Raw genomic sequence first — 56,462 nt, 5'->3', positions numbered from 1 at the left:
CGTTGTGGTCGAGAACGTGGGCGGCGCCGGCGGCACGATCGGCGCGCAACGTGTGGCGCGCGCCGCGCCGGACGGCTACACCATCTTTTTGGGCTCCACCAACGAAATGGTGATCGCCCGCATGATCAACACCGCCGTCAAATACGACAGCGCCAAGGATTTCACGGCGCTGGGCATCGTGGCCTCGCAGCCGATGCTGCTGGCCGCCAGCAAGAACTCGGGCGTGAAGACCGCCGCCGACTATCTGGAAAAGCTGAAGGGCGCCGCGCCCGGCACGTTCAACTACGGCTCGTCGGGCGTGGGTACCACGCTGCACCTGGCCGGCGAAATGATCAACCAGGCCACCGGCACCCGCGCCGAGCACGTCCCTTACCGCGGCGTGTCGCCGCTGGTGACCGACCTGATGAGCGGTCAGCTGGACTACGGCATGCTGGTGCTGTCCTCCGGGCTGCCGCAGGTGCGCAGCGGCAATATCGTCGCGCTGGGCCTGACCGAGAACAAGCGTTCGCCCGCCGCGCCCGAGATCGCGCCGCTGGCCGCCACCAAGGGCTTTGAGTCCGTGGACATCAACCTGTGGTTTGCGTTGTACGGCCCGGCCGGCCTGCCCGAGCCGGTGGTGACCAAGCTGCGCACCGTGCTGGATGAAACGCTGAAGTCGGACCAGTTCCGCGCCAAGATGCAGGACGCCGGCGGCGAAGTGGCCAAGCCGGGCGTGGACCCGGTGGCGTTCCAGGCCGAAGAAACCAAAAAGTACGGCGCGCTGGTCAAGGCCGCCAAGATCGAAGCGCAATAAGGCTGCGCGCGACGCATCACACCATCGAAAGACCAGGCATCAAGCGGATATCACCATGGAATTCAAGCTCCCCGTTCCCGACATCGCCGCCGAGCGCGCGGGCAATACCGACACGCCGGGCGTGTGGCACTTTGATTCGGGCGTGCCGGGACGGGCGCTCATGGTGAGCGCGCTCGTGCATGGCAACGAGTTGTGCGGCGCCTGGGCGCTGAAGGACCTGCTGGCCTCGGGTCTGCGCCCGCGCCGCGGCAGCCTGACGCTGGCCTTTTGCAACCTGGACGCGTTCGACCGCTTCGATCACGCAAACCACGATGCGTCGCGTTTCGTGCAGGAAGACATGAACCGCGTCTGGAGCGCCGAGCGTCTGGACAACCCCACGTCGCCGGACCGCCAGCGCGGCGCGGCGCTGCGCCCGTGGGTGCGGCGCGCCGACTGGCTGCTGGACCTGCATTCGATGCACGAGCCGGGGGCGCCGCTGCTGTTGACGGGCGTGCTGCCGCGAAATATCGCGCTGGCGCGCCGCCTGAAGGCGCCGCAGCACGTCATCGTGGACGCCGGCCACAAGGACGGCGTGCGCATGCGCGACTTCGAGCACTTTGGCGACCCGGCTCGCGACGACGCCTGCGCCCTGCTGATCGAATGCGGCTTCCATGGCGACCTGTCGTCGCGCGATGTGGCGCGCGACATGGTGGCGCGGATGCTGGTGGAATCGGGCGTGATTGACGCGCCGGACCTGCCCGGAGGCTGGCTGCTGCCGGATCCGGCGGCGCAACGCGTGCTGGAAGTGACGGACGCCGTGGTGGCGCCTTCGATGAATGTGCGGTTTGCCGGCCCCTGGTCGGGGCTGGAAACGTTTGAAAAGGCCGGATCGCTCATCGGCTGGGCCGACGAGCAGCCAGTGGTGACGCCCTACGACAACTGCACGCTGATCATGCCGTCGCTGCGGCAGTTGAAGCCCGGCGTGACGGTGGTCAGGCTGGCCCGCGACTACGCCGCGGGCTGAGGGGGGCGCTTACTTCTGCGGCGTGTAGCGCAGCTCGTCGAGCTGATAGCCTTGCGCCGTGGCGGCGGCCAGCGCCTTGTCCAGTTCTTCCTTGGGCAGCTTGGGTGAGCGCGACAGGATCCACAGGTACTTGCGGTCGGGCGTGCCGACGACGGACCAGCGGTATTCCGGATCCAGGCCGATCACCCAGTAATCGCCCTTGAATGGCTTGAAGAACGTGACTTCGAGTTTGGCGTTGTTGCTGCCTTCGACCACCGTGGCGGTGCCCGACGCCGAATCGATATCCCCGTCCTTGGTGCGGCAGCGGTTGTTCACGCCGATGGTGCCGTCCGGGTGCGCGGTGTATTCGGCCGTGGTGTCTCCCACGCAATTGCGCTGGAAGAACATGGGGAAGTTGGCGATTTCGTACCACATCCCCACGTAGCGTTTCAGGTCGACGGATTCCACGGTCTGCATGGGCGGCGGCGCGGCGTGGGCAATGCCCGCCACGCTGACCGCCAGGGCCAGCAGAAATTTTGCGGTGCGGCGCATGGATAAAACCTCCTGATGTGACTGGTAAGGTCCGCGCGCGCACCCCGCAGGGGCGCGGCGCGGACCAATCCCTAACGATACGCCTTATATGCGCGGCGCCTTGAGCGCGGCGTGATAGCGGCTCACGTAGGTATCGAAGTCTTCAGTGTCCGACTGTTCCAGGCGGAGCTGTTCGGCGGCGGACGCTTCGGCGGCTTGCTGATAGGCCGTGGCCACGTCGGCCGGCAGCGGCTGCGCGCGCAGCGCATCCGCATGCTTGCGGCTCAGCGCCAGCGAGTAATCGTGGAACGACAGGCCGCTGTCCTTCAGTTCGGTCAAGAGGCGCGCCGAGGGCGTGGTGTCGGGCTGGTCAAGCTTGGCGCGTTGCACCGCCAGCGCATCCGCGTAGGCGGTGCCGCCCATGGCGCTGTCGTACAGCGCCGCGTACGGCGCGATCTGGTCCAGCAGTTCGTGGCCCCACTGCGCCAGGCCGATGGTCTGGCCGTCGCGGTCCAGCGCGAGGCCCGGTTTGCGGCCTTCCTTGACGACGACCGAGAAGTTGTCGGCACTGCGCTGACAGTAACCGTTGGCGGGGAAGAACGGGCTGTCCGAGGCCGTGCAGAACAGCAGGAAGGCGTCGACGAAACGGGCGGTGGTGGCGTCGATGCCGACCGGCGAATACGGATCGATGTCCAGGCAGCGCACTTCAACGTACTGCACGCCGCGTTCGGCCAGCGCCGTGATGGGGCGTTCGCAGCGGCCCGTGGCGCGCTTGGGGCGGATGCTGGAGTAGTACTCGTTTTCGATCTGCAGCACGTTGGTGTTGAGCTGGATCCATTCGCCGTCGCGGTGGGTGCCGATCTTTTGATAGTCGGGCCAGGGCTGCGTCACGGCGCCGTACAGGCGGCCGAGGAAGGTGTCCAGGTCGTTGTAGCAGAGCTTGAGCTGCGACTGCGCCTTGTTCTGGTAGCCCAGGTCGCTCATGCGCAGGCTGGTGGCGTAGGGCAGGTAAAGGGTGTGGTCGCCCAGCTTGTCCAGCGCATGGTCCTGACCTTGCAGGAAGCCGCTGGCCAGCGCGGGCGCCGAGCCGAACAGGTACATCAGCAGCCACGAATACCGCGTGAAGTTGCGGATCAGGCCGATGTACCCGCGCGAGCGGCGGTCCTGGTCGGAGCCGGGCTGCGTGTCGAGCACGGACCACAGGGCTTCGGGCAGGGAAAAGTTGTAGTGCACGCCGGCGATGCATTGCATCGTCTTGCCGTAGCGTTCGGCCAGACCGCGGCGGTAGACGTGCTTGAGCATGCCCGTGTTGGACGTGCCGTACCAGGCAATGGGGATTTCAGGTTCGGGCGGCAGCGTGGCCGGCATGGACTGATTCCAGATCAGTTCATGGTCCAGCACGGTGTAGACGTGGCGGTGCGTGTCGGCAAGCTCGGCCAGGAGCGCGTCCACGTTGTCGTGCGTGCCCGTGATGAGCTCGAGCAGCGACTCGGAATAATCGGTGGTGACGTGTTCGTTGGTCAGCGCCGAGCCCAGCCCGGCGGGGTGCGGCGTGCGGGCCAGGATGCCCTGTTCGTCCACGCGCAGGCCTTCTTTCTCGATGCCCCGCAGGGTCTGGGTCAGCATCGAGCGGTTGGCCTCTAGGCGGGCGAGGCGGTTGGCGGCAGTATCGGTCACGGATTGTTCTCGTTGGGGGCTGTCGCCGGATTTTACGGGGTGCTGGCCTCCTGTGCTGAGGGAACCAGTACTGGGGACAGGGACAATGCCTGGGCGGTGCGCGCCAGCCATTCGTCCAGGTCAGCATAGACGGGATCGGCAATGGGGGCGGTTTCGTTGAAGATCTCGTGCCACGCGGTGTCGTACCAGCGCAGGGTGAGCAATTCAGCAGGCGCCCGCTGGGCGAACTGGCGGCTGCCTTCGGCCGCCACGATGGAGTCGTCGCCGGCCACCATCAGCAGGGTGCGGCAGGGCAGCAGGCTGGCTTCGCGCAGCGCCTGCTGGCCGGCTTCGTCCACAAAGCGCGCCAGCCGCCCGGTCATGCGGCGCCGCACCAGGGGATCGGCGCGGTAGGCCTTTACGACGGCCCGGTCGTGGGAAATGCGGGCGGGCGCCAGGCCGTGCGGGACGCGCAGGTCGGGGGCATGCAGGGACATCCATGTCAGGGTGCGGCGCACCCATTGCGGAACATTGACGGCAAAGGGTGGGGAGCTGAGCACCAGCCCGTCCAGGTCGGCCATCCGGCGCTGGGCGATGCGCACGGCGACCAGGGCGCCCAGGCTATGGCCCAGCAGAATGGGCGGACGACCGCAGGCCTGTGTCCAGTCCTGCAGCCGGTCCACGGCATCGGTGACCAGGTCTTCCTGGTCACGCAGGGTGGCGGGGTGTCCGCCGGAGCGGCCGTGACCGCGGTGATCGTGCGCGCCCACCGTCCAGCCCCGGGCGGTCAGCCAGCGCGCCAGCCGGTCATAGCGTCCGGCGTGCTCGCTCAGGCCGTGCAGCAGATAGATGCTGGGCCGGGCTGCCGGCTGCCCGTCTGCGGCCTGCGCGTCACGGGAGTGCCTGTCATCGGATAGCCCGTCATCGGAGTGCCGGCCACCGGATAGCCGGCCTCCGTCGCCTGCTATCGGAGGCGGGACGTTTGGCGCGGCGGGCCAGCAATAATTGGCGAGCAACGTGCCATCGGGCGCGGGCGCCATGGAAATCGGCGACAATTTCTGGATTCCTCGAAATGACGGGACCCTGGAGTCCTCGGGTAATGACGATTTCATCGCTGTTTCGTTTCATGTTCAAGAAAGCGGGCGTTTTTTTGACGCTGACGTTGGCGTTGGCGGCTTGCTCGCCCAGTTACAACTGGCGCGAGATGGATGTGGCGGACGGCCACGTCCGCGCCGCGTTCCCCGCCCGGGTATCGACCGAAACCCGCGAGTTGAAGCTGGACACGCACGCGTTGAAGTTCACGATGGCCAGCGCGACCGTCGGCGAAGCGGTGTTTGCCGTGGGATCGGCGCCCCTGCCGCCGGAGATCGCGGCCAGCCCCGCGGCCCGGCAGGCGCTGGGCGTGGCGCTGATGCGGTCGCTCTACACCAACATGCAGGCGCCGCCGCCCAACGAATGGCCGCCTTATGGCCAGGAAATCGAGGTGCGCGGCAAGGCGGTGGGCAAGCCCGGATGGCTGCAGGCCAAGGTGTGGGTGACGGACACGATGCTGATCGAGGCCGTGGCCGCCGGCACCGAGGAAAGCCTGCCCGCCGAGCGCGCGCGCGAATTCCTGCGGTCCGTCGTCATCAAGCCTTGAACTCGAGCAGGCCCAGCCGCAGCGCCGCCACCACGGCCGCGCGCCGGCCCCGCACGCCGAGGCGGCTGCAGGCGTTGCGCAGGTGGAAATTCACGGTGCTTTCGCTGACGCCCAATATGCGGGCGGTTTCCCAGCTGGTTTTGCCCGCGGCGGACCACCGCAGGCACGCGGCCTGTCTGTCCGATAACGGCAGGCAAGCTGCCTGCCGGTCTGCCAGATGCAGGCCGGCGGGTGGAATGGCGCTGCGGACGGCGCAACGCGATGAGTGGGCAGGAATGCGCATCGGTGTGGCGGACATGGCGGCGAGGACGGGATGGTCCATTTGTGAACAATGTCCCCATGCTGCGGCGACCGCCCCGGCCGGGGCAAGCAATGATGCCGTGACGCATCAATCTTTTTATCTCTGACGGAATAGTCCATGTTGGCCATCGCGCAGTTCTACCTGTCAGCCATTGTGCTGATGATGCCCCTGCTCTTCTGCGTGGGAATCGGGCTTTACTGGGGCAAGCGCGATCTTCCCTTTGGCGGCAACTTCATCACCACGCTGGTCACCTCCGTCACCACGCCCGCGCTGGTGTTCCACACCTTCGTCACCACCCACCTGGACAACCGCGCGCTGGCCGACGTGGCTGCAGCAACCCTGATCGCCCTGCTGCTATGCGCGCTGATTTGCGCGGCGCTGCTCAAGGCCTGGAAGCTGCCTGTGCTGAGCCTTCTACCCACGGCGTTCCAGCCCAATGCCGGCAACCTGGGCCTGCCGATTTCGCAACTGGCGTTCGGCGACGCGGGCCTGTCGGTGGCGGTGGCTTTTTTTGCGGTGAGTTCCTTCGTGATGCACACCATCGCGGTGCGCATGCTGCCGGGCGTCAACACCAAGGGAAGCTGGAAGAGCCCGATCCTGCTGGCGTCCGTGGTGGCGGTGGCGCTGCGTCTACTGGACGTGCCGGTGCCCGCGTGGATCATCGAGACGGCGCGCATGCTGGGCGCGGTGACGGTGCCGCTGATGCTGCTGAGCCTGGGCCATGCGCTGGCGCTGATTCCGTCGAACGGCATGCGCGACGGCGCCAAGGTCGGTGCGATCCGCCTGGTGGCGGGTCTGTTGACCGGGCTGGCCGTGGCGTGGGCGATGGACCTGGAGCCGGTGCTGGCCGGTGCGCTGACGCTGCAGATGGCCATGCCGTGCGCGGTGGTCAGCTACATGTACGCGCGGCGCTATACGCCGCTGGGGGACACCGCGGCGGGCGCCGTGCTGGTGTCCACCGTCGTGTTTCTGCTGCTGGCGCCGCTGATGCTGTGGTTCTCCCACGGGCAGTAGGGGCGCCGGGCGGCGGGGTCAAGTCCCGCAGTCAAACCCGGCAGCCAAGCCCGGCAGTCAAATCGCGCGGTCAGGCCGCGCGGTTCAGCCTGCACCCGCCAGCGTGCGCAACTGCGTCATCAACGCATCCGGCAGATCCAGGCCGTGCTTGACCGCCTCGTCGCGCAGCTTACGGCGGCGGTCGCCCGGCAGGCGCACGCCCTCGTCTTCGAGCATGGCGTCGACCAGCGTTTCCACGCGTTCCAGGTAGACATCGTTACCCGCCAGCGCGTTGGGATCGATCGCCATGAAGGCCTGCCCCAGCCGCGCCGGGCCGCCTTCATCCACAAAGAACGACTCGTTCTCGTAGCCGAAGCGCGCGCCGGTCAGCGCGCAGGCCATGAGTTCGACAATGAGCGCCAGCATGGCGCCCTTGACGCCGCCCGCGGGCAGCATGCTGCCGGCCAGTCCCGCCTTGGGATCGGTGGTGGGCTGGCCCTCGGCATCCAGCGCCCAGCCCAGCGGAATGGGCTGGTTGTCGCGCGCGGCGATCATGAGCTTGCCGCGCGCCACCTGCGACAGCGACAGGTCGATGACCAGGCGCGCGCCGCCGCGGCGCGGGAAGATCGCCGCGATGGGGTTGGTGCCGAACAGCGGACGCTTGCCGCCCCAGGCGGGCATGGCGGCAGGCGAGTTGCTCAGCGCCAGCCCCACCATGCCGGCGTCCGCCAGGGCTTCCAGGTGGTAGGCCGCTTCGCCAAAGTGATGGCTGTTGGCAACGCCCACGAACGCAACGCCATGCTCGCGGGCGCGGGCCGTGGCCTGTTCGACCGCCATGGCGCACGCGGGAAACGCCAGGCCGGAACCGGCATCGATCAGCGCCGCGCCGCCACGTTCGTTCACCAGGCGCGGCACGGCCGAGCCGATGGCGCGACCGGTGCGCAGATGGCCGGCGTAGAACGGCACGCGCGACAGACCGTGAGAGCTGAGCCCCTGGCTTTCCGCGAAGACCAGTGCGCGGGCGGTGCTGTCGGCCATGACCGGGTTGGCGCCGGCGGCGGCAAGACCGGCCGCGGCCAGGTGTTGAAGTTCGTCCAGATAGATGTGAGCCATATCCTTCCTGTCGTGTGAGGCGCGCCGCGCCTCGTCAGCGGGCGCGGGCGTCAAGCGCCATTGTCACACCGGCGGCCACCATGTCGGAAACGCGCGTGTTGGCCTCCTGCGTGAGCCCCGCGATGTGCGGTGTCAGGATCAGGTTCGGCGCGTCGGCCAGCGCACTGCCCGCGGGCAGCGGTTCCTGCTCGAAGACGTCCAGCGCCGCGCCGCGCAACCGCCCGGCCCGCAACGCCGCCGCCAGCGCGGCTTCGTCCACGATGCCGCCACGGGATGTGTTGATGAGGATGGCGCCGGCGCGCATGCGTTCGATGCGCGCGGCGTCCAGCAGATGCCGGGTCTGGGGCGTGAGCGGCAGGTGCAGCGTCACGACGTCCGCCTGGGCAAGCAGATCGTCCAGTGACAGCGATTCTGCGCCCGCTTCCTGCCACGCGGGATGGTCGGGCGGCAGGGCGGCATCGCTGCCCACGATGCGCATGCCCAGCCCGCGCGCAAGCTGCGCGGCCAGGCGGCCGATGCCGCCGAATCCCACCACGCCCAGCGTGCGGCCGTGCGCTTCCAGCCCTTGCGACAGCGCATTGCGGGGCCACGCTCCGGCCGCCACGTCCGTGGTGGACCCATAGGCGCCGCGCAATAGCGACAGCATTGTGCCGACGACGTATTCGGCCACGGCGCGGGCGTTGGCGCCCGTGGCGGGAATGACCTTGATGCCGCGCGTCTCGCATCCCGCCAGATCGATGTTGTCGAGCCCGACGCCCAGCCGACCCACCGCAACCAGGCGCGGCGCGGCGGCCAGCACCTCCGCGTTCACCTGAGTGCGGTTGCGCACGATGAGGGCGTCGGCATCCGCGACGGCGGCGAGCAGCGCGCCGCGCTGCTCGACCAGTTCGGGCGCGTACTGCACGTCGAACCGCTGCTGCAGGGCCTGGACGGCAGGCGCGTCCATGAACTCCGATATCAAAACTCGCATCTGCCGGGCTCCTTTTCGTGGTGGCAGGTTGGCCGCGTCAGGCGACCTGGATGTTGGCGTCGCGGATGATCTTGGCCCAGCGGTCGACCTCGGACTTCAGGTACGCGCCGAACTCTTTCGGGCCGCGCGGCTGCGGCACGAAGCCCAGTTGCCGCAACGACTGCTGCATGGCGGGCTGCGAGACCTGCTTGACGATGGCGTCGCCGATGCGCTGGACGAGCTGCGGCGGGGTCCCGGCCGGCGCGAGCACGCCGGTGAAGTTCTCGACGATCAGGTCTGGCAGGCCGGCTTCGGCCGTGGTGGGCAGGTCGGGCAGGTCCTTGCTGCGCTCGCGCGTGGTGATGGCCAGCGCGCGAAGCGAGCCGTTCTTCACGTGCGCCAGCGATTCGGGGTAGTTGGAGAACACCACGTCCAGATGCCCGCCGATCAGGTCCGTGAGCGACGGCGCGCCGCCCTTGTACGGCACGTGCATCAGCGGCACACCCGTCAGCTTCTGATACAGCGCCAGCGTCAGGTGCGGCGGCGTGCCGTTGCCGCTGGAACCGGCCGACAGCGGCTTGGCCTTGGCCGCGCGCGCCAGGTCGTCCATGGTCTTGATGTTGCTCTTGGCGTTGACGACCACCATGATCGGCGACGACGCCAGCCCGGCGAGCGGGGTCAGGTCGCGCGTCAGGTCATACCCGGCCTTGCCCGCGAACAGCGTGGCGTTGGCCGCGTGCGACAGCGTGATGGCCAGCCAGGTGTAGCCGTCGGGCGCGGCGTTCGACACATGCGCCGCGCCGATGTTGGCGCTGCCCCCGGGTTTGTTTTCAACCACGACGTTCCACCGTTCGGCGTCCGCCAGCGCCTTGCCCACCTGGCGCGCGGCCACGTCGGTCAGGCCGCCCGGCGGAAATGGCACCACGTAGTTGATGGGACGCTCGGGCCACGCGCCTTTCTGCGCCAGCGCACGTTCCCACGGGGCCAGCGCACAGAGGCCGGCGGCGCCCAGGGCGCCCAGCAGGCGACGGCGCTGCGCATCGTGCAGGGGGTAATGCGGTTCGCTACTCATCTGTCTTCCTCCTTGGGGATTACGCCCGGGTAGGAATGCGTACGCCTTTGCTGCCGCGGACTGCGCCCGGGTCTGCAGGTTCTTGTCGTTGATGTTGCGAGGATGCCGCTAAGGCGGCCGGCGCGTTCTCCTGGTCGCGCCGGCGCCGGAAAGGCGCTATCAGGCGCTTTCGAAAATCCGCGTGAGCACGAACTCGCGGTGGCCCAGGGCCTCGGCTGCGGTCCACCGGCCGTTGGCGGTGGCCAGCATGCATTCCAGCAGCTTGTCGCCGGCCTGGTTCAGGTCGATCTCGCGCTGCAAGAGGGCGCTGGTGTCCACGTCGATGTGCTCGGACATCGTGCGCACCGTGCGCGGATTGGCGCAGATCTTGATGACCGGCAGGATCGGGTTGCCGATGACGTTGCCTTGGCCGGTGGGGAAGAAGTGCACGGCGTAGCCCGAGGCGGCGCACAGCGTGACCATTTCCGCCGCGGCCGAGGACGAGTCCATGAACCACAGCCCGGGGCCATCGGGGATCTCGGCCTTGTCGATGACGCCATCCACCCGGCATTGCTTGCCGATCTTTTGAATGTTGCCCATCGCCTTTTCCTCGATGGTGGTCAGGCCGCCGGCGATGTTGCCCTTGGTGGGCTGGGATTCGGACAGGTCGCTGGTCTTCCAGCGGTCGATCATGGCCTGGTAGCGGTCGAACATGAACATGAAGCGCTCGCGCACGGCGTCGTTGGCGCAGCGTTCGGCGACGATGTGTTCGCCGCCGGTCAGCTCCGACGTCTCGCCGAACACCAGGGTGGAGCCCAGCGCATACAGCTTGTCGAACGCGTTGCCCACCGTGGGATTGGCGCCGCAGCCGGACGTGGTGTCGGATTCGCCGCACTTGGTGGAGACCCACAGGTCGGCGATGGGGCATTCGCTGCGCGTGAGTGCGGTGGCGTAATGCACGTATTCCTTGGCGCAGCGCGACGCGCGCATGATCGTGTCGTGGTCGCCGTGCAGTTCGATGGAAAAGCCCATGACGGGCTTGCCGGTGGCGGCGATGCCGTCGACGACGCGTTTGGTCCAGCCTTCCTCGATGCCGATCACGACCACGGCGGCGACGTTGGGGTTACAGCCCGTGCCGATCAGCGTGCGAAAGTGCAGTTCAAGATCCTCGCCGAACTGCAGGCGGCCATAAGGATGAGGCAGGGCCAGGGTGCCCTTGATATTGTTGGCGACGGCTTCGGCCGCGGCGTTGGAGATGTCGTCCACGGGCAGGACGATGACGTGGTTGCGCACGCCGACGCGGCCATTGTCGCGGCGATAGCCTTGGAAGGTGGTTTGGGCAGTGATGATGGACATGGGTGGGTTCCTGTGCGATGGACGGGCGCTTACCAGCGCTTGGTCTTGATGTTGTGCACGTGGGCGTGCTGGCCGGCCTTGATGGGCGCCACCACGCGGCCGATGTCGACGCCGTACTTGAAGACGGTGTCGCCCACGGCCATGTCCTTCATCGCCACCTTGTGTCCGATGGGAATGTCCTGCGACGCGCGCACATGGATGATCTTGTCCTCATCCATGATCCAGGCGTTCAGCTCCGTTCCGGCGGTCAGGCCTTCCACCACGGCGACCGCCACCGTGTCCTTCGCATCGTGCAATACGGCGTGAATCATTGTCTTCCTCTCTGAGTCAGGGGCGCCGCCCGGGTGCTGCACGCGGCGCGGATCACAACGGCCAGGAAATCTTAGGCCCGGCTTTTTTCAAAGTCAACTAAATCATATAGATGACTTACATGACTTGAGCGAATAGCGGACGCGCCGCTACACTGGAGGTCCATGATTTTTGCGATGCACCCATGAACACCAGCCTGTCACCGACTGTGCCCCTGGGCAGTCCCTTGTACGAACAGGTCAAGCAGGCCGTGCTTGCCGCGCTGGCGCAAGGCGAGTGGAAGCAGGGCGACGCGATTCCTCCGGAAAAGCATCTGGCTGAACGGTTCGGCGTATCGATCGGCACCTTGCGCAAGGCCATCGACGAACTGGCCGCCGAGAACATCCTGGTGCGCCATCAGGGGCGCGGCACCTACGTCGCGGTGCACACGCGCAACCATCACTTCTTCAAGTTTTTCCGCATCGTCGGGCAGGACGGCAGCAAGTCCTATCCGACCACCGAGCTGTTGCGCTTCCGGCGCGTGAAGGCCTCGGCGGTCGCGCGCGAAAAGCTGGAACTGCCCGCGGGCGCCCATGTTTTCGAGTTCCTGAATGTGCTGTCGCTCAACGGCGACGTGGTCATGGCCGACGAGGTGTGCCTGCCCGAATCCCGCTTCCCGGGGCTGACTGAAGCGCATCTGCGCGAGCGCACCAGCACGCTGTACGCGCTGTACCAGGACCTGTTCGGCGTCAACGTCATCGCCACCGACGAGCGGCTGCGGACCTGCCTGGCCGAACGCACGCAGGCGCGCTGCCTGGGCGTGGCCGAGGGCAGTGCGCTGCTGGAGATCCGCCGCATCGCGTTCTCCTACAACCGCCAGCCGGTGGAATGGCGCGTGTCCCGCGTGAACACCGAACGCTACGAGTATCTGGGACAGGAGCCCTGGGAAGCCGGCACGTAGCAGTGCTAGAATTCCTGCCGCACTACCCAATTTTCGGCGCCGATTTGCCTGATCCGCTTGCGGGCGCCTTCCAATAAATCCAGCTAAAGAGGTCCGTATGACCACTCCTGCCCAACATTTGGCCGGTGATTCGGCCAGCGGGTTCGTCCCCGCAACCGTCACGACTTCCGATGCCGTTGATCCCGGTTCGGTCGGCCTTGTCTCTCCCACGTTCATTCGTTTCGACGAACCGCTGCCCCTGCTGAGCGGCCAATCGCTCGCGTCCTACGAACTGGCCGTCGAAACCTACGGCACGCTCAATGCGCAGCGCACGAACGCCGTGCTGATCTGCCACGCGCTCAATGCCTCGCACCACGTGGCTGGGCAAGCCGCGGACAACCCCAACGACCTGGGCTGGTGGGACAACATGGTGGGCCCCGGCAAGCCGGTGGACACCAATCTCTTCTTCGTGATCGGCGTGAACAACCTGGGCTCGTGCTTCGGCTCGACCGGGCCGGCCAGCATCAACCCCGAGACCGGCAAGCCCTGGGGCGCCGCGTTCCCGGTGCTGACGGTGGAAGACTGGGTGCGGGCGCAGGCGCGGGTGGCGGACCACTTCGGCATCGAGCGCTTTGCGGCGGTGATGGGCGGATCGCTGGGCGGCATGCAAGCGCTCAGCTGGTCGATCACCTTGCCCGAACGCGTGGCCAACTGCATCGTCATCGCCAGCACGCCGCGCCTGTCCGCGCAGAACATCGGCTTTAACGAAGTGGCCCGCCGCGCCATCATCACCGACCCGGATTTCCACGGCGGCGACTACTACGCGCAGGACACCGTGCCGCGCCGCGGCCTGTCGGTCGCGCGCATGATCGGCCACATTACGTATCTGTCCGACGACGACATGGCCGAAAAATTCGGCCGCGCCCAGCGCGCACCCGCCGAGAACGGTGCGTACCGCTACGGCTACGACGTCGAGTTCGAGGTCGAGTCGTACCTGCGTTACCAGGGCGAGAAGTTCACGCGCTATTTCGACGCCAACACCTACCTGCTGATCACGCGCGCGCTGGACTACTTTGATCCGGCCCGCACCACGGGCGGCGATCTGGCGCGCGCCCTGGCGCCTGCCAAGTCGAACTTCCTGCTGGTGTCGTTTTCGACCGACTGGCGATTCCCGCCGGAGCGATCGCGCGAGATCGTGCGGGCGCTGCTGAAAAACGCCAGCCCCGTCACGTACGCCGAGATCGACGCGCCGCACGGCCACGACGCCTTCCTGCTGGAAGACGCGCGCTATCACGCGGTGGTGCGCGGCTACTACGAACGCATCGCGCGCGAGCTGGGCCTGCAAGCCGCCGCCCCGATTGAAGGATGCTCCGAATGACTTCCGTGACTCCCCGCTATGCCCACAGCGCGCTGCGGCCCGACCTGGCGCGCATTGCCGGCTGGATCGAGCCGGGCAGCCGCGTCCTGGACCTGGGTTGCGGCGACGGCGCGCTGCTGGCGCACCTGCGCGACCATCGCCAGGTCAAGGGAGCCGGCGTCGAACTCGACGACACCTGCGTGATCGCCTGCGTGCGCCGCGGCGTCGAGGTCATCCAGCAGAACCTGGAAGACGGCCTGGCGCTCTTTGACGACAAGCAGTTCGACACCGTCGTGCTGTCGCAGACGCTGCAGTCCATGCACCGCACGGAGCACATCCTGCGCGAAATGGCCCGCGTGGCGCGCTACGGCGTGGTGTCGTTTCCCAACTTCGGCTACTGGCCGCACGGCTGGGCCATCCTGCGCGGCCGCATGCCCGTGACCGGACAGATGCCATACCAGTGGTACAACACGCCGAACATCCACCTGTGCACGTTGCGCGACTTCGAACAGCTTGCGGGGGAAGTGGGCCTGCGCATCCTGGAACGCGCCACGTTCAACGAAGGCAAGGAAGTGAAGGCGTTCCCCAGCTGGCGCAGCACGCTGGCCGTGTACCGCTTTGCTTCGCCCTGACGATAATCCCCTGACATTCCGACACGCATCCTCCTGACGGCGCGGGGCAACAGGCCCTAAAATGCCGCAAGCCCGCGGCCGGCGCCCGGGACGCCGCTGGCCAAGTTTCAGGAGACCGTCATCACCGCTGTATCCAACGTCTACACCAGCCCGCGCGTTGCCCCCTTGCTGGTGCTGGGCTTTGCCAGCGGGCTGCCGCTGGCCCTGACCAGCGGCACCTTGCAGGCCTGGGCCACCGTCGAAGGCGTGCCGCTGCAGGAAATCGGTTTCCTCACCCTGGTAGGCACGGCCTACACCATCAAATTCCTCTGGGCGCCGTTCGTCGACCGGTTTGCGCCGCCCGTGTTGGGCCGGCGCCGTGGCTGGATGCTCGTTACGCAGATGCTGCTGGCGGTGGCCATCATGGCGATGGGCACGCTTTCGCCGTCGTCCACGCTGATGGCGCTGGCCGTGCTGGCCGTGTTTGTCGCCTTTCTGTCCGCCACCCAGGACATCGCCTTCGACGCCTATTGCACGGACGTGCTGCGCAAGGACGAGCGCGGCGCGGGCGCGGCCATCCGGGTCATGGGATACCGGCTTGCCATGATTGCGTCGGGCGGTCTGGCGCTGATCATGGCGGATCAGTGGATAGGGTGGGGCAACACCTACATGGTGATGGGCGGGCTGATGCTGCTTTGCGCGCTGGCCACGCTGTGGGCGCCCGAGCCCGAGCACGTCGCGCGCCCGCCGCGCACCCTGCGCGAGGCGGTGAATGAGCCGCTCCGCGAATTCTTCATGCGCCGTGGCGCGATGGAAGTGCTGCTGCTGATCGTGCTGTACAAACTGGGCGACGCGTTCGCCGGGGCCTTGTCCACCACGTTTCTGATCCGCGGCGCGGGGTTCACGCCGACAGAGGTCGGCACTGTGAACAAGGTGCTGGGGCTGGCGGCCACCATCATCGGCGCGCTGGCGGGCGGGTCGCTGATGGCGCGCTGGGGGCTGTACCGGTCGCTGATGGCGTTCGGCCTCTTGCAGGCAGTGTCGAACCTGGCGTACTGGCTGATTGCGGTCAGCCCGAAAAACCTGTGGCTGATGGCAACCGGCGTGGGCATCGAGAACCTGTGCGGCGGCCTGGGCACGGCGTCTTTCGTGGGTCTGCTGATGGCGCTGTGCCACCAGCGGTTCTCCGCCACGCAATTTGCGCTGCTGTCGGCGCTGTCGGCCGTGGGCCGCACCTATCTGGCCGGCCCGTTGACGCCGCCGCTGGTCGAATACCTGGGATGGCCAGGGTTCTTCCTGCTGACGGTGGCCATTGCCCTGCCGGGACTCGTGCTGCTGCGCAAGCTGCGCGGCACGATCGAGACCATGGAAAAGCAGGGCGAATCGTAGCCGACCGATCGCAAAAAAAAGGCGGCGCACAAGCGCCGCCTTTTTGCTGGCCGAAAACCTATTCTTCGCCGCTCAGCCGGACGATCAGCACGTCGCTGGGCAGGGATTCCAGCAGCCGCTCGGCCACGCTGCCGATGGCGGTGCGCAGGATGCCGGTGCGGCCGTGGGTGCCGGTGACGACCAAGTCGGAGCGGTGGTTGAACGAGTAGTCGGACAGTACGGTTTCGGGCTGGCCGGCTTCGAGCACGACCTTGGTCGGGCGGCCCTTGGGAAGTTCGGGCGTTTCGGCGATGAAACGCTCGGCGCACTGTTCGGCGGTTCGATACAGGTTGTCGACGACGCCGTCGTCCGGCTTGCTCACGCTCTGGAACGGCACTTCATACGCGTTGAACAAGGTGATGTCCGCATTGGGCACCAATTGCAGTGCGGCGCGCAGCGCCTGGCGCGAGCCATCCGAGAAGTCGGTGGCGACCAGTACGTCGCGGTAGGGCCGGCGGGGGCGGTTCTTGACTACCAGCACGGGCTGACGCGCCTGGCGGGCCAGCTTTTCGACCGTGGTGCCGAGCAGCAGGCGGCCCAGCGTTTCCTGGCGCGCGATGCCGGCCACGATCAGCGAGCAGCCATACGCGTCGGCGGTTTCCATGATGCTGGCGACGGGGTCGCCCTTGGTGACCACGACTTCCGCCGGCACGTTGGCGGCGGCGACGTCTTCGGCGAGTTCGCGTTCGACGAGGGCCTTGTGGTCCGGCGACAGGCGGCGCCAGACGGGGGTGGTGAGCGGCGTGGCATGGGATTCCATGACATGCAGCATGATCAGCTTGGTGTTCAGTTCCTTGGTCAACTGCAGGGCGCGGTCGAGGGCTCTGTCGCCGCGCGCACTCAAGTCGGTGGCCAGAAGGATGGGGCCAATTTGCTGGGTCATACCTAATCTCCCGGTTACGGCCAGAGGGGCGGCTCCCGCGTCCGCGCTGCCTGGCCCAGTAGCGCCCGGTCGGGCACGTCTCCATTGTCTCGCCGCGAAACGAGACCGGAGTTGATCGTTGTCAACGCAGGTTTGAGGGTACGGGATGATGCGCGCGCAGGCAATGGCGCGCCCGCCGGCAAGGCTCAATACAATGGGGCCTGCCCAAGCTACCCCCCCCCACCTATGTTTACCGATCTGTCGCCCGCTCTGCTGCACACGCTGTACCTGGTCGCCATCGTTGCCGAAGCCATGACGGCGGCACTGTCGGCGGGGCGGCGCGACATGGACTGGATGGGCGTCTGCATCATCGCGTGCGTGACGGCGCTGGGCGGCGGATCGCTGCGCGACGTGCTGCTGGGGCACTATCCGCTGACGTGGGTCGTGCATCCCGAGTACTTGTGGATGACAGGCGGGGCAGCCATCCTGACCGCGCTGATCGCGCCGGTCATGCGCCGCTTGCGCAGCGTGTTCCTGCTGGCTGACGCGCTGGGTCTGGTGGCGTTCACGGTCATCGGCTGCCAGGTGGCGCAGATGATGCAGTTGCCGATCACCGTCGTGCTGATCAGCGGCATGATCACCGGATGCGCCGGCGGGGTGCTGCGCGACGTGCTGTGCAACGAGGTGCCGCTGCTGTTCCGCAAGGAACTCTACGCCAGCGTGTCGCTGGTGACCGGCGCACTGTATCTGGGCTCGATGTCGCTCGGCCTGTCGGCCAACGCGTCGGTGCCCATCGCGCTGGCCGCGGGGCTGACCATGCGCCTCATGGCCCTGCGCTTCAATTGGCAGATGCCCAAATTCGTCTACCGCGACGACTGGGACTGACCGCGCCAGGCGGTCAAATTCATCCTTCCCGCCCTGCCCGCAGACGGCCATGCGATGCCGTGTCTATTGTGTGAAACATTATTTCTATTTCTGTTTCAATAGATTTCTAGTATCTTGTCTGGGTCTCATAGCTTGCATACGCAGTAGAAGGGGAGCCGATTGGACGTCAAAGCGCCCGCCACGATTCCGTATTTCCTACAGGAACAGATTCGTGAGTTGATAGTGAACGGCACTATCCGGCCCGGGCAGCCGTTACGGGAACAGGAACTGGAACAGCGCTTCGGCACCAGCCGCAGCCCCATCCGGGAAGCGCTGCGTCTGTTGGAACTGAGCGGGCTGGTGACGCACATCCAGCGCAAGGGGTTCCGGGTCACCCTCTATACCGAAACCCAGATCCGCCATCTGTACATGCTGCGCGCGGAGCTGGAAGCCTATTGCATCCGGCAGGTCGCCGAGATGCCCGATCTGAGCGCGCTGGTGGCCGAACTGACCACGCAGCATGAGGCGATCGTCGCCGCGATGGGCCGCCTCGATGGGCGCGGCTTCATTGCCGCCTCGCGCGATTTTTACCTGGCCGCCGCGCGCTTTACCGGCAATGCGCCGCTGACCAGCATGCTCGGCAAGGTGTACGAACAGATCGAGCCGTTGCGCCACATGCTGGCCAGCAGGTCACTGGAGGCCAACAGGATTCCGATCTATACGGAAGGCGTCATCCAGGCCCTGCGCGTCCGGGATTTCGACCACGCCGCGGCGTTGACGCGCAAGTATGTGGTGCAGGTGCTGCCCGACATCGTGCGGGCGTACCGCGAGGCATCGCTCGACGACGCCTAACTATTGCGCCCGCCTTAGCCGCGGGGCGGCGTGCGCACCTCGATGCCCGCCTGCTCCAGCGCGCTGCGGATGCCATTGGCAAAGACCAGCGCGTTGGGCTGGTCGCCATGGATGCAAAGCGTGTCGGCCTGCACCGGCACATCCTTGCCGTCCACCGACCGCACCAACCCTTCCCGCACCATCCGCACCACCTGCGCGACGGCCACATCCACGTCTTCGATCATGGCGCCTGCGCGCGTGCGCGGGGTAAGAGAACCGTCGTCCTGGTAGGAGCGGTCCGCGAAGACTTCATTGGCGGCCGACAGCCCAACGGCGCGCGCCGCATCGATCAGTTTGCTGCCCGCCAGCCCGTACAGGATCAGCGAGGCGTCCACGTCCTTGACCGCCTGGCAGATGGCTTTTGCCAGCGGTTCGTCCTTGGCTGCCATGTTGTAGAGGGCGCCGTGCGCCTTCACGTGATGCAGCCGCGCGCCCTGCGAGGCCGCCACGCCGGCCAGTGCGCCGATCTGGTACACGACGATGTCATAGGCCTCGTCCGGACTGATCTGGATGACGCGGCGGCCAAATCCCGCCAGGTCCTGCAGGCTGGGGTGGGCGCCCAGCGCCACCCCTCGCGCCAATGCCGCGGCCACGGTCTTGCGCATGGTGGCCGGGTCGCCGCCGTGAAAGCCACAGGCAATGTTGGCGGAGCTGACGAACTGCAGCACTGCCGCGTCGTTGCCCATGGTCCAGGCGCCATAGCTTTCGCCCATGTCGCAATTGAGGTCGATGCGGGTGGTCATAACGGGTTCCTTTCTAGGCCAGCAGCGCGCGCAGCGGTTCAAGCGCGGCGTGCAGTTGGGCAAACGCGCGCTCGCGCTCGCCGTCCAGGCGCTGCGCTTCTTCCAGCTCGATCCGCTGGAAACGCAGCGTCTGGCCGGGCGCGGACTGCGCCAGGGCGGGCAGATCCACGGTGGCGATCTGCGCAATCTTGGGATAGCCGCCGGTGGTCTGCCGGTCGGCCATGAGGATGATGGCCTCGCCGCCCGAAGGCACCTGCACGGTGCCGAAACAGGCCGCTTCGGACAGCATCTGCCGCGGCTGATTCATGGCGAGCGGGCGGCCGAGCAGTCGATAACCCATGCGGTCCGACTGCGGACTGATGCGGAAATCCGACTCCGCAAACGCGCGGCGGCTGCTTTGCGAGAACTCCGGCCAGTGCACGCCGGGCAGAAAGCGGATGAATTCGCGCTGCTTGTTGCCCAGCGTCGCGGGCAGATAGACGCGCACGTCCCACAGCGCCTTCTGCAAGGCGGCGGCATCGCGGTCCGGCGGCAGCGGCCGGCGCAGGGGGACGACGTCGCCCTTGGCGAGCGCGCGTCCTTCAAAGCCACCGAATCCGCTGCGCAGGTACGTGGTTTCGCTGCCCATGACGGGCGTCAGCGCGAACCCGCCGTGCACGGCCAGATAGGCGCGCACGCCGGCGGCGGGCCTCGCGCCGAAGGCCAGCACATCGCCCGCGCGCGCGATCAGCGGACGCAGCAGGGGAATGTCCTGGCCATTCAGCGTGGCGCCCAAGTCGGCGCCCGCCAGTGCGAAACAGGCCGGCACGTCGAAACGCAGCGTCGGGCCGGTCAGCGTGATTTCCAGCGTGGCCGGGTCGCCTTCGTTGCCCGCCAAGGCATTGGCAAGCCGGTGAGCGCGCTCGTCCATGGCGCCCGCCGCCGGAATGCCCTGATGCTGATAGCCGTCGCGCCCGCGGTCCTGGAAACTGGACAGCATGCCCGGCTTAATCACCGTCACGCTCATGGCCGGTTCCCCCGGATGCGGTCGAATTCGTCGGGCGCGATCGGCACGAAGCGCACGGTGTCACCGGGCTGCAGCAGGGCGGCGGGTTCGCGGGACGGGTCGAACATGACGAGCGGCGTGGCGCCGATGATGTTCCAGCCGCCCGGCAACCGGTTCGGGTAGATCACGGTCTGGCGGTTGGCGATGGCCACTGCGCCCGGCGGTACGGCCGTACGCGGCGAGGGGCGGCGGGGAATGTTCAGTTTTTCGTCGTGCACGCCCAGATAGGCATGTCCGGGGGCAAATCCCAGCATGAACACCATGCTGCGCGGTTCGCTGTGCAACTGGATGACGGCGTCGGGCGAAATGCGCGCTGCGCGGGCGACCTCGGCCAGGTCGGGTCCGTGTTCACCGCCATAGCAGACGGGGATGTCGACCTCGCGTCCGCCCGCATCGCCGGTCGGAATGCCGCCGGCCAGCAAAGCCTGGATGTGTTCGGATAGTGAGGCGTAGGTGGGGCCTTCGCCCTGTCCGCCGGGCCGGTAATGCACGGCCACGGCGACGAAGGAGGGCACCACGTCGGTGACGCCCGGCAGCCGTGCGTCGCGCAGCATGCGGGCCGCCGCCAGGCACGTGCGGCCGATGGCGGCGTCGATGTGTTCGCCGAAGGAAATGATCAGGCAGCGGTCACCCTGGGGCAGGATGCGCCAGCGGGTTTCGGCCGGAGAAAGCGAGTCTGAATTTACGTTCAACGGCACGAAACCTGTAGTGACGGGTTACTTGGCGAACAACGAATCCATGTTCTTGAACGCCTTGAATTCCAGCGCGTTGCCCGACGGATCCAGGAAGAACATGGTGGCCTGTTCGCCGACCTCGCCCTTGAAGCGGATGTAGGGTTCGATCACGAACTCGGTCTTGGCGTCGGTCAGGCGCTTGGCCATGGCTTCCCATTGTTCCATGGAAAGCACGGCGCCGAAATGGCGCACGGGCACATTGTGCGAATCGACCGCGCTGGTGGCTTTGTGGCCACACTCGCTGGGCGCCAGGTGAGCCACGATCTGGTGGCCGTAGAAATTGAAGTCGATCCATTCGGAGGAGCTGCGCCCCTCCGGACAGCCCAGCTTTTCGCCGTAGAAGGCGCGGGCTTCGGCTAGGTCCCGCACGGGGAAGGCCAGGTGGAACGGCGGCAGGTTGGTTTGAGCGGACATGCAAGGCTCCGGGTCAGGCAAAGGAAAGATGAGCGTTCGGGGCGGGCCGCCGCCGCAGTCGCGTCGGCTTTAGCACCAGGACGTAGTTTAAGTATTGTTTTTTTTATAGCAAAACGATATTTTTCGAGTCTTAGCATCGAAAAAATTGATTGTGCTCAAAGAATTCAAGACCTTCATCGCCGTGGCGCGGGACGGCACCTTCACTGGGGCGGGGGCGCAACTGGGACTCACGCAGTCCGCCGTCAGCGCGCAGATCCGGCGCCTGGAAGAGTATCTGGGCGTCGCGCTCTTTGACCGCAGTCCGCGCGCGGCCCTGCTGAACGCGCAGGGCCGCGAGATGCTGCCCCAGGCCGAAGAGCTGGTCGCCATGGCCGATCGCATGGCGGCGTCTGCCGGCGGCGCCCATGTCAGCGGGCTGCTGCGCATCGGCGCGATTGCGTCCGTGCAGCAGGATCTGCTGGTCCACGCGGTAGGCGAGTTCCGCGCCGTCTATCCCGACGTGCGCGTGCGCATCGTGCCCGGTGTGTCGCTGTCGCTGCTGGGTCAGGTGGACGCTGGCGAAGTGGATCTAGCCGTGCTGATCCGCCCGCCGTTCGCCTTGCCGCCCGAACTGGGATGGCAGCCGTTGATGAGCGAGCCGGTGATGCTGGCCATACCGGAATCCATGCCGGTCGCGCCTTGGCGGGAACTGCTGGCGACCCAGCCCTTCATCCGCTACGACCGCGCTTCGTTCGGCGGGCGGGTGGTGGATGTATTCCTGAAGAAGCACCGGATCACCGTGCATGAGGCCGTGGAGCTCGACGAGATCGAGGCCATCGCGGCGATGGTCCGTCACGGGCTGGGCGTGGCGCTGCTGCCCCGGCTGCGGCGTCTGGACATGACGGGGCTGCGGCTGCTGCCCCTGGACGAACACGCGTTTCACCGCGAAATAGGCATCATCGGCCGCCTGCCGTTCGACCCGGGCAGCGTCCGCGAAAAGATCGCGCAATGCCTGCATCGGGCGGCGGGTGATTCGGCAGGGGTTTGACGCCATTCCACGCCAGCCGGTCGCTCAACAAAAAAGCCCCCGAAGGGGCTTTTGCTTTTACAGCCGGTCGCAGCGGACCGTGATCGGGTGATCGCGCAAGGCGGTCATGACGATGTCGTCGACCTGGCCCTCCACGTCGGTGATCACGTAGCCGATCTGGCCGCGCGTCTGCAGGGTCTGGCTGACGATGTTCAGGCCGTGTTGCGCCATCAGGTTGTCCAGCGCGCCCAGCGCCCCGGGCGCGTTGCGGTGCACGTGCAGGATGCGCGTGCCGCCGGCCTGTTCCAGGAACGGCAGCTCGGGGAAGTTGACCGCGCCCTTGGTGGTGCCGGCCTGCAGGAAGCGCACGAGCTTTTCGGCGACTTCGCGGCCGATGTTCTCTTGGGATTCCTGCGTGCTGCCGCCGATGTGCGGGGTGAGGATGACGTTGGGCATGCCGATCAGCGGGCTGGCCAGCGGTTCGTCGGCGCTCTTGGGCTCGGTGGGGAACACGTCCAGCGCGGCGCCGGCCAGGTGGCCGGATTTCAGCGCCGCGTGCAGCGCGTCGATGTCGACAACCGCGCCGCGCGAGGCGTTGATCAGGATGGCGCCGCGGCGCATGCGGCCGATGGTCTCGGCGTTCATGATGTTTTCGGTGGACTTGCCGCCGGGGACGTGCAGCGTCACGACATCGGCCTGTTCCAGCAGATCGTTCAGCGTGCCGGCGGGGCGGGCGTTGCCCAGCGGCAGCTTGGCCTCGACGTCGTGATAGATGACGCGCATGCCCAGGCTTTCGGCCAGGGTGCTGATCTGCGAGCCGATGTTGCCGTAGCCGACGATGCCCAGCGTCTTGCCGCGCGTCTCAAACGCGCCCGCGGCGCTTTTGTCCCAATGGCCCTGATGGACCCGGGCGTTCTTTTCGGGAATCCGGCGCAGCAGCAGGATGGCCTCGCCCAGCACCAGTTCGGCGACCGAACGCGTGTTGGAGAACGGCGCATTGAAGACCGGGATGCCGCGCTGCATGGCGGTGTCCAGATCGACCTGGTTCGTGCCGATGCAGAAGCACCCGACGACGCGCAGATCGGGGTTGCCGGACAGCAGGGCGGCGTCCAGGTGCGTGCGAGAACGGATCCCCGCCACTTGCACGCCGCGCAGGGCGTCGTGCAATTGCGCCGGCGGCAGGGCCGCGGCATGCGTGACGATATCGGTGTAGCCGGCGGCCTCGAAGACGGCGCGGGCGCTCGGGTGGATGTTCTCGAACAGGACGATTTGTGCCATGACTGCCAAGGGTTGGTGAGAAACGCAATTATTTATTGTGGACCATTTTTGCTGCAGTGCAAGGAGTAGCCATTGAGGCGGTGTGGGTGAATTGTTTCAGGCGCGGCTCAGCGGTAAGCCTGGAAAACCTTGGCGCCGCCGCGCTTGTCGACCAGCACCACGTCGTGCGGCGTCTTGCGCCCGCCGTATTCCGGACCGTCCATGCCCGGGGACCCCAGCGGCATGCCGGGGGCCGAAATACCCGCCGCGTCCGGCTTTTCGAGCAGCAGCCGGCGCACGTCGCTGGCCGGCACGTGGCCTTCCACCGCGTAGCCGTCCACCATTGCGGTGTGGCAGGAACCGTAGTTGGCCATGCCCGCGTTGCGGCGGATGGGGCCGGTGTCGTCGACGTCGTGCGTGACGACCTCAAAGCCGTTGTCGCGCATGTGTTTGACCCAGTCTTCACAGCAGCCGCAGGTGGGCGTCTTCCAGACTTCGACTTTGACGGGCACCTGCGCGGCCGCGATGGCGGGGGCGCCGAGAACGGCGGCGAGGACCAGGCAGCGTGTTAGACGGACAAGGTTCATGATGCTCCAGGCGAAAAAGGTTTGTTCAAAGGATACGCCCGCGCGGGGCGCGTCACCGCACCGATACCGAACCCTTCATCCCCGCAGCATAGTGGCCGGGCTCCAGGCAACCAAACGACACCGTGCCCGCCTTGTCGAAGCGCCACACGATCTGGCCGCTTTTGCCGGCTTCCAGCGACACGGCATTGGGTTCCTCGTGCCGCATGCCGGGATCTTTCAGCATCATGGCGTAGTGCGCCTGCAGGTCGGCATCGGTGCCCAGTACGAGCTCGTGCCGGATCTTGCCGGAATTGTGCACGTTCAGGCGGACGGTTTCGCCGGCCTTCACGTCGATGGTGGCGGGCGAAAAGCGCATGGCGTCGTTCATGTCGATCTCGACCGTGCGCGTGACGCGGGCCGGATCGCCCGGCGTGCCGATGGGCGCTGCGGCGGCGGGCTGCGCGTGGCTGCCATGCGCGTGGTCGCCTGCGGCCAACGCCGCGCCGGACAGCATGAGCGCCAGGGCGGCGAACGAAGTGCGTAGCAGAGTGCCTTTCACGAGAATCCTTGCAGAGGGAATGAGCGTGATGGCACTTTAAGAAACCGGGGGTGACCCGATCCTGTCGCGCAGATTACGTTTTTGTAATGTTCGGCCCTGCCGCCGGATCCATCAGCGTGATGCCGACGACAGTGCCGGTGGTGTCTGACACTGCATCGGCCTCGCCGCCGTGCATGAGCGCAATGGCGCGCACGATGGCAAGACCCAGGCCGTGGCCTTCGCTGCGCGGGGCGCGCGTCGGGCCGGCGCGGAAAAAGCGGTCGAAGATGCGGGGCAGGTCGGCGGGCGGGATGGGCGGCCCGGGGTTGCGGACCGCGATGCGCGCGCCGCCGGGGATGCGCGCGCAGGCCACCACGATCCCGCCGCCGGGTGGCGTGGCCTTGATGGCATTGGAAATCAGGTTGGCCAGCGCGCGTCGCGCGAGTCCCCGGTTGGCGGCCACGGTGGCGTCGCCCTCGCAGCGCAGCTGCACGCCGTGTTCTTCCAGCGTGGCTTCGTAGTATTCGGCAACGCGCCGCGCCTCCGCGGCCAGTGACACCGGAGCCAGATCGGCCGCACGTTCGCCACGGTCGGCCCGGGCAAGGAACAGCATGTCGTTGACCAGCGTCTTCAGATCTTCCAGCTCTTCCAGATTGGATTCCAGCGCGTCGCGCAGCTCGGCGGCGTCGCGCGGCGCGGACAGCATGACCTGCGTGCCATTGATGAGCGTCGCCAGCGGCGTGCGCAGTTCGTGCGCCACGTCGGCGTTGAATCCCTCCATCTGCTGGTAGGCCGCCTGCAGCCGGTCCAGCGTGCGGTTGAAGGAGCGCACCAGGTCATGCAATTCGCGGTCGGTGTCTTCCAGCGGGAGGCGGCGCGCCAGGTTATCGGGCTGGATGCCCGCGGCCTGTTCGGACAGCCGGCGCGCCGGCGCCATGCTGCGCCGCACGGCCCATGCCGCCAGCACGACGGTGGCGCCCACCCACAGCGCGCAGATCAGCGCGAGAGCCGTGCCGTAGGCGTAAAGAAATTGCGAACTGGTCCGGGTGCTGACCGCCACCGTCAACTGCGCGCCAGGCAGAATGCGATCGTTCATGGCGACGCGCAGGCCGCGCATGCGGCCGCCATCGGGCGTTTCCAGCAGGACCTGGCGACCGTCCGGCGACGCCAGCGTCTCGGGCGGCGTGCCGCCATAGACGGCCTTGCCTTGCGCGTCGACGATCCAGATGCCGAGCTGGCCCTGTCCCGCGCGCATCTGGTCGAAGGTGGCCGCCAGATCGTGCAGGCCGCTGGCGCTGTTCTGCATGTCGATCAGGTGGTCGATGAGTTCGAGCTTGCCGCTGACTTCGGTGATCTCCTGACGTTCGACCTCGCGCTTGAGCGCCCAGAAGAGGGTCGCCCCGGCAAGGCTCGAGACCAGCAGCGCGATGGCGCCCAACAGCAGCGTCAGCCTCGCCTGCATGGACCGCACGCGCGGGCGGATCATCGGGGGGTGCCACCCGGGGCGACGCGCGATTCCAGCACATACCCCATGCCACGCACGGTGTGCAGCAGTTTCGAGTCGAAGGGATCGTCCAGCTTGCCGCGCAGGCGCCGCACGGCGACGTCGATCACGTTGGTGTCGCTGTCGAAGTTCATGTCCCAGACCTGCTCGGCCAGGGTCGTGCGCGACAGCACCTGCCCCTGGCGGCGCAGCAGCAGGGCCAGCAGGCTGAATTCCTTGGCGGTCAGGTCCAGGCGGTGGCCGCCGCGCTGGGCACGCCGGCTGGCAAGATCCAGCTCCAGGTCTGCCAGGCGCAGCAGCGTGGGCTCCTGGGACCGGCCGCGGCGCAGCAACGCCTGCACCCGCGCCAGCAGTTCGGAAAATGCGAAGGGTTTGACGAGGTAGTCGTCGGCGCCGCCCTCCAGGCCTCGGACCCGGTCTTCGACCGCGTCGCGGGCGGTCAGCATCAAGATGGGCGTGTCCTTGTGTGCGCGCACCGAGGCCAGGACCTCGAAGCCGTCCACGCCGGGCAGCATGACGTCGAGCACGATGAGGTCGTACGCGCCTTCCAGCGCCAGATGGCGGCCATCGACGCCGTCGCGCGCCACGTCCACGACGTGGCTTTGTTCCGACAGTCCCTTCTTCAGGTAGTCGGCCAGTTTGGGTTCGTCTTCAATGACCAGGATGCGCATGGCCAAAAATTTACCACCGGCGGGGCGCACTCAGGCGCCCGCGCGGGCGGAATTCAGGCCGTTTCGGCGATGGCGATGCGGTCGGCGGGAAAGCGCAGCGAGAAGACGCTGCCTTTGCCGGGTTCGCTGGTAATCAGCAGTTCGGCGTCGTGCCGCATGGCGATATGCTTGGTGATCGCCAGGCCCAGCCCCGTGCCGCCAACGGCGCGCGACCGGCCCCGGTCCACGCGGTAGAAGCGTTCGGTCAGGCGCGGCAGATGGCGCGCCGGGATGCCGATGCCCGTGTCCTGCACGCTGTAGCACGCGCCGCCTTCGGGTTCGCGCTCCCAACGCACGGTGATGGTGCCGCCGTCCGGCGTGTAGCGCACGGCATTGGTCAGCAGGTTGGACAGGGCCGAGGTCAGCTCATTTTCGGCGCCCAGCACGTCCAGGGTTTCGTCGATGTGCCAGACCAGCTGGTGCCGGCCGCCCGACAGCGCTTCGATCTGCTGGCGCGCCTTTTGCAGCAGCGCGCCCATGTTGACCGCGCGCGGATCGCTGCCCGGCGACGATTCCAGCGTGGACAGCGTCAGCAGGTCTTCCACGATGGCCTGCATGCGGTGCGCCTGCTCGTGCATCATGTCGATGTACTGCTCGCGCTGCTCCTGCGGCAGCGCGTCGTCGGGCATGTCGCGCAGCGTTTCCAGAAAACCCGCCAGCACCGTCAGCGGGGTGCGCAGTTCGTGCGAGACGTTGGCCACGAAATCGCGGCGCGTGGTTTCCAGGCGCTCTATCTGGGTGACGTCGCGGGTGATGAGCAGACGCTGGTTGCTGGCGTAGGCCGTCAGCTGCATCATCATCAGCCGTTCCTGGCCTTGCTGGCCCAGCCGCACCAGGATGGGCTCGGGCCAGGACGGGCGATGCGCGTATTCCACGAATTCCGGCGCGCGCAGCAGGTTCAGAAGGTTGTGTCCGCGATCGGCCGGCAAGCGCAGACCCAGATGCTGGCGCGCCATGCGGTTGCACCAGTCGATCTGGAAGTCTTCGTTCAGCGTGACGGCGCCGTCGGGCAGGGCCTGGGCAGCAGCCAGCATGCCTTGCATGGTGTCGCGGGTTTCAGTCAGTTCACGTGCGCGGGCGCGGGTGTACCGATAGAGCGGAGCAAGAATGTCGTCCCAGGGGCCGACAGAGGCGGGCGGGGCGGAGTCGGGTTGATTGGCCCAGCGGGAGACCAGCGTCAGCCGCCAGCTGCGCCATAGCAGCATGGCGGTCAACGAAGCCGAAAACACGACCCAGCCCGCGGGGTCTCCAATAAGCCATTGCGCCAGTAAGGCAACCACCGCCCACAGGGCGACAAATATAAGCGTGCGCAGCCAGATCATCGTGCGCCAGTTTTACCGCGTCGGGAGCTGTGCCGTAAACCGATAGCCGCTGCCGCGGACCGTTTCCACGTGCGCGTCATGGCCGCTGGGTTCCAGGGCCTTGCGCAGGCGGCGGATGTGCACGTCGACCGTGCGTTCTTCCACGAAGACGTGGTCGCCCCACACCTGATCCAGCAGCTGCGAGCGCGAGAACACGCGCTCCGGGTGCGTCATGAAGAAGTGGAGCAGACGGAATTCGGTGGGGCCGATCTGCAGGGACTGGCTGTTGCCCGACAGGCGATGCGTCACCGGATCGAGCTTCAGGCCGCCGACGTCGATGACGTCGTCCGTCAGCTGCGGCGCGCGGCGGCGCAGCACGGCCTTGATGCGGGCCATCAGCTCCTTGGGCGAGAAGGGCTTGGTGATGTAGTCGTCGGCGCCGGCCTCCAGGCCGTCCACCTTGTCCTGCTCGGAGCCCTTGGCGGTCAGCATGATGACCGGGACGGCGCGGGTGCGCTCGTCGTTGCGCAGCTTGCGCGCCATGGCCAGGCCGGAGGTTCCCGGGAGCATCCAATCCAGCAGGATCAGATCGGGAAGCTCGGCGCGGATCAGCGTCTGGGCCTGGTCGGCGTCGAAGGCGCGCAGCACCTTGTGGCCAGCGAAGGACAGGTTGACGGCGATCAGTTCCTGGATGGCGGGTTCGTCTTCGACGACGAGGATGGTGCTGGACATATCGAATTGGGCACACTTCTGAGCGCCGGCGCGGCGCGAACATTGCGATAGTATGGCCGCAATATTTCAGGTATGTGACCGCAGCGCGTCATTCGGCGGGTCCGGCACGCCGCAGGCGCGCGCCCGATAGGCTACCATTGACCGATATATCGGGAATTCACCATGCAAAACCCCTCCGAATCGCAACAATCCGCCGGTTCCGGCTCGACCTCCACGCACTTCGGCTTCCAGTCGGTCCCCGAAGGCGAAAAGGCCCGCAAGGTCGCCGAAGTCTTCCATTCAGTCGCCCAGCGCTACGACGTCATGAACGATTTCATGTCGGCGGGCCTGCATCGCGTCTGGAAGGCCTTCACCATCGGCCGCGCCGCCATCCGCCCCGGCATGAAGGTGCTGGACATCGCCGGCGGCACGGGCGATCTGGCGCGCGCGTTCGCCAAGCGTGCCGGCCCCACGGGCGAGGTCTGGCTGACCGACATCAACGATTCCATGCTGCGCGTGGGCCGCGATCGTCTCACTGACGCCGGCCTGCTGGTGCCCACCGCCGTCTGCGATGCCGAGCGCCTGCCGTTCCCCACCGGTTACTTCGACCGCGTCAGTGTGGCCTTCGGTCTGCGCAACATGACCCACAAGGACCGCGCCCTGGCCGAAATGACCCGTGTGCTCAAGCCGGGCGGCAAGCTGCTCGTCCTGGAGTTCTCGCGCATCGCCAAGCCGCTGTCGCCCGCGTACGACTGGTATTCGTTCAACGTCCTGCCGTGGCTGGGCAAGAAGATCGCCAAGGACGAGGCCAGCTATCGCTACCTGGCCGAATCCATCCGCATGCACCCCGACCAGGAGACGCTGGCCGACATGCTGCGCACCGCCGGCCTGGAGCGGGTGCAATATTTCAACCTGACAGCGGGCATCGCCGCGCTGCACGAAGGCGTCCGTCTGGGCTGACGCCCGGCGTCCACGGCGGATTTCGCCGCCCCGCGGGGAACTTGTGGGGCGGCGGCTTGTCCGTTATTCTTACGCCATTCAGATTACTGTAAGAAAAGTCGCGCAGATGGTCTCGCGTATTGCGAGGCCCTCCCGTTGCTCGGGGCAGCGGGGGCGCGAGTACGAGGGAGCAAATCTATGTCCAAATTCTGTCTTTCGCGCTTTGTCGCGGCAGCGCTCATCGCCGTTTCGGGCGCTGCGCTGGTGACGGCGTCGTTTGACGCCGAAGCCCGTCGCGCCGGTGGCGGCGCCAGCGTGGGCCGTCAATCCTCCAATGTAACGACGCAGCGCCAGGCCACCACGCCGCCGGCTGCCAACAGCAACACCGCGGGCGCCACCGCCGCGCCGGCAGCCGCCGGTGCCGCAACGGCCGGCGCAGCGGGCGCCGCCGCCAAGAGCGGCGCTTCTCGTTGGTTGGGCCCCATCGCCGGCATCGCCGCCGGTCTGGGTATCGCCGCGCTGCTCTCCAGCATGGGCCTGTCGGGCGCATTCCTGGAATTCCTGTCGTCCGCGCTGCTGATCGCCGCTGTCGTCTTTGCCGTCATGTTCATCATCCGCCGCCTGCGTGGCGCCGGTCCGCGCACTGCCACCCAGGGCGCATTTGGCGGCAACAACAACGCCTCGGGCCAGCAGCAACAGCAGCCGATGTGGCGTGAAGCGCTGAAGCCGGGCGCAGCCGCGCCCTCAACCGCCGCACCGGTGGCCGCCGCTCCCATCGAGCCGCCGGCTGTCCTGCCCAAGGCGGGCGATGACAACAACTGGTTCGTGCCGGGCGATTTCGACACGCCGGCCTTCCTGAAGCAAGCCAAGGAACAGTTCGTCCGCATCCAGGCCGTCTGGGACAGCGGCAGCACCGACGGTCTGCGTGAATTCCTGACCGACGACCTGATCACCGAACTCAAGCCGCAACTGGCCGAGCGCGGCGCGGCGCCCAACAAGACCGAAGTGGTCCTGCTGAATGCCGAGATGCTGGGCATCGAAACCGTCTCCGACGGCCACCTGGCCAGCGTGCGCTTCTCCGGCATGCTGCGCGAGGCCCCGGGCGCCGAGGCTTTCCGCTTCGAAGAAGTCTGGAACCTGTTCAAGCCGGCCAATGGCGGCTGGTTGCTGGCCGGCATCCAGCAGATCCCGGTGGAACACGCCAGCTAAACCCTGGCGGTCCGGCTCGACCGGCTCTCTGCCGCGGACGTCGTCACGGCGTCCGCATGAACCGGCCCCCAAAGGGCCGGTTTTTCCATGTGCCTTCCGCAAAACAGGCTCCCATCTAACCCGTTACACTCCCGATTTACCCATCAACTTCGGCAAGCCCTCCCGGGTCCTTGCAACCGCTCATGCTGCCTTTTTCGTTCCTGCCCACCCCCAAGCGCCTGGCCGTCAGCGCCCTCAACGCCCTGTTGCGGCGCGAGGACTGGGCGCGCGAACGCCTGGCGCGGCATGCCGGCAAGACGGTGCGTTTCGTCATGGGCGGCTTCACGCTGGGTCTGTCGATTGATAGCGACGGACTGGCCGACCAGGCCGATCCGGCCGTGGTGCCCGATGTCACGCTGACCGTGTCGCCAGACAAGCTGCCGTTGCCGCGTCTGGGCGCGGGGCACGACAAGCCCGACTTCGCCGAGGCTACGCATATTTCTGGCGACGCGGCGCTGGCGCAGGTGGTCGCAGATCTGTCCAAGCAATTGCGGTTCGACCCCGAAGACGCGCTTGCCCGTGTGGTGGGCGACATCGCCGCGCTGCGCATCGTGGGCGGCGCGCGCGCGGTGGCCGGCGGGGCTCGCAATGCGGGTCAGCGGCTGGCCGAGAATGTCTCTGAATACCTGTCCGAAGAAAGCGGTGTGCTGGCGGGCCGCCCGGCCCTGGAGCAATGGCGCCTGGACCTGGCCGAACTTAACGCGCGCGCGGATGCGCTGGCGCGATCGGCGGCTGCGCTGCAAACCCGCCTGGCCTCGGCCGGCGCAAAGCGGGGCGCCTGATCCATGTTCCCCTTGCTGCGCCTCTTTCGCATCATCGTCGTCTCGCTGCGCTACGGCCTGGACGAACTTGTCCTATCCAGCCTGAATCATCCGCTGGCCACGTGCCTGCTGCGCGTCATGCGCCTGGGCACGCGTCCGCGCTCGCCGCGCGGGCAGCGCCTGCGTCTGGCGTTGGAATCGCTGGGTCCCATCTTTGTGAAGTTCGGGCAGGTGCTGTCCACCCGACGGGACCTGATCCCTGCCGACATCGCCAACGAACTGGCGTTGCTGCAGGACCGTGTGCCCCCGTTCCCGTCCGCCCAGGCGGCTGCCTGCATCGAGGCGGCGCTGGGTGCACCGCCCGAAAAGCTGTTCGCGCAGTTCGACGTCGACCCGGTGGCGTCGGCGTCCATTGCGCAGGTCCACTTCGCGGTGCTGCACGATGGCCGCGAGGTCGCCGTGAAGGTGCTGCGTCCGGGCATGCTCAGCATCATCGAAAAGGACATGTCGCTCTTGAAGGTCGTGGCGCGCATCATCGAGCGCCTGGGCGCCGATGGCCGCCGCCTGAAGCCGCGCGAGGTTGTCGCGGAGTTCGACAAGTACCTGCACGACGAGCTGGACCTGGTGCGCGAGGCCTCCAATTGCAGCCAGTTGCGACGCAATTTCGGCCCGGAGTCCGGCCGCGGCGACATGCTGATCGTGCCCGAGGTGATCTGGGAATACACGGCCTCCACCGTCTTCACGATGCAGCGCATGTACGGCATGCCGGTGGGCCAGGTGGAACGCATGCGTGAAGCCGGCATCGACATCCCGACGCTGGCGCGCACCGGCGTGGAGATCTTCTTTACGCAGGTGTTCACCGACGGCTTCTTCCATGCGGACATGCACCCGGGCAACATCTATGTGTCGGATCGCCCCGGCACGCTGGGCAGCTATATCGCGCTGGACTTCGGCATCGTGGGTTCGCTGTCCGAGTTCGACAAGAATTACCTGGCGCAGAATTTCCTGGCCTTCTTCCATCGTGACTATCGCCGCGTGGCGCAACTGCATATCGAATCGGGCTGGGTGCCGCCGGATACGCGCGAGGAAGAGCTGGAAGGCGCGGTGCGCGCGGTCTGCGAACCGTATTTTGACCGGCCGCTGTCGGAGATCTCGCTGGGGCAGGTGCTGCTGCGGCTCTTCCAGACCTCGCGCCGTTTCAACGTTGAAATCCAGCCGCAGCTGGTCCTGTTGCAGAAGACCCTGCTGAACGTCGAGGGACTGGGCCGTCAGCTCGATCCCAACCTCGACCTCTGGAAGACCGCAAAACCCTATCTGGAACGCTGGATGCGTCAGCGTGTCGGGTTCCAGGGCTTGCGGAAAAGCCTGGAAAAAGAGGCCGTGCAGTGGTCGCAAATGCTGCCCGCCCTGCCCAGGCTGGTCCATGACCATCTGAGCCGACCCAATGTCTCGCCCGCGATGCTGGCCGAGATGATGCAGTTACGCCGCGCACAAGAGCAGAACAACCGGCTGGTTGCAGCGCTGGTTGGCGTGCTGGCGCTGGCAGTCGGGGTCGCGATATGGGCGTTGACCCGATAGGCGGCGCGATGATCTAGACCTTACTGTCATGTTTCATTCATGAAACGGTCATCATAGCTTCGCGGGAGACGGCGAAAAATAGCGCTGCGCAATTGGCAAGCAGCGCCCACGCCTATAAGAACGCGCGCGCCATTCATCAATTTTCATAGCCCCACTAGCGGGACGAATACAAGGGCAGAATATGCTTTATCCAGAACTCTTCAAGACCATGGAAGCCGTGCGATGGAACATGGCGCACGATATTCCGTGGGGCGATTTCGACCGCAGCAAGCTGTCGGACGAACAAGCCCACACGATCAAGATGAACGCCATCACGGAGTGGGCGGCGCTGCCGGCCACCGAGATGTTCCTGCGCGACAACCGCGGCGACAGTGATTTCTGCGCGTTCATGTCGGTCTGGTTCTTTGAAGAGCAAAAGCATTCGCTGGTGCTGATCGAGTATCTGCGCCGCTTCTGCCCGGACCTGGTGCCGACCGAGGAAGAGCTGCACAACGTGCGCTTTGAATTCGACAAGGCCCCTGAACTTGAAACGCTGATGCTGCACTTCTGCGGCGAGGTCCGCCTGAACCACTGGTACCGCCGCGCGGCCGAATGGCACACGGAGCCGGTGATCAAGGCGATCTACAAGACGGTGGCGCAGGACGAAGCGCGCCACGCGGGCGCCTACCTGCAATACATGCGCCGCGCATTGCATGACCGCGGACAGGACACGAGCGCAGAGGCGCGTCTGGCGTTCTCGAAGATCGGGGTGCTGATGGCGTCGGCGGGCCGCACGCAGCAGGCGCTGCATCCGACCAATCTGCACGTGAACAAGGATCTGTTCCCGAACGATACGGTGCAGTCGCGCCTGCCGGAGCCGGGCTGGCTGGAGCACTGGCTGGATACGCAGATCCGTTTTGACGGGGTGTGGGAGCAGAAGGTGGCGACGCGGATTCTGCACATTCTGTCGAAGCTGATGGACCGCAGCTTCGAGACGGTGAAGGATCTGAACCGCTACCGGAAGGAAGTGTCGGCGCTGATCGTGCCGAAGGACAAAGAGATCATCCTGGGCGGCGCCTGATCCCTCCTATAATCGCCGCATGCCTGCCGCCCGCTTCGAATCCAAGGTCCTGTCCCGCGACGAACTCGTCGCTGCCGTTGCTGCTGGCCGTTATCCGCGGCCGCTGGTGTTTACGAACGGGGTGTTCGACATCCTGCATCGCGGGCATGCGACGTATCTGGATCAGGCGGCGCAGTTGGGGGCGACGTTGATTGTCGCCGTGAATACGGATGAGTCGGTGCGGCGGCTGGGCAAGGGCTCGGAGCGTCCGCTAAATCGCGTGGAAGATCGGGCGGCGTTGCTGGCGGCGTTGGGTTTCGTGACCGTAGTCACGTCCTTCCATGAAGACACGCCTGAGGCGCTGATCGGAGAGATCAAGCCCGATCTGATCGTCAAGGGTGGCGATTACGATATGGAGACGTTGCCGGAGACTGCGCTGGTGAAGACCTGGGGCGGACGTGCCGTTGCGATTCCTTTTGAGTTTGAGCGGTCTACGACGGCGTTGGTGAAGAAGATTCAGGGCGGGTGAATTTGCTTTGGATTGTGTAGCGGATGAATGGAAGGCGGCCCCTTGATGGCCGTCTTTTCTTTTGGCCGCTAACGGATCGTATGTCGAGCCGGAGATCTTCGTAGGTCGCCCGGCGCCGCGGCCACCGTGGGCACGATCGCCCACGATTGCGGTCCGGAGCCTTCGCTCCGGACTGCCCCGTTGTCATCCTCGTCCGCCTTCGGCTCCCTACGGATTCCCTCGGGCGCATCGACGGCGCTCGCGCCCACGGCGACCGCGACACCGTGCTGCGAGGGTCTTTGGTTTGCGCGCTGCAAGACCTGTGGACGGGGCAGGGGATCTGCGGGGCCGCCGATTTGCTGCCGCCCGGGCGGCGGCAATCGGCATCTGAGTTGTGGGGCGTCGTGGGGGTGTCCGCTCCCGCGCTGGCGGGGGGGCGATGGGAGTCGACTGGGTGTCTGACACCCGTAGAGATGATCTTCAGCTCCAGACAGTGCACCAAGGGTGTCAGACACTGGTCGCAGCAGCGGAAACGCCCTCAGCGCGGCGGGCGCAACAGCCGGTTGATCGCTTCCAGGTCCGATTCCGCCAGGATGCCGCTGGTGGCCTTCAGGCGCAGGCTGGAGAGCACTGTGCTGTAGCGGGCCAGGGCCAGGTCGCGTTGGGTGGCGTAGAGCTGTTGCTGGGCGTTCAGGACGTCCAGGTTGATGCGGACGCCGACTTCGTAGCCGGTGCGGTTGGCCTCTACCGCGGCGCGGCTGGATTTTTCGCCGGCTTCCAGGGCCTGGATGCGGGCCAGGCCACTGGTGACGCCGGTGTAGTACTGGCGGGTGGCCTGGACGGCCTGGCGGCGGGCGGTTTCGTAGTCGTAGCGCGCCTTCTGTTCCAGTTCGACCTTTTCCGTGACCTGCGAGGAGACGCCGCCGCCGGAGTACAGGGGGATGGACAGGACCACGCCGATGGTGTTGTCGATGGGCTTGCCGGGGGCGGCGTTGCGCATGACGGCGTCGCTGGCGCTGCCGCTGGTGGCGCGCAGGTTCAGGGTGGGGTAGTGGCCGCTCTTGGCGATCTGGATTTCGCGGCCGGCGATGCGGGTCAGCAATTGCGCGCGCAGGACTTCGAGGCTGGAGGTTTCGGCCTGGTTGCTCCAGTCGGCGATGCGGGCAGGCTGGGGGGCGGGCAGTTGCACGCCGTAGGGCAGTTCGGCCAGGGCGCCGGGCTGGGTGCCGATGATCTTGGCGAGTTCGTCGCGGCGCACTTCCAGGTCGTTCTGCAGGCGCAGTTCCTGGGCGACGACGAGGTCGTAGCGCGACTGGGCCTCGTAGGTGTCGGTGATGGTGGCGTTGCCGAGTTCGAAGTTGCGCTTGGCGGATTCAAGCTGGCCGGCGACGGCGGTTTTTTCGGCTTCGGTGGCGGTCAGGGTGTCCTGGGCGTACAGGACGTTGAAGTAGGCGTCGGCGACGCGCAGCAAGAGGTCTTGGTAGGCCTGCTGCAGCTGGACTTCGACGTCGGCGACGATGAGCTTGGATTGCTCGAAGTTCTGCCAGCGGCCCCAGTCGAAGAGCGGCTGGGTAAGCGCCAGGTCCCACACGCCGCGGCCGCCGCTGTAGGCGTAGGACAGGCCGCGGGTGCTGCGGGTTTCCTGGTAGGCGCCGCCGGCTTCGGCGGTGATCAGGGGCAGCAGCAGGGCGCGGGCCTGGGGTTCTTTTTCGAGGCCGGCGCGGTAGTTGGCGCGCGCGGCGGCGTAGGTGGGATCATTGCCCAGCGCGGCCTGCCAGACCTGGACCAGGTTCTGGGCGGACGCGGTCAGCGGGCCGGCACTTGCGGCGCAGGTGAAAACCAGTAAAGCCGTAAGTGAGCGGACGCGCATGATCTTTCAACGATACGCCGGGCCGCCGGACGTGACACCGGCCCCATGGGGGCCGGGCAAAAGGCGGCGAGGTCGCGGAGTTAGAACTTGAACTGCGACACCGTGACGCCGCGCAACGGCTTGATGACCGTTTCGAAGAGCTTGACGGTTTCGAAGCTGGCGGCGGTGGTGCGGGTGATGCGACAGGCGGTCATGATGGGGGCTTGGCCAACCACCACGACAAGGCGGCCGCCCACGCGCAGCTGGTACTTCAGCGCGTCCGGCACGACCGGCACGGAACCGGTGACCAGGATGGCGTCGTATTCGGTGGAGCCCCAGCCATTGCGGGCGTCGCCGGTTTCGACCTTGACGTTGGTGACGTTGTTCATCTGCAGGTTCTGCTGCGCGAAGGTCACCAGGCGGCTGTCGATTTCGACGGAGGTGACCTGTTGCGCCAGGTAGCCCAGGAGGGCGGCCTGGTAGCCGGAGCCGGTGCCGATTTCGAGCACGCAGTCGGACTTGGTCAGCAGCAGTTCCTGCGCGAGACGGGCTTCGACCTTGGGGGCGAGCATGTTCTCGCGGGTGTTGACCGCGTTGATCTCGAGCGGGAGCTCCAGGTCGGAAAACGCCAGGCCACGCAGGGCCGGCGGAACGAATTGTTCGCGGCGCACATCGAACAGCGCTTGCAGCACGTTGGCGTCCAGGACGTCCCACGGGCGGATCTGCTGTTCCACCATATTGAAGCGGGCTTGTTCTACGTCGGGCAGGGTCGAAGCGTTCATGACGGTCAGAAAAAACAGAGGAATCAACGGGCCATTGTACCGATTCGTAGCGTCCTGTGACGGCGCGCCCGTGCGGCAGATGTTTCAGACGCGGCGCGGAGCCCGCAAAAGCAGACGGCGCCCCGTGGGGCGCCGTTGAGCTCAGCCTGAAAGGGGCGTTACCACCAGCCGTGGAAATGGTGGACCGGGCCGTGGCCCGAGCCGACCGACAGGCGCTCGGCGTGGCGAATGGCTTCAGTCAGGTAGGCCTTGGCGCGTTTGGCGGATTCCGGTACGTCCCCGATTTGCGGCAGCAGCGCCGCCAGCGCGGCCGACAGCGTGCAGCCGGTGCCGTGGGTGTTGGCGGTGTCGATGCGGTGGCCGGGCAGTTCGATCATGCGGTCGCCATCGTGCAGCAGGTCGATGGTTTCGCTGCCGGGCAGGTGGCCGCCCTTGACGAGCACCCAGCGTTCGCCGGAATGCGCCAGCTTGTTGCGCAGGCGCTCGGCGACGCGCCGCATTTCCTTGACGGTCTCGACGGGGCGCTCTTCGAGCAGCACGCCGGCTTCGGGAAGATTGGGCGTGAGCAGGGTGGTCAGGGGCAGCATGGCTTCGCGCATGGCGCCGACGGCATCGTTCTCGAGCAGCAGGTCGCCGCTCTTGGCGACCATGACCGGGTCCAGCACGATGTGCGCGGGCGTCCATTTGGCGAGCTTTTCGGCCACGACCTCGATGACGGGGCGCTGGCCCAGCATGCCGATCTTGACCGCGTCGATGCGCACGTCGGTGAACAGGGTGTCGATCTGCAGGCCGACGAAGGCGGGCGGCACCGGCGAGATGCCGGTCACGCCCTGCGTGTTCTGCGCGGTGAGCGCGGCGATGATGGCGCAGCCGTAGGCGCCCAGCGCGCTCATGGCCTTGACGTCGGCCAGGATGCCGGCGCCGCCGGACGGGTCGACGCCGGCGATGGTCAGCGCGTTGGGGATCGGACGGCCGCTGGCGGCCGGCTGGCGGGAATTCATTTTGCGGGACCGCCGGTGATCAGGCCTTCGGTGGGCGAGCTGGGCGCGCCGCTGTACAGCTTCTTGGGCATGCGGCCGGCCAGGAAGGCCTCGCGGCCGCTTTCCACGCCCTTCTTCATGGCGCTGGCCATCAGGATGGGGTCGCGCGCGCCGGCGATGGCGGTGTTCATCAGCACGGCGTCGCAGCCCAGTTCCATGGCGATGGCGGCGTCGGACGCGGTGCCCACGCCGGCATCGACCACGACCGGCACGCGAGCCTGGTCGATGATGAGGCGCAGGTTCCAGGGATTCAGGATGCCCATGCCGGAGCCGATCAGCGAGGCCAGCGGCATGACGGCCACGGCGCCCATGTCTTCCAGCATGCGGCACTGGATGGGATCGTCGGTGCAATAGACCATGACCTTGAAGCCTTCATCGACCAGCGTCTTGGTGGCCTTGAGGGTTTCGGGCATGTTGGGGAACAGCGTGTGCGGGTCGCCCAGCACTTCGAGCTTCACGAGGTCGTGGCCGTCCAGCAGTTCGCGGGCCAGGCGCAGCGTGCGCACGGCGTCGTCGGCGGTGTAGCAGCCGGCCGTGTTGGGCAGCAGCGTGAATTTCGAGGTGGGGACGTAGTCCAGCAGGTTCGGCTCGCCGGCGTTCTGGCCGATGTTGGTGCGGCGGATGGCGACGGTGACGATTTCCGTGCCGCTGGCGTCCAGGGCCGCGCGGGTCTGTTCGAAGTCCTTGTACTTGCCGGTTCCGACGAGCAGGCGCGACGAATAGGCGCGGCCGGCGATGGTGAGAGTGTCTTGTGTGGTCATGGCGGTGCTTCAAAGGGCGGGCGCGCACGATGCGAGGCCCGCGGGGGACTGGCTGACTGATGCCGAATGATAAAGCAGTCCGCCGGACGGCAGGGCCGGGCACTGGCCCGCGCGTTCCACTATTTGCGGATCGCGCGCGTCAGCGCACCCGGTCCAGGTCGGCGCAGAGGGTCTCGGCCGCGTCGATCAGCCGGGGGCCGGGCCGGTACAGCGCGTCGGCATCGACGCCATAGACGTGGCCCTGTCGCGCCGCCGGCAGGCCCATCGTCTGCCAGGCGGCCAGGTTCCTGGCCGTGTCCTCCGGGCGCGAAACGCCGGCCAGCACGGCCTCGGGCCGGGCCGCCAGCACGCCTTCCAGCGTGACCTGCGGGGCGACGATGGGCGCCTGGCCGAAGACGTTGACGCCGCCGCACAGCCGCAGCGCGTCGCTGACGATGCTGCTGTCGTTCAGGGTGTAGATGGGGTCCAGGCCGGCCTGGACGAAGACCCGCACCGGGCGGCGGCCGGCATAGCGCGCCTTCAGGGCATCCAGCCGGGCGCGCATGACCTGCGCGGCGGCCTGCGCCACGGCCTCGGTGCCGAACAGCTGGCCCATGCGCTCGACGGCGCCGGGGATGGCGGCGAGCGTCAGCGGATCGCTGTAGAAGACGGGCACGCCCAGCTTGTCCATCACGCGCGTCAGCGGTTCGGCGGCGGACGGTTGCCAGGCGATAAGAAGATCGGGCCGGGCGGCGGCCACGCGCTCGACGTCCGGCTGCGTGCCGTCGCCGATGACGGGCAGCGCGCGCGCCGCGGCCGGATAATCGCTGCCGAGGACGGTGCCGACGATATATCCGCCCGCGCCGGCGGCGTAGATGAGTTCGGTGGCATGGGGCGCCAGCGTGACGGCGCGCCGGGCGGGGGCGTCCAGCGTGACGGTGCGGCCGCGGTCGTCCTGGACCTGGATGGCGGGGGCGCCGTGGGACAGCCGCGGAGACAGCGCCAGGGTCAATGCCACGATCGGCACCAATGTCGGCACAAATGTCGGCACAAACGCCAGCACCAACGCCCGCATCAACCCTGACGCCGACGTCAGGGTCAGCTTCAGCGCAACGCCGGCAGTCGTCAGGACGCGTCGAAAGGTCATGCAGCGGCTCCGTCGGGTGGGCACAAATGTAGAAAAGGGCCTGCGCAGACCCTGAGCCTCAACAAAGGCTCAGACCGGCAGGCCCAGTCCGCAAGGCGGCAATCAGTAGCGTAGCGTGAGCGACGCGTAGAAGTTGCGGCCGGGGGCGGGGTACAGGCTGTAGTTGGCGACGGGACCCAGCATCTCGAACGAGGCGTTGCCGCCGCGGATGCCGTACGTGGCGTACTGGCGGTCGAAGATGTTGTTCACGCCCACCGCGCCTTCGATGTTGCGGGTGAACTTGTACGCGACCTTGGTGTTGAACAGCACGTAGGCGTCCAGTTCCTTGTCGAACTGGTTGGCCTGGTCGTTGTCCATGCGCGACTTGCCCACGTATTGCGCCGACACGTTCCACAGGAACGCATCGGTGGGGCGCCACGTCACGCCGGCGTTGGCCAGCCACTTGGGCGCCAGCGGCACGGTCTTGCCGGCCAGATCAACGCCGGCATAGGTGCCGGAGCGGAACTGCGCTTCCATCCAGGTCAGGTTGGCGTCCACGGTGACGCTGCTGGACAGCGCGGTGTGGCCTTCAAGCTCGATGCCCTGGCGGCGGGTCGGATCCAGGTTGGTGTTGGCGCCCGTGCCCGGGCCCCACAGGCCGTCGGCCAGCGGGTTGTACTGGATCTCGTTGGTCAGGTCGTAGTGGAAGTACGACAGGCGCGCGCTGCTGCTGGCCGACTGCCAGGTGACGCCGATTTCCTTGTCGGTGGACGTCTGCGGGGCCAGCGGCGACTGGACCGACAGCAGTTCGTCGGCGTTGGGCAGGCGGAAGCTGCGGCCGACCTTGCCGTACAGGCCGAAGCCGCCGGACAGGTCCTGGCGCACGCCCAACTGCCACGCGGTCAGGTGGTGGCTGCGGTCGGACGGCGTGCCCGAGCCCGAAATCACTTCCAGGTCGTCGGACGCGTACTGGCGGCGCACGCCCGCCGTGATGTAGGTGCTGTCGGTGGCGCGGATCTGGCCTTCGGCAAACAGGCCGTACTGATGCTGGCGCGACTGCCACTTCGACGGTTCGAAGTCGTAGTAGGCGTTCTGGTCGGCGGTGGTCTTGGCTTCCTGCGCATCGGCGCCGAAGACGACGCTGTGGCCGCCGTTGATCGGCAGGCGGTAGCGCACGCTGGCGATGTTCTCTTCCAGCTTCTGGTCGCGCAGCGTGTCGCCGAAACCGTCGTAAGTCAGGCCGCTGAGCTTCTTCTCGCGGGTCGACAGGTCCGAATACAGCACGCCGGCGCCGATGGCCTGCTCAAGTTGCAGACCAAACGTGGTGGTCGTGGTCTTGACGTAATCGACGTCGTTCTTCGAGCCGCGCGGATCGTCCTGGAATTCGTTCACGCCCGTGAACGGGTTGATCGTGCGCGGACCGGGCAGTTCCAGCTTCTGCGTGGTGGTGCGGCCGTACAGGCGAATCGAGCCGTCGTTGTGGCGGAAGGTGATGCCGCCGCCGCCGCCTTCGCGGCGCTCGCCGCTGTTGTCGCGGTAGCCGTCGCTGTGCAGCGACTGCATGTAGGCGTCAACGCCCACCTTCTCGTTGTTCATCGCGACCGCGGCGTCGTACTGGCGCAGGCCGTAGCTGCCGAACGTGGCGGTGGCGCGGGCGGTGACCGGTTCCTTGGCGAAGTCGGAGCGGGTGATGATGTTGATCACGCCGCCGGTGGTGCCGCCGCCGTACTGCACGGAGCCGCTGCCGCGCACGATTTCGATGCGTTCGACCTGATCCAGCGGCACCACGCCCAGGCTGGGCGCCGAAAGGTCGTTGGTGTTCTGCTTGACGCCGTCGATCAGGATCAGCGTGTTGCTGGCGCCGGTGATGCCGAAGCCGCGCAGGTCGACGATGGCGTTGTCGCTGGAGCTGGTGGTGTTGATCAGGTTGATGCCGGCCTGCGTGGACAGCAGGTCCTGCATGGTGCGCGCGCTGCTGGCCGCGATGTCCTCGGCGGTGATCACCGAGATCGACACCGGCAGCGTGCGGCCGTCGGTGGGCACGCGCTGGGCGGTGACGGTGATGCTGTCGAGTTCGGACGTGGCGGGAGCGGTTTGCTGGGCGGCGGCGATGGCCGGAGCGGAACAGAGCAGGGCGCCGGCATAGCGCCGGATGGAGCGGGCTTTCATCTACAAGACCTCGGTGCAGCCCGCGACCCCGCAGGCCATTCACGATGGGAAGGATGCCGGCGCGCCGGGCGAGCCGAAAGGCCGCGTGGCGGGAAACAGGCATCCTGACGAGCGAACAGGCCGGTATCGGGCTGCCATGGGCGCCAGGCGCGCATGGGGACCGTTGCGGGGGCAGCACAGGCTGGACGGGCGGCGCTGCGGCGGCCTTGCGGGCGGCGCGGCACTGCGGGGGCGTCTTCCTGTTTCCCGTTTATCTTTCGCTCGCGGCGGGCAAGTGTTGCGTGCTTGCCCAACCTGATGCGCCGAAAGCACCGGTTCGGGGCCGAAACTGTATCACCGTGAGGCGCGCGAAGGCCCATTTTGTTACGATCAGGGCTTGTTTTTTCGGCGTTTTTCGCGTTTTAGCCACATCCGCGCTGCCGTGGCCAACCTAATCCGGACCTGATCGTGTCGTATCCCCGCTTGCCGTACCCTCCCGAAGCCTATACCCGCGGCGGCGACTTTGCCCGCCTGCTGGGCAAGCGCATCCTGATCCTGGACGGCGCCATGGGCACCATGATCCAGCGCTACAAGCTGGGCGAAGCGGACTTCCGCGGCGAGCGCTTTGCCGAGCACGGCAAGGACGTGAAAGGCAACAACGAACTGCTGTCGCTGGTGCGGCCAGACGTCATCTCCGAGATCCACCGCCAGTATCTGGACGCGGGCGCCGACGTCATCGAGACCAACACCTTCGGCGCCACCACGATCGCGCAGGGTGACTACGACCTGCCCGAACTGGCCTACGAGCTGAACCTGGTGTCGGCGCAGCTGGCGCGCGAAGCCTGTGATGCCTACAGCACGCCCGACAAGCCGCGCTTCGTGGCGGGCGCGCTGGGCCCGCAGCCCAAGACGGCTTCCATTTCGCCGGACGTGAACGATCCGGGCGCGCGTAACGTCACGTTCGACGAACTGCGTGTCGCCTATATCGAGCAACTGAACGGCCTGCTCGACGGCGGCATCGACATCGTCCTGATCGAAACCATCTTCGACACGCTGAACGCCAAGGCCGCCATTTTCGCGACCGAGGAAGTGTTCGAGGAACGCGGCATCCGCCTGCCGGTGATGATCTCCGGCACGGTGACCGACGCATCCGGCCGCATCCTGTCCGGTCAGACGGTCGAGGCCTTCTGGAACTCGGTGCGCCACGCGCGTCCTGTCACCATCGGCCTGAATTGCGCGCTGGGCGCGGCGCTGATGCGCCCCTACGTGGCCGAGCTGTCCAAGATCTGCGACACCTACGTCTGCGTGTATCCCAACGCCGGCCTGCCCAACCCCATGGCCGAGACCGGCTTTGACGAGACCCCGGCCGACACCTCGGCGCTGCTCGAGGAATTTGCGCGCGCGGGCCTGGTGAACATGTCGGGCGGCTGCTGCGGCACCACGCCGGACCACATCCGCGCGATTGCCGAGAAGGTCACGGCGCTGACGCCGCGCGTCGTGCCCGAGATCGCCGTCAAGACCCGCCTGTCGGGCCTGGAGCCGCTGAACATCGACGAAGACACACTGTTCGTCAACGTGGGCGAACGCACCAACGTGACGGGCAGCAAGATGTTCGCCCGCCTGATCCGCGAAGAGAAATACGACGAGGCGCTGGCCGTGGCCCGCCAGCAGGTCGAGAACGGCGCGCAGATCATCGACATCAACATGGACGAGGCCATGCTGGATTCGGTGGCCTGCATGCACCGCTTCCTGAACCTGATCGCATCCGAGCCTGACATCGCGCGCGTGCCGGTCATGATCGACAGCTCGAAGTGGGAAGTCATCGAGACCGGCCTGAAGTGCGTGCAGGGCAAGGCGGTGGTGAACTCGATCTCCATGAAGGAAGGGCTGGAGCCCTTCCGCCATCACGCCCGCCTGTGCCGCCGCTATGGCGCAGCGGTGGTGGTGATGGCGTTCGATGAACTGGGCCAGGCCGACACGCTGGAGCGCCGCAAGGAAATCTGCGGCCGCGCCTACAAGATCCTGGTCGAGGAAGAAAGCTTCCCGCCGGAAGACATCATCTTCGACCCGAACGTCTTCGCGGTCGCCACCGGCATCGATGAGCACAACCACTACGCCGTGGACTTCATCGAAGGCACGCGCTGGATCCGCGAGAACCTGCCGCACGCGCGCATCTCGGGCGGCGTGTCCAACGTCAGCTTCTCGTTCCGCGGCAACGAGCCGATGCGCGAGGCCATCCACACCGTGTTCCTGTATTACGCGGTCAAGGAAGGCATGACGATGGGCATCGTCAACGCCGGCCAACTGGGCGTGTACGCAGACCTGGACGCCAAGCTGCGCGATCTGGTGGAAGACGTGGTGCTGGACCGGCCGGAACCCGTCGGCAAGACGGAAGCGGACGACGAGCGCACGCCCACCGAACGCCTGGTGCAGTTTGCCGACAGCGTGAAGGGCAGCGGCGCCAAGAAGGAAGAAGACCTGGCCTGGCGCAATGCCGAGGTCGAGCAGCGCCTGTCGCACGCGCTGGTCCACGGCATCACGGCCTTCATCGTGGAAGACACCGAAGAGGTGCGCCAGAAGATCGCAGCGCGCGGCGGCCGTCCCATCGAAGTGATCGAAGGCCCGCTGATGGACGGCATGAACGTCGTCGGCGACCTGTTCGGCGAAGGCAAGATGTTCCTGCCGCAGGTCGTGAAATCGGCCCGCGTCATGAAGCAGGCCGTGGCGCACCTGATTCCGTTCATCGAGGAAGAAAAGCGCCAGATCGCGGCCGCGGGCGGCGACGTGCGCGCCAAGGGCAAGATCGTCATTGCCACCGTGAAGGGCGACGTGCACGACATCGGCAAGAACATCGTGTCGGTGGTCCTGCAGTGCAACAACTTCGAAGTCGTGAACATGGGCGTGATGGTGCCCTGCGCGCAGATTCTTGAGAAAGCCAAGGAAGAGAACGCCGACATCGTCGGCCTGTCCGGCCTGATCACGCCCAGCCTGGAAGAGATGGCGTACGTGGCGTCGGAAATGCAGCGCGACGAGTACTTCCGCAGCCGCAAGGTGCCGCTCATGATCGGCGGCGCCACCACCAGCCGCGTGCACACCGCCGTCAAGATCGCGCCCAATTACGAAGGCCCGGTGATCTACGTGCCCGACGCCAGCCGGTCGGTGGGCGTGGCCACCAACCTGATGTCCGACCAGTCGGAAGCCTACCTGACGGAATTGGCCGAAGAGTACGAAGACGTGCGCCGCCGCCACGCCAACCGCAAGGCGACGCCGATCCTGCCGCTGGCCGAGGCGCGCGCCTCGCGCCCGGCGATCGACTGGGACAACTACACGCCGCCGCGCCCCAAGTTCATCGGCCGCCGCACCTTCAAGAGCTACGACCTGGCCGAGATCGCGAAGTACGTGGACTGGGGTCCGTTCTTCCAGACCTGGAGCCTCTTCGGCCCGTACCCCGCCATCCTGCAAGACAAGGTGGTGGGCGAGCAGGCGCGCAAGGTCTTTGCCGACGGCCAGGCCATGATGAAGCGCATCGTTGAAGGCCGCTGGCTCACCGCCAACGGCGTCGTGGGCTTCTATCCCGCCAACACCGTCAACGACGAGGACATCGAGGTCTACAAGGACGAGACGCGCAGCGAGGTGCTGTTCACGTACCGCAACCTGCGCCAGCAGGGCGCCAAGCGCGAAGGCGTCAGCAACAAGTCGCTGTCGGACTTCATCGCGCCCAAGTCCACCGGCAAGGTCGATTACATCGGCATGTTCGCCGTCACAGCCGGTTTGGGCATCGAAAAGAAGGAAGCGGAATTCGAGAAGGCGCTGGACGACTATTCCAGCATCATGCTCAAGTCGCTGGCGGACCGCCTGGCCGAAGCCTTCGCCGAATGCCTGCATGCGCGCGTGCGCCAGGACCTGTGGGGCTACGCGCCCGACGAGGCCCTCTCCAACGACGACATGATTGCCGAGAAGTACGTGGGCATCCGCCCGGCGCCGGGTTACCCGGCCTGCCCGGAACATGTCGTGAAGACCGACATGTTCCGCGTGCTGGACGGCGAGGACATCGGCATGATGCTAACGGACAGCTACGCGATGTACCCGGCGTCCAGCGTGTCGGGCTTTTACTTCAGCCACCCGCAGTCGCAGTACTTCAACGTGGGCGTCATCGGCGAAGACCAGCTCGAAGACTACGCCCGCCGCAGCGGCCGCAGCATCGAAGACCTGAAGCGCACGCTGGCGCCCAACCTCGGCTGACGCGGCTGACTGCCGCGAAAGCCCAGGCTGAGGCTAAGGCTGGACCCGGGGCGCAGCGATGCGCCCCAATATCTTTTCGATGGCCACGCCGATCGCGAGCACCTTGCGGTCCTCGCCCGGCAGGCCGTCGATCTCCAATCCCACCGGCAGGCCTTGATTCGACAGCCCGGCCGGCACGCTCAGGCCGGGCAGGCCGGCGTTGCTGCCGGGATCCACGTTGCGCGCCAGGCGGGCAAAGGTTTCGAAACTGCTGGCTTCGGGCGTGGACGCGGGCGGCGGCACCGGCACGGTCGGAAACAGCAGGCCGTCCAACGCGTGTTCCTTGAAGGCGCGGCGATAGACGTCGATGAGCTCACGCCGGCCGCCTGCGATGGCCTGTTCGTACAACGGTTGCAACGGCAGGAGCTGGCCGTCCGGCGTGGGCAGCACGCCCGGCACGATCAGGTTGTCGAAAATGCCCTTCACGTCGGGGCTGGAAATCTGCGCGACTACCTCATCAAAGCTCACCCCCACGTGATAACGCGCCAGATAGGCCGTCAGGTCGGGCTTCTGCTCGAACAGGCATAGCGGCATGCCGACCGCCGCGTTGGCGGCGGGCAGGTCGGGCATGTCCAGCTGCACCAGCGTCACCCCGGCGGCGCGCAGTGTGTTCAAGGCGGCTTCTGAAACCGCCTGCACGTCGGGATCGAGGTCGGCCCAGAAGTACGCGGCCAGGCCCAGGCGAATGCCTTCCGGCGGCAGGGGCGCCAGCGGCTCGGTCTGGCCCGTGAGGATCGCATCCAGCAGCACGATATCGGCCATGCCGTTGGCGATGGGTCCGGGTGTGTCGCGCGTGTGGGAAATGGGGGTGATGCCCGCGCCGTCGTAGCGGCCCACGGTGGCGCGGAATCCGGCGGCGCCGTTCACCGAAGCGGGCAGGCGCACCGAGGCGCCGGTATCGGTGCCCAGCGCGGCGGGCGCCAGCCGCGCGCCCACCGCCGCGCCGCTGCCGGACGACGAGCCGCCTGCGATCAGGCGCGCGTCGTAGGCGTTGCGCGTGCCATCGCCATCCGGGCCGGGGAAGGCGGTGTTGAAGCCGGACACGCCGAACGCCAGTTCATGCATGTTGGTCTTGCCCAGGATGACGGCGCCGGCCTCGCGCAGCCGCTGCACGACGGGCGCGTCCTCGGCGGGGCGGAAGTCTTTCAGCGCTGGTGTGCCAGCGGTGTTGGGCAGCCCCGCGACGTGGATGTTGTCCTTGATGGCGACGGGCACGCCGCCCAGCGGGCCGTGGCCGGGCGCCGCATCGTAGGCGCGCGCCTGCGCCAGCGCGCCGTCGCGGTCGACCGTGATGAACGCGTTCAGGTCCTGGCGGGCGTCGATGCGGTCCAGGCAGGCTTGCGTCAGCGCAACGCTGGTGAGGCGGCCCTCGCGGATGTGTGCTGCCGCCTCGGTGACGGTCAGGTCCGCCAGATTGGCGGGCAAGGGCTGGTCGGTCGTGCTGGGCATGTCGCTTTCCTTGGCTGTCGTTCGATCCGTATCTATACAGGGGCCGCGCGGGGGCTGTCGAGAGGCGATCCGGTGGTTGTCTGGGCGTTGCCCGAACGTTGCCGGTCGGCGCGTAGTGGAAAACCACGATGGCGGAAATTGGTGGACCAAATACGATTTGGTCAGACCAATTTGAGGCGCCATGACGTTGCATTCGCTCTCCAAGCCCGAAGTCCCCGCCGGCCGTGTCGCACCAGACCGCGGTTACTTGCGGTTGGCCGCGCAGATCCATGCGCTGGTGGCGCAGGGCGAATTCGCAGCGGGCCAGCGGCTGCCGGCCGAGCGCGCGCTGGCCGAGCGCTTCGACGTCAGCCGCACGTCCGTGCGCGAGGCCATCATTGCGCTAGAGCTGCAGGGCGTGGTGGAAGTGCGCGGCGGCTCGGGCATCTATGTCTGCGAACCGGACGCAAACCGACCGTCCGCGATGCCGGAGGCGGGCGCCGGCCCCTTCGAGCTCCTTCGCGCCCGCTGCCTGATTGAATCCGAGATCGCCGCGCTGGCGGCCACCACCCGCACTGACGCGGACCTGGACCGCATTTTCGAGGCGCTGACGGCCATGCGCGACCGGATGACGGACAAGGACGCCAATGCCGAGGCCGACCGCCGCTTTCATCTGTGCATCGCCCAGTCCACCGGCAACAGCGTGCTGCTGGCGACGGTGACGTCGATGTGGGATCAGGCCCGGGGGCCGGTCTGGGAAAAGATGGAACAGCATTTCCATACGCAGGCCTTGCGCCAGGCGTCGCAGGCCGATCACCAGCGCATCTTCGGCGCGCTGGTGGCCCGCGACGCGCAGGAGGCGCGGCTGGCGATGCGCGATCACCTGGAACGCGTGATCGGCGAATTTGCACAGGGGTGGCGCTGATGCTGAACTGCATGATCCACGGGGCGCAGGACCTGCGCCTGGACACCTCGGACTCGCAGCCCTTGGGACCGTCGCAGGTGCGCGTCGGCGTCAAGGCCGTGGGCATCTGCGGATCGGACCTGCATTACTACCGGCACGGCCGGGTGGGCGATTTTGTCATCCGTGAACCGCTGACGCCGGGCCACGAGGCGTCCGGGCAGGTGCTGGAGGTGGGCGCGGACGTCACTGCGGTCCGGCCCGGCGACCGCGTGGCGCTGGATCCGGCGCGCACCTGCGGCGTGTGCCGCTATTGCCGGCAGGGCGATTCGAATCATTGCGAGTCGGTGCATTTCTTCGGCAGCGCCAGCCGCTTTCCGCACATGCAGGGCGCGATGCGCGAAGAGGTGGTGGTCGACGCGCGGCAGTGTGTGCCCGTGCCGGATTCGCTGTCGTATGAACTGGCTGCGTTTGGCGAGCCGCTGGCCGTCGCCCTGCATGCGGTGCGCAGCGCGGGATCGTTGCTGGGCAAGACGGCCATGGTGGTCGGCGCGGGTCCGATCGGCGCGTTGATCCTGATGGCCGCGCGCCTGGCGGGCGCCAGCCGGGTCATCGTGGTGGACATTGTGGACCAGACACTGGCGGCGTGCGCCCGGGTGGGCGCCACGCAAACCATCAACGCGGCCACGGATCCGGCCGCCCTGGACGCGCTGGCCGCGGGCAAGGGCACGGTGGACGTGTGTTTCGAGGCGTCGGGCAGCTATGCCGGCCTGGCAAGCTGCCTGCGCGCGGCGCGTCCGCGTGGCGTCGTCGTGACGGTGGGAACGCTGTCCGGCAGCAGCGCGGATTGCCCGTTCAACCAGATCATGGTCAAGAGCCTGTCGTGCATCGGCAGCTTCCGCTTTGTGGACGAATACGCGATGGCCGTGGATTGCCTGGCCCGCGGCCTGGTGGATGTGTCGCCGCTGCTGACGGCGGCGGTGCCCGTCGCGCACGTGCATGACGCCTTTGCGCTGGCGGGTGATCGCAACCAGGCGATGAAGGTGATGGTGACGTTCTGATCCTGCGGCCGCGTTGTGCGGCCGTCCCTTTCCTGTAGCCGGAAGTCCAAGATGAAGATTACGAATGCACGCGTGATTGTCTGTTCTCCGGGCCGCAACTTCGTGACCCTGAAGATCGAAACCGACCAGGGCCTGACCGGCATTGGCGATGCGACGCTGAACGGGCGCGAACTGGCGGTGGCCGCCTACCTGACCGAGCACGTCATCCCCTGCCTGATCGGGCGCGATGCGCATCAGATCGAGGACATCTGGCAGTACCTGTACAAGGGCGCGTACTGGCGGCGCGGGCCGGTCACGATGACCGCGATCGCCGGCGTGGACACCGCGCTGTGGGACCTGAAAGCCAAGGCCGCCGGCCTGCCGCTGTATCAGCTGCTGGGCGGCAAGAGCCGCAGCGGCGTGATGGTCTACGGCCATGCCAACGGCTCGGACATCGAGCACACGGTCGACGAGGTGCTGCGCTACGCCGACATGGGCTATCGCGCCATCCGCGCGCAGAGCGGCGTGCCGGGGCTGGAAAAGGTCTATGGCGTGGGCCGCGGCACGCTGTTCTACGAGCCCGCCGATGCCGACCTGCCCAGCGAGCACGACTGGTCCACCGAAAAATACCTGCGCCACGCGCCGCAACTGTTCGAGCGCATCCGCGAGAAGCTGGGCTTCGAACACCATCTGCTGCACGACGTGCATCACCGCCTGACGCCCATCGAGGCCGCGCGTCTCGGCAAATCGCTGGAGCCCTACAGCCTGTTCTGGATGGAGGACGCGACGCCCGCCGAGAACCAGGAGGCCTTCCGGCTGATCCGCCAGCACACCACCACGCCGCTGGCCGTGGGCGAAATCTTCAACACGATCTGGGACTGCAAGGACCTGGTGCAGAACCAGCTCATCGATTACATCCGCACCACGGTCGTTCACGCGGGCGGCATCACGCATCTGCGGCGCATTGCCGACATGGCGTCGCTCTATCAGGTGCGCACCGGCTGCCATGGCGCCACGGATCTGTCGCCGGTTTGCATGGGGGCGGCGCTGCACTTCGACCTGTGGGTGCCCAATTTCGGCATTCAGGAATACATGCGGCATACCGACGAGACCGATGCCGTGTTTCCCCACTCGTATACGTTCGAGCAGGGCATGCTGTATCCGGGCGAGGCGCCGGGCCACGGCGTGGATATCGACGAGAAGCTGGCGGCGCGATATCCGTATCAGCGCGCGTATCTGCCCGTGAACCGGCTGCAGCACGACGGCACGCTATGGAACTGGTAGGCAAAGGCGGCCGGCTGAATGCGGGGGCGCTGGACGGCCTGCCCGCGCATGTCGCGCGGCCGGGATATGACCGGGACGCGCTCGGCATCGGCATCGTGCATCTGGGCCTGGGCGCATTCGCGCGTGCGCATCTGGCAGCGGTCAACGATGCGGCGCTGCGAGCCGGAGCTGGGCCGGACTGGGGCATTTGCGGCGTCTCGCTGCGCCACGCCGACACGCGCGACGCGCTGGCGCCGCAGGACGGCCTGTATGCGCTGGCGTTGCGCGATGCCGACGGCAGCGGCGCGTCGCGGCAGCGTGTGGGTGTCATCGGCTGCCTGCTTGAAACGCTGGTGGCGCCCGAGGACCCGCAGGTCGTGCTGGCGCGCATCGCGGCCGCCGGCACGCGCATCGTCAGCATCACGGTCACCGAGAAGGGCTATTGCCATGATCCCGCCAGCGGCAGGCTGAATCTGGATCATCCCGACGTCGTGCATGACCTCGCGAATCCCGAGTCGCCGTGTGGCGTCATCGGTTTTGTGGTGCACGGCCTGCAACGCCGCCGCGCGATGGGCCTGCCGCCGATCACGGTCATGTCGCTGGACAACCTGCCCGCCAACGGCCACTTGCTGCGGGCGCTGGTGCTGACGTTCGCGGCGCGCGTCGACCCGGCGTTGGCGGACTGGATTGCATCGGCGTGCGCGTTTCCCTGCTCGATGGTCGACCGCATCGTGCCGCGCACGACGGACGCGGATCGGCACGAGATCGCCGCGGCATTGGGCGTGCGCGATGCGTGGCCTGTGGTGGCCGAGCCCTATCTGGAATGGGTTGTCGAAGACCGCTTCGCGGCGGGCCGGCCGGACTGGACCGCGGGCGGTGCGCGTTTCGTGATGGACGCCGCGCCGTTCGAGACGCTGAAACTGCGCATGGTCAACGGCGCGCATTCCGCGCTGGCGTATCTGTCGGTGATGGCGGGGTGGGCCACCGTGGACGAGGCGATGGCGCGGCCCGGCATGCGGCGGTTCCTGGGCGCGCTGATGGGCCAGGAGATCGAACCGACGCTGCCGCCGTTGCCGGGGCTGGATATCGAGAAGTACCGGCAAGGCCTGTTGCAGCGATTCGCCAATCCGGCGCTCAGGCATCAGACGCGGCAGATTGCGATGGACGGCTCACAGAAGTTGCCGCAGCGGCTGCTGGGGACGGTGCGCGACCGGCTGGCGGCGGATGCGCCAATGCCGGGTCTTGCGTTGGCCGTGGCCGGGTGGCTGCTTTTCCTGCGCGGACAGGATGAGGCCGGGCGTGTCTATGAGGTCCAGGACCCGTTGGCCGAAGCGCTGGCGCATCGGTATGAGCAGGCCGAACGGGCGGCGGAGCAGGCGGGCGAGGGGCCCGCGGCGATGCTGGCGTGGGCGGGCGTCATGACGGGGTTTGAGCCGGTGTTCGGTGACCTCGGCCAGGAGCCGCGGTTTGTGCGGGCGGTGGGCGCGGCTGCGCAGTTGCTGCGCAGCCTGGGCGTGGTGAGGGCGCTGGCCGCGATGGAGCCGTCGAGAGTGGACTGATTCAGCCCGGCTTTCTCACCACGATCGTCGCCGTGTCGCTCGTAAAAGACCCGTCCTCGCGCACGTCGAAATGCGCGCGCACGACGTCCGGCGCGATGCCGAACATGTGGCGCAGCGCAGCCACCAGCGTGTCGGGCGTGCGCATGCGCGTGACCCACGACTGAAACTCCAGCGGCAGGCGGCGCGGCGCCAGTTCCTGCAGCGTGAAGCCCGCTTCGGTCAGCATGCGGGTCCATTCGGCCACCGAGTAATCGCGCACGTGCGAGGTGTCGCGCAGCACTTCGATGGTCTGCAGCCAGGTGTCCAGCAGCGGTTCACCCGGCGACACCACGTCGGCAAAGACGGCAATGCCGCCCGGTTTGAGCACGCGGAAAGCCTCGCGCAGGCCGCGGCCGGCGTCCTGCCAATGGTGCGTGGAATAGCGCGACATCACCAGGTCGAACTCGGCGTCGCCGAACGGCAGGTACTCGGCCTTGCCCTGACAGGTCACCAGATTGGCGAGCCCGCGCTTGGCGGCTTCGGCGGCGACGACGTCCAGCATCTGCTGCGACAGGTCGTAGGCGGTCACATGCGCCACTTTCGGCGCCGCGTGAAAACTCACGTGCCCGCCGCCACAGCCCAGGTCCAGCACGCGCGCGTCCGGGTGCTGGCCGGCGACCGTGGCCATTTGCAGCAGGTCTTCGCCCTGGGCGTGGACGGCGCTGGTCAGGTAGGCGGCGGCGCGGGGGCTGAATTGGCGGTCGACGGCGGCGTCGTGCGAGCTGGCGGTCATGAGGGGTCCTCGTGTCGGAAGGGCTGTTGGGGGCGGAATCCTGGCCGGAATGTTGCCGGGAATGCTGTCGAGATCGTTGTCGGAATTTCTTTCGGGATTGCGAAAGGATGCAGGCGCTAAGATAGGCGGGTCCGTATACACGTACAAGCCCATTACTCATCCTGGTATGAACACTTCCCCCCAGCCCGTCACCTCCAGCCACGAAGGCTCGCATCTGCGCCGTCACGCGCTGGGCGAATTTGTGCGCAGCGCGCGGTCGCGCATCACGCCGCAGATGGCGGGTCTGCCCGAGGGATCGCGCCGCCGCACGCCCGGCCTGCGGCGTGAGGAAGTGGCGCAGCTGTGTGGCATCAGCGTTACCTGGTACACGTGGATCGAGCAGGGGCGCGAGGTGTCGGTGTCGCCCTCGGTGTGGTCGCGAATCGCGGGCGTGCTGCAGTTGGCGCGGGCCGAGCGTGCGTACCTCTTCGATCTTGCCGATTGCGCCGACCCGCAGCACGCCCGCGACGACGCCGGCGGCGCGCCGGGCCCGCTGCAGGAATGCGTCAACGCGATCAACGCGCCCGCCTATGTGCTGGACCGCGCCTGGAACGTGCTGGCCTGCAACGCGCCGCTGGTCGACCTGTTCGACCACTGGCCCGAGCGCGACCCCGAGCCCAACCTGTTGCGCTACATCTTCCTGGATCCCGCGGCGCGTGAACTGGTGGTCGACTGGGACCAACGCGCCCGCCGCGTGGTGGCTGAATTTCGCGCCGACGCGGGCGCGCATCTGGACGAACCGGCGGTGCTGGCGCTGCTGGACAGCCTGAGCCGGCAAAGCGTGGTTTTCTCGCATTGGTGGACGCGGCACGCCGTGGTGGAACGCGAAGGCGGCCTGCGCGAATTCCAGCATCCGCAGCGCGGCAAGCTGGCGTACCAGCAGATCACGTTCCGGCTGGCGACGCATCCGGATTTGAAGCTGGTGATGCTGCTGAGCGGGGCGGGTGTCTGAAACCTCAATGAGGCGGCGTCGTAGTTTGACCGGTGTCTGACACCGCTCAAGCTCACACCGGTTAACCCGCCGAATCGCTACGCCGCGTTTTCCTCGCCGAACAGGCTGTCCTGCATCCCGGCATCAACCAGCCCCTGCAGCAGTTTCTTGACGGGCGCCGGCAGCGCCATCGTCCCCAGCTTGTCTGCAGGCACCCAGCGTTCCGGCAACGCCGGTTCGCGCAGGGCAACCGCGCGCACCGGCACAAGCCAGGGCCGGATGTGCAGGCGGTAATGCGTGAACGTGTGGGCGAAGGCAGCCAACTCGAAGCGCTGTTCCGGCTCCAGCCCCAGCGCGCGCGACGCGGTGTCGGGATCACCCGCCGCATCAAACTCCGGCAGGCTCCACAGCCCGCCCCAGATGCCGGGTTCGGGACGCTGTTGCAGCAGGAACGCGCCCTGGTGCCGCAGCACCAACATACAGGTCTCGCGTTCGGGGATCGCCTTGCGCACCTTGGGCGTGGGCAGTTCGGCCTGTCGACCTTCGCGGCGGGCAACACAGGTCTCCGCCACCGGACATCTGTCGCAGGCGGGTTTGCCGCGCGTGCAGAGCGTGGCGCCCAGATCCATCAGCCCCTGCGTGTAGGCCGCCATGTCCAACCCGGGCGCTGCGTCCACCTGCGCATGCGCCAGCGCCCAGAGACGCTGCTCGACCTCGCGCTTGGCGGGATCCCCGGCAATGCCGAAGTGTCGTGTGAATACCCGCTTGACGTTGCCGTCCAGGATGGGCGAGCGCTCGCCGTTGGAGAACGCGGCAATGGCCGCGGCAGTCGACCGGCCGATGCCCGGCAGCGTAGCGATGGCCTCGGCGGTGGGCGGAAAGCGGCCGTTCCAGTCGCGCACGATCTCCTGCGCGCAGCGATGCAGGTTGCGGGCGCGGGCGTAGTAGCCCAGGCCGGCCCAATAGGGCATCACGTCTTCCTGCGAGGCGGCGGCCAGCGCCGCGACGTCCGGAAAGCGTTGCAGAAAGCGCTCGTAATAGGGAATGACGGTGGCCACCTGCGTCTGCTGCAGCATGATTTCGGAAAGCCAGATCCGGTAGGGATCCCGGGTGTTCTGCCAGGGGAGATCGTGGCGGCCATGCTGGCGCTGCCAGGCGACGATGCGAGGGGCGAAGTCCATGCCGGCAATTATCGCATCGCCCTATTGCCCGCCCGAGGGCCAGGGGTTACAACCGAAAGGACTAACGCCAGCCGGCCCCGTTTTTTCGGAGCGGCGGGTGCGGCAAGCGCGATTCCGCCCGCAGAGGCGCGAACGCATCAGGACTTCACTTTCACGGCCCTTGTTGGCCCGCGTG

At 67.1% G+C, this 56,462-nt stretch carries 53 protein-coding genes and 1 riboswitch (1 of these 54 cut by a window edge); of the genes, 23 read left to right on the top strand and 30 right to left on the bottom strand.

Features of this window, described 5'->3' with window-relative positions; all coding sequences use genetic code 11:
- Both KW836_RS01300 and KW836_RS01295 read left to right on the top strand, forming a co-directional pair.
- On the top strand, positions 1-793 hold the 3' portion of the coding sequence (locus tag KW836_RS01300; RefSeq protein WP_175125133.1) for a tripartite tricarboxylate transporter substrate binding protein. The gene continues 200 nt to the left of window position 1, outside the view; 793 of the gene's 993 nt are visible here — the last part of the coding sequence; its start codon lies beyond the left edge, outside the window; it ends in the stop codon at positions 791-793.
- A 55-nt stretch (positions 794-848) separates the two neighbouring features.
- Positions 849-1,796, top strand: coding sequence for a succinylglutamate desuccinylase/aspartoacylase family protein (locus KW836_RS01295; protein ID WP_218342249.1), 948 nt, complete (start codon positions 849-851; stop codon positions 1,794-1,796).
- Between the two features lie 9 nt (positions 1,797-1,805).
- Here KW836_RS01295 and KW836_RS01290 read toward each other — a convergent pair whose 3' ends face one another.
- The 3 genes from KW836_RS01290 to KW836_RS01280 all read right to left on the bottom strand — a co-directional run bounded on the left by KW836_RS01290 (position 1,806) and on the right by KW836_RS01280 (position 5,017).
- Positions 1,806-2,327: a lipocalin family protein gene (locus KW836_RS01290; protein WP_175125135.1), complete on the bottom strand. Its 522-nt coding sequence runs from the start codon at positions 2,325-2,327 to the stop codon at positions 1,806-1,808.
- A gap of 84 nt (positions 2,328-2,411) precedes the next feature.
- Positions 2,412-3,983: a glutamate--cysteine ligase gene (gshA, locus tag KW836_RS01285; protein ID WP_218342248.1), complete on the bottom strand. Its 1,572-nt coding sequence runs from the start codon at positions 3,981-3,983 to the stop codon at positions 2,412-2,414.
- A gap of 32 nt (positions 3,984-4,015) precedes the next feature.
- A complete protein-coding gene (locus KW836_RS01280) occupies positions 4,016-5,017 on the bottom strand; it encodes an alpha/beta hydrolase (protein WP_218342247.1) in 1,002 nt (333 codons plus the stop codon).
- 44 nt (positions 5,018-5,061) lie between these two features.
- Here KW836_RS01280 and KW836_RS01275 point away from each other — a divergent pair, with 44 nt between their 5' ends.
- Complete coding sequence (locus KW836_RS01275) at positions 5,062-5,601, top strand: hypothetical protein (RefSeq protein ID WP_175125138.1); 540 nt, start codon at positions 5,062-5,064, stop codon at positions 5,599-5,601.
- Here the strand turns inward: KW836_RS01275 and KW836_RS27780 are convergent.
- Positions 5,591-5,923, bottom strand: a complete 333-nt coding sequence (locus tag KW836_RS27780; protein WP_239216411.1) for a helix-turn-helix domain-containing protein — start codon at positions 5,921-5,923, stop codon at positions 5,591-5,593. The genes KW836_RS01275 and KW836_RS27780 overlap by 11 nt on opposite strands.
- A 96-nt stretch (positions 5,924-6,019) precedes the next feature.
- Here KW836_RS27780 and KW836_RS01265 point away from each other — a divergent pair, with 96 nt between their 5' ends.
- Positions 6,020-6,916 (top strand): AEC family transporter, encoded by an 897-nt coding sequence (locus KW836_RS01265; protein ID WP_175139439.1) that lies wholly within the window; start codon positions 6,020-6,022, stop codon positions 6,914-6,916.
- 84 nt (positions 6,917-7,000) lie between these two features.
- On the opposite strand, the gene KW836_RS01260 is transcribed toward KW836_RS01265, so the two are convergent.
- From KW836_RS01260 to KW836_RS01240, 5 genes are all read right to left on the bottom strand, one after another.
- Complete coding sequence (locus KW836_RS01260; RefSeq protein WP_175125140.1) at positions 7,001-8,008, bottom strand: Ldh family oxidoreductase; 1,008 nt, start codon at positions 8,006-8,008, stop codon at positions 7,001-7,003.
- 34 nt (positions 8,009-8,042) lie between these two features.
- Positions 8,043-8,978 (bottom strand): hydroxyacid dehydrogenase, encoded by a 936-nt coding sequence (locus KW836_RS01255; RefSeq protein ID WP_175125141.1) that lies wholly within the window; start codon positions 8,976-8,978, stop codon positions 8,043-8,045.
- Between the two features lie 37 nt (positions 8,979-9,015).
- The gene (locus tag KW836_RS01250; protein ID WP_218342246.1) at positions 9,016-10,029 is read right to left on the bottom strand and encodes a tripartite tricarboxylate transporter substrate binding protein; all 1,014 of its coding nucleotides are present in this window, start codon (positions 10,027-10,029) and stop codon (positions 9,016-9,018) included.
- Positions 10,030-10,188: 159 nt separating this feature from the next.
- Complete coding sequence (locus KW836_RS01245) at positions 10,189-11,364, bottom strand: UxaA family hydrolase (protein ID WP_175125143.1); 1,176 nt, start codon at positions 11,362-11,364, stop codon at positions 10,189-10,191.
- Between the two features lie 29 nt (positions 11,365-11,393).
- A complete protein-coding gene (locus tag KW836_RS01240) occupies positions 11,394-11,675 on the bottom strand; it encodes a UxaA family hydrolase (RefSeq protein ID WP_056327564.1) in 282 nt (93 codons plus the stop codon).
- 182 nt (positions 11,676-11,857) lie between these two features.
- On the opposite strand from KW836_RS01240, the gene KW836_RS01235 reads away from it, so the two are divergent.
- From KW836_RS01235 to KW836_RS01220, 4 genes are all read left to right on the top strand, one after another.
- Entirely contained in the window at positions 11,858-12,613 is a 756-nt protein-coding gene (locus KW836_RS01235; RefSeq protein ID WP_175125144.1) for a GntR family transcriptional regulator, read from the top strand.
- A gap of 26 nt (positions 12,614-12,639) precedes the next feature.
- Positions 12,640-12,721, top strand: a riboswitch (SAM riboswitch).
- Complete coding sequence (locus tag KW836_RS01230; protein WP_218342245.1) at positions 12,711-13,970, top strand: homoserine O-acetyltransferase; 1,260 nt, start codon at positions 12,711-12,713, stop codon at positions 13,968-13,970. (Overlaps the previous riboswitch by 11 nt.)
- On the top strand, positions 13,967-14,581 hold the full coding sequence (metW, locus tag KW836_RS01225) for a methionine biosynthesis protein MetW (protein WP_175125146.1): 615 nt from the start codon (positions 13,967-13,969) through the stop codon (positions 14,579-14,581). Before KW836_RS01230 ends, metW begins: the two co-directional genes overlap by 4 nt.
- 120 nt (positions 14,582-14,701) lie before the next feature.
- Positions 14,702-15,949, top strand: a complete 1,248-nt coding sequence (locus tag KW836_RS01220) for a muropeptide transporter (protein ID WP_218343235.1) — start codon at positions 14,702-14,704, stop codon at positions 15,947-15,949.
- A 58-nt stretch (positions 15,950-16,007) separates the two neighbouring features.
- Here KW836_RS01220 and KW836_RS01215 read toward each other — a convergent pair whose 3' ends face one another.
- Complete coding sequence (locus KW836_RS01215) at positions 16,008-16,871, bottom strand: universal stress protein (protein WP_105237166.1); 864 nt, start codon at positions 16,869-16,871, stop codon at positions 16,008-16,010.
- A 225-nt stretch (positions 16,872-17,096) separates the two neighbouring features.
- On the opposite strand from KW836_RS01215, the gene KW836_RS01210 reads away from it, so the two are divergent.
- On the top strand, positions 17,097-17,735 hold the full coding sequence (locus KW836_RS01210) for a trimeric intracellular cation channel family protein (RefSeq protein WP_056564767.1): 639 nt from the start codon (positions 17,097-17,099) through the stop codon (positions 17,733-17,735).
- Positions 17,736-17,894: 159 nt separating this feature from the next.
- Complete coding sequence (locus KW836_RS01205; RefSeq protein WP_218342244.1) at positions 17,895-18,566, top strand: GntR family transcriptional regulator; 672 nt, start codon at positions 17,895-17,897, stop codon at positions 18,564-18,566.
- A gap of 14 nt (positions 18,567-18,580) precedes the next feature.
- Here KW836_RS01205 and KW836_RS01200 read toward each other — a convergent pair whose 3' ends face one another.
- Genes KW836_RS01200 through KW836_RS01185 form a run of 4 tightly spaced genes read right to left on the bottom strand, consistent with a single transcriptional unit; the run spans position 18,581 to position 21,541 of the window.
- Positions 18,581-19,348: a LamB/YcsF family protein gene (locus tag KW836_RS01200; protein WP_175125149.1), complete on the bottom strand. Its 768-nt coding sequence runs from the start codon at positions 19,346-19,348 to the stop codon at positions 18,581-18,583.
- Positions 19,349-19,361: 13 nt separating this feature from the next.
- On the bottom strand, positions 19,362-20,354 hold the full coding sequence (locus tag KW836_RS01195) for a biotin-dependent carboxyltransferase family protein (RefSeq protein ID WP_218342243.1): 993 nt from the start codon (positions 20,352-20,354) through the stop codon (positions 19,362-19,364).
- Positions 20,351-21,091, bottom strand: coding sequence for a 5-oxoprolinase subunit PxpB (gene pxpB, locus KW836_RS01190; protein WP_370632970.1), 741 nt, complete (start codon positions 21,089-21,091; stop codon positions 20,351-20,353). The genes KW836_RS01195 and pxpB overlap by 4 nt, the downstream gene beginning before the upstream one ends.
- Positions 21,092-21,109: 18 nt before the next feature.
- Positions 21,110-21,541 (bottom strand): VOC family protein, encoded by a 432-nt coding sequence (locus tag KW836_RS01185; protein WP_105237171.1) that lies wholly within the window; start codon positions 21,539-21,541, stop codon positions 21,110-21,112.
- A 151-nt stretch (positions 21,542-21,692) separates the two neighbouring features.
- Here KW836_RS01185 and KW836_RS01180 point away from each other — a divergent pair, with 151 nt between their 5' ends.
- The gene (locus KW836_RS01180; protein ID WP_218343234.1) at positions 21,693-22,568 is read left to right on the top strand and encodes a LysR family transcriptional regulator; all 876 of its coding nucleotides are present in this window, start codon (positions 21,693-21,695) and stop codon (positions 22,566-22,568) included.
- Positions 22,569-22,625: 57 nt separating this feature from the next.
- On the opposite strand, the gene serA is transcribed toward KW836_RS01180, so the two are convergent.
- From serA to phoB, 7 genes are all read right to left on the bottom strand, one after another.
- Positions 22,626-23,825 (bottom strand): phosphoglycerate dehydrogenase, encoded by a 1,200-nt coding sequence (serA, locus tag KW836_RS01175; protein ID WP_175125153.1) that lies wholly within the window; start codon positions 23,823-23,825, stop codon positions 22,626-22,628.
- A 107-nt stretch (positions 23,826-23,932) separates the two neighbouring features.
- A complete protein-coding gene (locus tag KW836_RS01170) occupies positions 23,933-24,391 on the bottom strand; it encodes a DUF411 domain-containing protein (RefSeq protein WP_218342241.1) in 459 nt (152 codons plus the stop codon).
- 52 nt (positions 24,392-24,443) lie between these two features.
- Positions 24,444-24,884 carry a plastocyanin/azurin family copper-binding protein gene (locus tag KW836_RS01165; RefSeq protein ID WP_218343233.1) on the bottom strand — a complete coding sequence of 147 codons (441 nt, stop codon included), beginning with the start codon at positions 24,882-24,884 and terminating at the stop codon, positions 24,444-24,446.
- Positions 24,885-25,002: 118 nt separating this feature from the next.
- Entirely contained in the window at positions 25,003-26,391 is a 1,389-nt protein-coding gene (locus KW836_RS01160; RefSeq protein ID WP_370633003.1) for a heavy metal sensor histidine kinase, read from the bottom strand.
- A complete protein-coding gene (locus tag KW836_RS01155; RefSeq protein ID WP_218342239.1) occupies positions 26,391-27,083 on the bottom strand; it encodes a heavy metal response regulator transcription factor in 693 nt (230 codons plus the stop codon). Before KW836_RS01155 ends, KW836_RS01160 begins: the two co-directional genes overlap by 1 nt.
- Positions 27,084-27,136: 53 nt before the next feature.
- Positions 27,137-28,444: a phosphate regulon sensor histidine kinase PhoR gene (gene phoR / locus KW836_RS01150; protein WP_175139426.1), complete on the bottom strand. Its 1,308-nt coding sequence runs from the start codon at positions 28,442-28,444 to the stop codon at positions 27,137-27,139.
- Between the two features lie 12 nt (positions 28,445-28,456).
- Positions 28,457-29,155, bottom strand: coding sequence for a phosphate regulon transcriptional regulator PhoB (gene phoB, locus KW836_RS01145; protein ID WP_006227196.1), 699 nt, complete (start codon positions 29,153-29,155; stop codon positions 28,457-28,459).
- Between the two features lie 162 nt (positions 29,156-29,317).
- Here phoB and ubiE point away from each other — a divergent pair, with 162 nt between their 5' ends.
- The 6 genes from ubiE to rfaE2 all read left to right on the top strand — a co-directional run bounded on the left by ubiE (position 29,318) and on the right by rfaE2 (position 35,228).
- Positions 29,318-30,094 (top strand): bifunctional demethylmenaquinone methyltransferase/2-methoxy-6-polyprenyl-1,4-benzoquinol methylase UbiE, encoded by a 777-nt coding sequence (gene ubiE / locus KW836_RS01140; RefSeq protein ID WP_056564732.1) that lies wholly within the window; start codon positions 29,318-29,320, stop codon positions 30,092-30,094.
- A gap of 177 nt (positions 30,095-30,271) precedes the next feature.
- A complete protein-coding gene (locus tag KW836_RS01135) occupies positions 30,272-31,282 on the top strand; it encodes a Tim44 domain-containing protein (protein WP_218342238.1) in 1,011 nt (336 codons plus the stop codon).
- 182 nt (positions 31,283-31,464) lie between these two features.
- Positions 31,465-32,103: an SCP2 domain-containing protein gene (locus tag KW836_RS01130; protein WP_175125161.1), complete on the top strand. Its 639-nt coding sequence runs from the start codon at positions 31,465-31,467 to the stop codon at positions 32,101-32,103.
- A 3-nt stretch (positions 32,104-32,106) separates the two neighbouring features.
- Positions 32,107-33,660, top strand: a complete 1,554-nt coding sequence (gene ubiB, locus KW836_RS01125) for a ubiquinone biosynthesis regulatory protein kinase UbiB (protein ID WP_175125162.1) — start codon at positions 32,107-32,109, stop codon at positions 33,658-33,660.
- Positions 33,661-33,841: 181 nt separating this feature from the next.
- Positions 33,842-34,720 (top strand): ferritin-like domain-containing protein, encoded by an 879-nt coding sequence (locus KW836_RS01120; protein ID WP_175125163.1) that lies wholly within the window; start codon positions 33,842-33,844, stop codon positions 34,718-34,720.
- Positions 34,721-34,739: 19 nt separating this feature from the next.
- Entirely contained in the window at positions 34,740-35,228 is a 489-nt protein-coding gene (rfaE2, locus tag KW836_RS01115) for a D-glycero-beta-D-manno-heptose 1-phosphate adenylyltransferase (protein ID WP_218342237.1), read from the top strand.
- 517 nt (positions 35,229-35,745) lie between these two features.
- On the opposite strand, the gene KW836_RS01110 is transcribed toward rfaE2, so the two are convergent.
- The 6 genes from KW836_RS01110 to KW836_RS01085 all read right to left on the bottom strand — a co-directional run bounded on the left by KW836_RS01110 (position 35,746) and on the right by KW836_RS01085 (position 42,913).
- Positions 35,746-37,077: a TolC family outer membrane protein gene (locus KW836_RS01110; RefSeq protein ID WP_218342236.1), complete on the bottom strand. Its 1,332-nt coding sequence runs from the start codon at positions 37,075-37,077 to the stop codon at positions 35,746-35,748.
- 80 nt (positions 37,078-37,157) lie between these two features.
- A complete protein-coding gene (locus KW836_RS01105; protein WP_056327622.1) occupies positions 37,158-37,838 on the bottom strand; it encodes a protein-L-isoaspartate O-methyltransferase in 681 nt (226 codons plus the stop codon).
- Between the two features lie 158 nt (positions 37,839-37,996).
- Positions 37,997-38,839, bottom strand: coding sequence for a bifunctional hydroxymethylpyrimidine kinase/phosphomethylpyrimidine kinase (gene thiD, locus KW836_RS01100; protein ID WP_175125166.1), 843 nt, complete (start codon positions 38,837-38,839; stop codon positions 37,997-37,999).
- Positions 38,836-39,639, bottom strand: a complete 804-nt coding sequence (locus KW836_RS01095) for a thiazole synthase (RefSeq protein ID WP_175125167.1) — start codon at positions 39,637-39,639, stop codon at positions 38,836-38,838. The genes thiD and KW836_RS01095 overlap by 4 nt, the downstream gene beginning before the upstream one ends.
- Before the next feature lie 139 nt (positions 39,640-39,778).
- Positions 39,779-40,693, bottom strand: coding sequence for a cobalamin-binding protein (locus tag KW836_RS01090; protein WP_218343232.1), 915 nt, complete (start codon positions 40,691-40,693; stop codon positions 39,779-39,781).
- A gap of 174 nt (positions 40,694-40,867) precedes the next feature.
- The gene (locus KW836_RS01085) at positions 40,868-42,913 is read right to left on the bottom strand and encodes a TonB-dependent receptor (protein WP_175125168.1); all 2,046 of its coding nucleotides are present in this window, start codon (positions 42,911-42,913) and stop codon (positions 40,868-40,870) included.
- A 447-nt stretch (positions 42,914-43,360) separates the two neighbouring features.
- Between KW836_RS01085 and metH the strand changes: the two genes are divergently transcribed.
- Positions 43,361-47,134, top strand: a complete 3,774-nt coding sequence (metH, locus tag KW836_RS01080; protein ID WP_218342235.1) for a methionine synthase — start codon at positions 43,361-43,363, stop codon at positions 47,132-47,134.
- A 33-nt stretch (positions 47,135-47,167) separates the two neighbouring features.
- Here the strand turns inward: metH and iaaH are convergent, their stop codons facing one another.
- Complete coding sequence (gene iaaH / locus KW836_RS01075; RefSeq protein ID WP_218342234.1) at positions 47,168-48,622, bottom strand: indoleacetamide hydrolase; 1,455 nt, start codon at positions 48,620-48,622, stop codon at positions 47,168-47,170.
- Positions 48,623-48,803: 181 nt separating this feature from the next.
- Between iaaH and KW836_RS01070 the strand changes: the two genes are divergently transcribed.
- From KW836_RS01070 to KW836_RS01055, 4 genes are read left to right on the top strand one after another with little or no spacing between them, the layout of a single operon-like run.
- The gene (locus KW836_RS01070; protein WP_218342233.1) at positions 48,804-49,526 is read left to right on the top strand and encodes a FadR/GntR family transcriptional regulator; all 723 of its coding nucleotides are present in this window, start codon (positions 48,804-48,806) and stop codon (positions 49,524-49,526) included.
- Positions 49,526-50,563 carry an L-idonate 5-dehydrogenase gene (locus KW836_RS01065; protein ID WP_218342232.1) on the top strand — a complete coding sequence of 346 codons (1,038 nt, stop codon included), beginning with the start codon at positions 49,526-49,528 and terminating at the stop codon, positions 50,561-50,563. The genes KW836_RS01070 and KW836_RS01065 overlap by 1 nt, the downstream gene beginning before the upstream one ends.
- Before the next feature lie 51 nt (positions 50,564-50,614).
- A complete protein-coding gene (gene manD, locus KW836_RS01060) occupies positions 50,615-51,826 on the top strand; it encodes a D-mannonate dehydratase ManD (RefSeq protein ID WP_175125173.1) in 1,212 nt (403 codons plus the stop codon).
- Positions 51,814-53,364 (top strand): mannitol dehydrogenase family protein, encoded by a 1,551-nt coding sequence (locus tag KW836_RS01055; protein ID WP_218342231.1) that lies wholly within the window; start codon positions 51,814-51,816, stop codon positions 53,362-53,364. Before manD ends, KW836_RS01055 begins: the two co-directional genes overlap by 13 nt.
- A gap of 1 nt (position 53,365) precedes the next feature.
- Here KW836_RS01055 and KW836_RS01050 read toward each other — a convergent pair whose 3' ends face one another.
- Positions 53,366-54,136, bottom strand: coding sequence for a class I SAM-dependent methyltransferase (locus KW836_RS01050; protein ID WP_218342230.1), 771 nt, complete (start codon positions 54,134-54,136; stop codon positions 53,366-53,368).
- A 166-nt stretch (positions 54,137-54,302) separates the two neighbouring features.
- On the opposite strand from KW836_RS01050, the gene KW836_RS01045 reads away from it, so the two are divergent.
- Positions 54,303-55,127, top strand: coding sequence for a helix-turn-helix transcriptional regulator (locus KW836_RS01045; protein ID WP_218342229.1), 825 nt, complete (start codon positions 54,303-54,305; stop codon positions 55,125-55,127).
- 77 nt (positions 55,128-55,204) lie between these two features.
- On the opposite strand, the gene mutY is transcribed toward KW836_RS01045, so the two are convergent.
- Positions 55,205-56,287 carry an A/G-specific adenine glycosylase gene (mutY, locus tag KW836_RS01040; RefSeq protein WP_218342228.1) on the bottom strand — a complete coding sequence of 361 codons (1,083 nt, stop codon included), beginning with the start codon at positions 56,285-56,287 and terminating at the stop codon, positions 55,205-55,207.
- Positions 56,288-56,462: the final 175 nt, after the last annotated feature.

Origin of the sequence: Achromobacter sp. ACM05 (assembly GCF_019218915.1) — a bacterium.
Taxonomy (GTDB): Bacteria; Pseudomonadota; Gammaproteobacteria; order Burkholderiales; family Burkholderiaceae_B; genus Achromobacter; species Achromobacter animicus.
This window is presented reverse-complemented; position numbering and strand designations above follow the sequence as displayed.

Coding starts and splice junctions, on each gene's coding strand:
- KW836_RS01045 (WP_218342229.1), top strand. CDS start 54,303: ATGAACACTTCCCCCCAGCCCGTCACCTCCAGCCACGAAGGCTCGCAT.
- KW836_RS01095 (WP_175125167.1), bottom strand. CDS start 39,639: ATGACCACACAAGACACTCTCACCATCGCCGGCCGCGCCTATTCGTCG.
- iaaH (WP_218342234.1), bottom strand. CDS start 48,622: ATGCCCAGCACGACCGACCAGCCCTTGCCCGCCAATCTGGCGGACCTG.
- ubiB (WP_175125162.1), top strand. CDS start 32,107: ATGTTCCCCTTGCTGCGCCTCTTTCGCATCATCGTCGTCTCGCTGCGC.
- KW836_RS01265 (WP_175139439.1), top strand. CDS start 6,020: ATGTTGGCCATCGCGCAGTTCTACCTGTCAGCCATTGTGCTGATGATG.
- KW836_RS01260 (WP_175125140.1), bottom strand. CDS start 8,008: ATGGCTCACATCTATCTGGACGAACTTCAACACCTGGCCGCGGCCGGT.
- KW836_RS01210 (WP_056564767.1), top strand. CDS start 17,097: ATGTTTACCGATCTGTCGCCCGCTCTGCTGCACACGCTGTACCTGGTC.
- KW836_RS01215 (WP_105237166.1), bottom strand. CDS start 16,871: ATGACCCAGCAAATTGGCCCCATCCTTCTGGCCACCGACTTGAGTGCG.
- phoR (WP_175139426.1), bottom strand. CDS start 28,444: ATGATCTGGCTGCGCACGCTTATATTTGTCGCCCTGTGGGCGGTGGTT.
- KW836_RS01065 (WP_218342232.1), top strand. CDS start 49,526: ATGCTGAACTGCATGATCCACGGGGCGCAGGACCTGCGCCTGGACACC.
- KW836_RS01155 (WP_218342239.1), bottom strand. CDS start 27,083: ATGCGCATCCTGGTCATTGAAGACGAACCCAAACTGGCCGACTACCTG.
- phoB (WP_006227196.1), bottom strand. CDS start 29,155: ATGTCCAGCACCATCCTCGTCGTCGAAGACGAACCCGCCATCCAGGAA.
- KW836_RS01170 (WP_218342241.1), bottom strand. CDS start 24,391: ATGAACCTTGTCCGTCTAACACGCTGCCTGGTCCTCGCCGCCGTTCTC.
- KW836_RS01070 (WP_218342233.1), top strand. CDS start 48,804: ATGACGTTGCATTCGCTCTCCAAGCCCGAAGTCCCCGCCGGCCGTGTC.
- KW836_RS01245 (WP_175125143.1), bottom strand. CDS start 11,364: ATGTCCATCATCACTGCCCAAACCACCTTCCAAGGCTATCGCCGCGAC.
- KW836_RS01275 (WP_175125138.1), top strand. CDS start 5,062: ATGACGATTTCATCGCTGTTTCGTTTCATGTTCAAGAAAGCGGGCGTT.
- KW836_RS01195 (WP_218342243.1), bottom strand. CDS start 20,354: ATGAGCGTGACGGTGATTAAGCCGGGCATGCTGTCCAGTTTCCAGGAC.
- KW836_RS01235 (WP_175125144.1), top strand. CDS start 11,858: ATGAACACCAGCCTGTCACCGACTGTGCCCCTGGGCAGTCCCTTGTAC.
- metW (WP_175125146.1), top strand. CDS start 13,967: ATGACTTCCGTGACTCCCCGCTATGCCCACAGCGCGCTGCGGCCCGAC.
- KW836_RS01255 (WP_175125141.1), bottom strand. CDS start 8,978: ATGCGAGTTTTGATATCGGAGTTCATGGACGCGCCTGCCGTCCAGGCC.
- KW836_RS01295 (WP_218342249.1), top strand. CDS start 849: ATGGAATTCAAGCTCCCCGTTCCCGACATCGCCGCCGAGCGCGCGGGC.
- KW836_RS01090 (WP_218343232.1), bottom strand. CDS start 40,693: ATGCGGGCGTTGGTGCTGGCGTTTGTGCCGACATTTGTGCCGACATTG.
- manD (WP_175125173.1), top strand. CDS start 50,615: ATGAAGATTACGAATGCACGCGTGATTGTCTGTTCTCCGGGCCGCAAC.
- KW836_RS01055 (WP_218342231.1), top strand. CDS start 51,814: ATGGAACTGGTAGGCAAAGGCGGCCGGCTGAATGCGGGGGCGCTGGAC.
- KW836_RS01200 (WP_175125149.1), bottom strand. CDS start 19,348: ATGACCACCCGCATCGACCTCAATTGCGACATGGGCGAAAGCTATGGC.
- thiD (WP_175125166.1), bottom strand. CDS start 38,839: ATGAATTCCCGCCAGCCGGCCGCCAGCGGCCGTCCGATCCCCAACGCG.
- KW836_RS01185 (WP_105237171.1), bottom strand. CDS start 21,541: ATGTCCGCTCAAACCAACCTGCCGCCGTTCCACCTGGCCTTCCCCGTG.
- KW836_RS01050 (WP_218342230.1), bottom strand. CDS start 54,136: ATGACCGCCAGCTCGCACGACGCCGCCGTCGACCGCCAATTCAGCCCC.
- KW836_RS01230 (WP_218342245.1), top strand. CDS start 12,711: ATGACCACTCCTGCCCAACATTTGGCCGGTGATTCGGCCAGCGGGTTC.
- ubiE (WP_056564732.1), top strand. CDS start 29,318: ATGCAAAACCCCTCCGAATCGCAACAATCCGCCGGTTCCGGCTCGACC.
- KW836_RS01165 (WP_218343233.1), bottom strand. CDS start 24,884: ATGCTGTCCGGCGCGGCGTTGGCCGCAGGCGACCACGCGCATGGCAGC.
- KW836_RS27780 (WP_239216411.1), bottom strand. CDS start 5,923: ATGGACCATCCCGTCCTCGCCGCCATGTCCGCCACACCGATGCGCATT.
- rfaE2 (WP_218342237.1), top strand. CDS start 34,740: ATGCCTGCCGCCCGCTTCGAATCCAAGGTCCTGTCCCGCGACGAACTC.
- KW836_RS01120 (WP_175125163.1), top strand. CDS start 33,842: ATGCTTTATCCAGAACTCTTCAAGACCATGGAAGCCGTGCGATGGAAC.
- KW836_RS01105 (WP_056327622.1), bottom strand. CDS start 37,838: ATGAACGCTTCGACCCTGCCCGACGTAGAACAAGCCCGCTTCAATATG.
- KW836_RS01290 (WP_175125135.1), bottom strand. CDS start 2,327: ATGCGCCGCACCGCAAAATTTCTGCTGGCCCTGGCGGTCAGCGTGGCG.
- serA (WP_175125153.1), bottom strand. CDS start 23,825: ATGGCACAAATCGTCCTGTTCGAGAACATCCACCCGAGCGCCCGCGCC.
- KW836_RS01240 (WP_056327564.1), bottom strand. CDS start 11,675: ATGATTCACGCCGTATTGCACGATGCGAAGGACACGGTGGCGGTCGCC.
- KW836_RS01085 (WP_175125168.1), bottom strand. CDS start 42,913: ATGAAAGCCCGCTCCATCCGGCGCTATGCCGGCGCCCTGCTCTGTTCC.
- KW836_RS01250 (WP_218342246.1), bottom strand. CDS start 10,029: ATGAGTAGCGAACCGCATTACCCCCTGCACGATGCGCAGCGCCGTCGC.
- mutY (WP_218342228.1), bottom strand. CDS start 56,287: ATGGACTTCGCCCCTCGCATCGTCGCCTGGCAGCGCCAGCATGGCCGC.
- KW836_RS01130 (WP_175125161.1), top strand. CDS start 31,465: ATGCTGCCTTTTTCGTTCCTGCCCACCCCCAAGCGCCTGGCCGTCAGC.
- KW836_RS01110 (WP_218342236.1), bottom strand. CDS start 37,077: ATGCGCGTCCGCTCACTTACGGCTTTACTGGTTTTCACCTGCGCCGCA.
- KW836_RS01135 (WP_218342238.1), top strand. CDS start 30,272: ATGTCCAAATTCTGTCTTTCGCGCTTTGTCGCGGCAGCGCTCATCGCC.